Genomic DNA, 57,671 nt, shown 5'->3' on the forward strand with positions numbered 1-57,671 from the left:
AACCCGTCCAACTTTTTGGGGGCACTTCAAACTCCATGCAAGAAGGATTCTTTTTTTAGGTAAAGAAATAAAAGAGCCTTGTTTAGAACAGCTTTTCTGGGTATTCTCCTGCTGCTACTAAGGAGGCAATCTTTTCTACTGTGGCTTCACGGTCGGCTGCGTATGTTACACCGAACCATTTGCTGGTAGTGTCGAGCACTTCTACCGTAGCGGTACCTTCGTTGATGAGCTTATTCACCATCAGCGGGATGAAGAACTCGGCTTTCGGGTTTTCCATGTTCTTCGGATTACTCAGGAACTCTTTGAAATATTCTTCGCTATGTTGGAAGTAGTCGGGAGTGAAGCCCCACATGTTCATGCTGACCGGTACGTTTTCTTCCAACGGAATCCATTTGCCTTCTTCGTCTTTGTAGCAGATAGGACCGTCCACACGCATGATTTCCGTACGTTCCACCACATCTTTCAAGTGATGATGGTCGTCGTACATGCAGACACCACGTGCTACGGAGCCGTTTTCGCTGAGCGTATTGCAGCAACGGAAGCCCACCATGGCGTATGTGTTTTGGCTGCCTTCCGGCAATTCGCTCAGGAACTTTCCGATGGTGGCGAATGCGTCGCGGCCGTAGAAGTCATCACAGTTGATGACACAGAACGGTTCTTTGATGACATCTTTACCCATCAACACGGCATGGTTCGTACCCCATGGCTTTACACGGCCTTCCGGGCACGTAAAACCTTCGGGCAGCGCGTCCAGACTTTGGAATACCAACTCAGCCGGAATCTTTCCTTCGTATTTTGAAAGGATTTGTGTGCGGAATTGTTCTTCAAAGTCTTTGCGGATGACAAAGACGATTTTGCCGAAACCGGCACGGATGGCATCATAGATAGAATAGTCCATGATGGTTTCGCCATTCGGACCCAGTCCGTCCAATTGTTTCAAACCGCCATAACGGCTGCCCATTCCGGCAGCCAACAAGAAAAGTGTAGGTTTCATATTCGTTCGTTTAAAAGTTAAATATTTACGTTCTGTATTGCAAAAGTAGCTTTTTTATTTGAGACAACCGTCCTTTCTTCTTCCTTTTTTTATGCGGTATATGAGTGTGCAGGCAAACGTTGTACCTAATATGGTATCCCGTAAGTTTAGAAAGGATAACCTACGGCAAAATGGTATCCCAGACTGTCTTTGAATTTCGGCATGTTGTAATAGCCGCTCTTTCCTGTGTCGTAAGGAGCGTGAAGTCCCACTCCGACATCGAAACGCAATACGAGGAAATCGAGGTCGCAACGAATACCCAATCCTGTGCCTAAAGCCAAGTCCTTGCCGAATCTTGAAATGTCGAAAGTTCCTCCCGGACGATTTACGTCTGCATCCAGAAGCCAAACGTTTCCTGCATCCAGGAATACGGCTCCGGAAAGCATAGAAACGATGGGGAAGCGATACTCAGCGTTCATTTCGATTTTGAAGTCTCCCATCTGGTCGATATAGGAATAGGCCGACGCGCCCGGAATATAGCTACCCGGCCCCACGCCTCGGACGGTGAACGCACGGATACTGTTGGCACCACCTACGCTGAAGAGGTCGTTGTAAGGAGCTGCGGTAGAGTTTCCGTAACTGAATATCACGCCGGTTCCCACTCGCGTGGCGATGCTTGTGCGGGGAGTAAGTCGGAATTCTTCCCTGAACTCGGCCAGGAAACGGATATACTGTGCAAAAGGCACGTTGAAAAGTTTCTTGTCTTTTTGGTTGAACGGTTTGCCGAAAGCAGCGTAAATACCGGAAGTGACGTTTCCGCTTTCTTTCACTTCAAAAATGAAAGTACGCGGATTACGTGCTCTGCGCGGACTGGAGTAAGTGAAAGTGTAGCGCATGGAAGGCACGAACTGGTCGCGCATGCTTACGTAGAGGGCCTGGTTGACGTTCATGATAGAGTCGAAAGTAGCGGTTGTACTCAACAGTTCGTCGTAATCCAAGCGGAACGGGACGAATTCGTGTTTGATGGTAGGACGTGCTTGGTAAGTATAGGCTGCCCGTGCGCTCAAAGACACCATGCCGAAATAGTTGGCCCGGTTCATCCATGTAGCATCCAATACGAACGAGGTGCTCGTTTTGGCGCGTCGGGAGAACTTACGTGCCCCGGGAAATATCAGTCGGGGATAGTCCAATGACAATGAAGTACCGTATTCGTAGGAGTTGATGACGGAACTGCGTCCTTTTACGGTAGAGTTGGTTTGCCATTCGTATGAACCGTGTACTTCGAATTTCAATTTTTCAGCACCCCGGAAAGCATTACGTTTGGACATGCTGAACGAGAGGCCCGGCCCAATCTGCCCGTTGCTTTTAGAGGTTACCTTTGTGGTGAACTCCCCATCGTAAGGTTTGTCCAGGATTCCAGTAATTTCGATGTCGAGCGTATCGTTGAGCGCAGTGGTGTCACGCGGAACGTATTTCAGGTTTACCGTGCTGAACACATTCATTTCGGAGAGTTGCTGTTGTACGAAGCTCATGATGTCCTGTCGGTAGAGCATGCCTTTCCGATAGAACAGGTTGCGTCGTAGGGCACCGAAGCGCAAGGGAATTTTTCCTTTCTTTCCTCCATTATAATATAAGGTGTAGTCGCGAAACCGTAGCGTGTCGGTCAGTTCGTAAGATTCATTGTTGAACAGGTTGACGGTGGTTCGTCCAAGGTAATACCTTTTGTTGGCCGATGCAGGAATGCCGTCGGCCGGCACGACTTGCAGTTGTACGAATCCCGGTCGCTGTATGGTGTCGGCACGGTAGGTAATGTATTCTGGTTTATAGTAGAAATAACCGGAATTACGGAACATGTTATAAATACGTGTTCTTTCGGCATCGAGATTGATTACGCTGAACGGATCACCGCTGAAAAGGGTACGTTGCCGGAACGTTTCCCGTATCAGGCTGTCGCCCACAGCCGGAAAGCGAAGGTAGGCTATGGAGTCCAGGCGAAACAAGTTGCGCGGTCTGATGGTATAGCTGATTTTGGCCTTTTTGGGGTTCTTTTCCGGTAGGATTTCATAATCCACGGTGCCGTTGAAATAACCGTAGTTCCTGAGGGTGTTTTGTGCCACGAGTGCACGGGTCTTCGGGTTGACGGTGCTGATGAAAACCGGAGTACCTGCAAATGTGTCGAACAGCCATTTTGCGAAGCGTGACTTCTTACCCACCAAGGCGTTGTATATCCACAGTCCGGTGGGGAACGGAATACGGTAGGACGAACTTCCGAAAAGAGCGTTGTTGGGGGCGTAAGCCAGTGCCGCATCCACTTCTTCCTTCGCCGTTTCATACGCCTCTTCTTCGATACGTTGCACGGCGGCGATGGAATCCTTTTGCTCCTGTGTCAATTCCTCTTTCCGTTTCAGCACGGACAAATCTCTTTGTGTGAGTAAGTCGTCTACCGCTTTGTAAGCATCGGCAAGAGAGGTAATGACTCCCTCTTCCTCCTTTTGTTTGGCCTTTTTCTTGGCTTTCTTTTTCGATTTTTGGCCATAGTCTATTTCCTTGATACCGGTGTACAGAACCTCTTCTTCGGGAAGGTTCTTGGTCGTTGAGCAACCTGCGGCCAAACCGCAGCATAGGATAATGCCACAATATATCTTCAGTCTTGCCTTCATCATTTTTTCTCTTTTTCGTGTTGAGGTTCATTCTTTTTTCTGTTCTTGAAGATGAACAGTTCCCCTAAACGTGTCATTTTGCGTCTTAGTACGAGACCGGCTCCCATTTCGGTGATTTCGCCTTCCAACAAAGATTCATAACTCTTGTCATAGAATAGGGTGACATAACGAGTGGCACTCTTGTCCAAGCGGTATTCTAACGATACATTGTCTATTAATGACTGGCCGGTATTTTCCACATTCTCGCCCGTAGACACTTTGCCGCCCACGATGATGCTCACGCGGTTGCCCCAGAAGCGTTTGGCAAAGCGGAATGAATAATCCGTGCGTTCCGTTCCCTCGGCCGTAGTTTCTTGGTCTACGCCGAGGCTCAAGTCTATGGTTTCAAGAGCCTTGCCTGCAATGTTGGTGATTTCGCTTTGCAACAGGGCATTCAGGGCATTGGTCGTGGAGAACCCTCCGCTTTCATTATCCCCCAACAAGTACATGCCGGTGGCCAACATGGTGACGGCCACTTTCCCGCGCTCCTCTATCGACATGGCTGCGAGTTGGTTCTGCACGGTCATGTCTTCGGGGGCGGCGATGGTGAATTCCAAGCCCATGTTTTCCAACGTACGCGTGATGGACAGCCCCACTTCGAAGGAAACGGTGCGCGGGGTATCGTTTTCCGTTACGGTGGCACGCATACGTTCGGATGCCGAGATGTTCAAAGTAGGATTCAGGATAGGTCCGTTGAAATCCACATAACTGCCCGAGGCGATGGTGAATGTCTTCAAAGGGATAACCGGAAGTGAGTATTTCATTTCTCCGTTCAGCACCGTATAACGTCCGGTGAGCGTCAGTTCTCCCTGCGGAGTATAGTTCATGGTCAGCTCGCCGCCACCTTCCAGGTCCACGTATTTGGAGCGGTCGGCACTTAGCAGGCAGTGTACCTGTGTACCCTGGTCTATGCTGATTTGCATCATCACGTTCATGTTCATGGGCTGTACTTCTTCCTGGGTTGCCACGGTCGTAGTATCGCTGAAGTCCACGAACGTGACCAGACCGCTCAATCGGTCTTCCGATGAAAGCGGCGTGTCTTTCAGCACGTATGTCACATCGGTGCTTCCCAATACCCCCAAACGTCCGTTGATGTTGATATTGTTCAGATTCCCGGCCATCCGTGCATTGACATCCACGTATACTTTTCCGTAGGCTGATGCCTGTTGGGTACGTTTGGCGTTGATAAGTTCGAAGTTGGATGCATTCATTTTCAGGTCGAGCAAGATATTATCGAAGTTGGCGAAATCCACTGTTCCGTCGAACACGAGCGGGTTCTTTCCTGTGGAATATACGTTCAGCTTGTCTAAATTCAGGTGGCTTTGCCTTACTTTGATGGTGTCATCCTCCAGACGCAGGTTCAAACTGTATTCGGACGACGTTATTTTCATGGCTTTGGTGGCCAACCATCCTTCTACGACGGGACGGTCGGTCGGGCCGCTCACCTTCATGCAGCCGTCGGCCATTCCGCCTAACGCTGCCATTTGGGCCGGGACAAAACCGTTGGCCAACGACAGCGGGAACTCAGCCAAGTCCAAGTCCGCCTCTATCGTTCCGCTTTTGCCGTTGTCCTTGTAAGCTCCTGAAAGCGTAAGTACTTCTGTTTCATTGTGCGAGATACGTGCATCTACGAAATGTGTCCCGTCGTTGTTAGGCAGATAAACCAGTCCCAGTCCGATGTTTCCCAAAGGGGCTTCTTCGTATGCCATGTTTTCGACTGAAACGTCTGCTACGACGGACAGGTTTTCCTCCGTTTGTATCAAGTGGGCATCGGTTTGCATTAATCCGGAGATACGGGGTGCGTATGGAATGACGGCAGTCAGTTCCTTTAGGTTCACATGGTTCAGGTTGACAGACAGGTCTTGCAAGGCTTCCGGATTGGGCGTCGAGTAAACCCTGGCTCCCGTGCCGTCGTCGGCAAGCATATTCACATCCGCTTCCACCCGTCTGTCATTTCCCAGGAATATGTAGTTATCCTCGTTGATATCGAATTTTCGATAGGCGATAATCGGATGAATTTGTGAGAACACGACCTTTATGCCATTGTCTTGCACGTCGGCTCTCAGTCCCAGATCCACTCCTTTTTTACGCTTGTCATCCAAATAAATCAGATTGATTCCCGCTCCGGTGGAGTGCAGATAAGCATTCAGCCGGGACTCGAATACGAATTGTTTGTTCTTAGGGCCGTTTCGTACCCGTCCATCCATTTTTACGCCGGTCGTATCCTGAAAGATGTGCATCTGTATCGTATCCAGTAAGATGCCTCCTGCATTCATCGTGTAAATATGGCCGCCTCCGTTCAGGCCGATTTCAGGGTCGGCGTTCAGGTTTAGCTTCAATTCGTTGAGAGAATATCCCATGGCCGTCAGATAGTTGGCTACGGGATTGTTTTTCCCCGATTCCATATTGAGTGTCATGCGTGGCAGGAATATTTTGAGTGAATCCTGGTTCAGGTGCCGGCGTTGCATTTGTTGGTCGGCCACGGCCATGAATTCTTCACCTTTCTGCATCAGGGTTTCGTATCCGTCGCGTCCGTCAAGATGCAGTTTGAAGTCGCCGGCCGAAATGTCGGCATACGTGGTGTCCGGAAGAGCCAGCACATTCATGGCCAAATCTTTGGGGCGGAATACCGAATCTAGCATCATGAGGGATATGTCCGATATGGTTCCGTGTACCGTATGGGCGTTTTTTAGGTTCGTACTGCCGTCCATGTGCAGGCACATACCCGCCTTGAACGGTTTGTCAGTCAGTCGCAGGGCATACAGGTCGATGCTGCGCATATCCATACTGAAAGTCAGGTCGGTATTATGTCGGCTTAGCAGCGCGTCGATTCTGGAGCGCATATCCAATAGCGGGTTATGGCTGTCGAGCGCGACGTGACCGTTGCCTTTTTGCAATCCGGCATCCAGTTTGATGTCACTGAGATGCAGTTGTCCGTATTGCAGGCTTTCCAATGTCATGTCGGCCTGCATCCGGGTATGTCGGCTGAAGAAATCCGTTCCGACGCCCTTGGCAGATGCCGTGAGGGACAGGCCGTACAGGGAATCTTTGGGTAAGAAATGACGGAGTTGCAGGTCCTTTATGGCCAGTTTTGCCTGGTAGGCCATGCGTGCTGCGTCGAATCTTCCTTTTACTTGCACGCTTCCTTTTCCTTCCCTTAAACGGAGGTCGGCGGTGTATTTTTGTCCGTCCAACCCCACATTTCCGTCCAGTCGCATCGGGGGCAGGGCTATGTCTTCCAGAGCCTCTTCTCCGGCCAATGCCCTCGCAAAATCGAGATTGCGTGTACGCAGGGCCAGATTCACGTGGCCCGACCTTCGTACGGAGTCTGTCAGCCGGAACATCTTTCCGTCGGCTTTCAGCTCGAAAGCGCCGGCCAACCGTGCTTCTGCGGTCGTGAGGTTCAGCGTATCCAGATTCCCGTCGGCCGATAACCGTAAGATGATGGGGGAGTTGGGATAAGCCTTGACAAAGGCAGGGGGCAATCCTCCGGCAAACAATAATACGTCCTGTTTGCCCAGTTCTCCCATAAGCCGGGCGGACATTTTCCCTTGGGGCTGTTCGGCTACGGAGGCAAGGTCCATGTCAGCCTGTGTCCTGATGTAAGAATCCGGGGTGCGGAGTACCAGTCCGGATACATGCAGGGAAGTAGAATCCATATTGAAGTGCCCTGTCAGCGAACGGATTTCCAGACCGCTTTTTTCTTTCATGTGCGTTTCGCGTAACGCCAATGAAAGTCCTAAGGTATTTCCGTCGAATGTGATACTGTCGATGCCCAAACCAATGTCCCCGAGTGCAATATGGTTGACATCCAGGCCTTCTGCGGTTTTCTCGTATGGCAGGTCGTAGAATAGCGAATCGGCCTGCAAGTCGAAAGTTTCCACTGTGTACAGGGCTTGTCCTAAGTCTATGAGACCGTTCCGCAGGGTCGCCGCAAGGATTCCGCCCGAAACGGTCATGCTGTCGCCCGGCATGCTGAACCGTACCCGGGTGCGTGCCAGATCCACTTGCCCAAGGGCGATTTTCCAGTTCACTGGCGAACTGGCGGTCGTATCTTCCGTCGTGGAATCGGTCAGAGCGATGGCCACGTCGGCATCCGAAAGCAGGGCCGTATTCACCGTCACCATTTCCTGTGGGATTTCTATACCATGGGAGTTTATAAAGAAGCGTCCTATGCTACCCTTGATTTCCACCCCGGCAATCATGGATTTGGTGTTGACTGCGGCACGGGTCAGTTCGATGCCTTCCACGTCAATTTCCCCGTGGAGCAGGGACGCGAAACTCAAATCCACGTTCAGGCGTTCTACGTCCAACAGGCTGTCGTCCTGCCCGTCTTTTATCTGTACGTCCTGCAAGTCGATATCGAAAAGGAAGGTCAACCGCAACCGGCCCACATGCACTTTCATGCCAGTGGTCTCGGACAGATAGGCCGTAGCCTTGCGTACGGCAAAATCTTGTATGGGAGGAAGATAAAGCAGTGTAGCCGATATGAAGAATAGTATGATGGGGGTGAGTAAAATGCCGATTACCCATTTCAGGATTCTTTTTTTCATAATCTCAGTTATAGTGTACTACAAAGGAACGGCTTTTTTTTGAATTCGGGAATATTTTTTCACTAAAATAAAACAAAAACTCCCCATATTCATTATTTTTGCAGGATAATAATCGTCATCCGTCGGTTGCATGAAATTGAAAAGTATGATTTATATCGCGTGCTGCATGACTGTAATGTCTTGCGGTCCGCAAAAGAAGAAAGCAATGGAAGAGACTGAAGTACTGATAGAAACCTCTATGGGCGACATGAAAGTGAAGTTGTATAACGATACGCCCAAGCATCGTGATAATTTCATCAAGTTAGCCCGGGCAGGGGCGTACGACAATATTTTGTTTCATCGTGTCGTACGAGGCTTTATGGTGCAGACCGGAGACCCCGCTCTCAAACCCGGGGGAATGAAACCGGCCGTGGATACTGCGGCCTACCGTTATACGATTCCGGCGGAGATCCGTTATCCGCACCATTTTCATAAGAAAGGCGCATTGGCGGCAGCCCGTATGGGGGATGACGTGAATCCCGAAAAGGCCTCCAGCGGTACACAGTTCTATATCGTGACGGGGAAGGCCTATACGCCAAGTTCGTTGATGGAGCTTTATTCTGCCATTTACCAAAGCCGGGTGGATACGCTTTACGAGGAACTTTCGCGAGGGCATCTCAAAGAAATGTACCTGATGCGCCGTCGTGGCGAAACCGAAAAACTGGAAAGTCTGAAAGACTCTTTGTTGCATGAGGCGGAAGCAAAGGTAGCTGCCCATCCGCCTGTGCCGTTTAACGAGGCGCAGAAACAGGCCTATACCACAGTAGGCGGTGCGCCCCATTTGGATGGAGAATACACCGTGTTCGGCGAGGTGGTGGAAGGGCTGCAAGTGGCTGAGGCCATAGAAAAAGTGCGTACGGCAAAAGAGCGTCCTTTGCAGGAGGTCGTGGTACGCAAGGTGACGGTATTGGAATAACCGTCAACCGTATTTCACGTACCCTAAACGCGTATATTTTACGCCCCGGCTCTCGTAATGCCCCATGACGCGGGCGGAGAGCGTGATGTCCATGCCGGGTGAAAACTGGCGGCTGAAGCAGCTCAAAGCTTTGGGCGTCTGGCTTTTTCCGGCCGCTTTTTCGGTGAAGATATAACGGTTTCCTTGGCTGTCTGCGGCCAAAATGCGTTGGTCGATATAAAAGTCTGGCTTGTAAGTGTCCACTTGCTGCTTGACGAATAGGATTTTCAAGCGGAGGGCTTCCAGTTTTTCTCCTATCTCCCCGATGTAACGGCTAGGCGAACGGTAGGCAGGCCGTCGCGGGGGACTGAGTTCCGCATGTACCACGGCGAAACATTGTGCGGTTTCTTTCAGTTTCAGGAGCTTTTTCTTTTCCGGCTCGAAGCGGTTGGCCATCCACAGGACGTAGTTCGGGTCGATGTAGTAGACTTCCGCGATGCGTTTGCCCCGGTATTTTCCGAAGGGCAGCGTGTCGTAAGTCTGTTCGTAATAAGGAATGAAAAAAGTATTGTCCACCCACTTCAGGGTTACCTTGCAGTACTTCAGCAAGTCCATAGCTTTGCCTGCGGCCATGACGAATGTATCAGCCAACGTACGGATAAAGAGGGGAGGGCGTTCGTCTGCGAATATGCGCCACAAGGCATAATACCGCCGGTAAGGTGTGGCGATGCTGATGGCATAAAAACCGTTTTCGGATGTCCGTCCGGAATTGAACGCTGCGACGGTAGCCGTGACGCGTGCCATGTCCGTTTCCGGAACCGGTTCGTAGAATCGTATGCTGTTCTTGGTTGCTCCTTTCTACGGCATGTATCACCGTATGCAAATATACAAAAAAAAGAAATCGTTTCCAAGTAATTTTGCAGGGAATAGAGGGTAAAAGGTTGTCATTTTGTTACTTTTTGCATCCCATTTTGGTGATGGAAAACCGTTTTCAGTCCTTTTTAGGTTTTTTGTTTTGAATAAATATCCGTGTACGGAGCCGGTTATGCAACGATATTCCGTATATATGCAATTCATCATGAGGAAGAAAATTTTTCGTTTGCAGGCGAATGAAAAATCATTTGGCGCAGAACGGTTTCACGGGGTGGATAAAAACGGGGACGAATGCCTGGAAAATGGAGGAAAGACAGGAGGAAAAGTCCGTTTTTTCCTCTATTTGGAGACCGGAAAGTGTCGTCATCCGTGTGTCGTTTTGTCATGATAGGCGTGCGGATGCTGACGGGTTTACATGGGGATGCGGACGGTTGGGCATGCCGGGTATCCGGATGAAAGCCGGATAAGGTATCGGCTGACTTTTTGTTTATGGGTAAACGTGCGAGAATGGCGTATTTGCACCGTTTGTCCAGTAGGGCAGCAAATACGCCATTCTCGTGCGCTTGGGTTTGACATTCTGACAGAATGTCAAATTCAGGAAGGAGGGAGCCGGATCCGTTTTCTACCGCTTGTCCCCATGGGGATAGTTGAGGGTTTGTTGCCGCTGCACCAGTGTTTCGGCACATTGGAGCATGGCAAAACCGTATTGCTTCATGTCGCGGAAAGCCGGGTCGTCCTCGGCAGCCTGTACCGACGTGCCCTCCGTGCGGTATCGGATTTCCTGTTGCGTGTCCGGAAAATAAAGGAACAGGCGCGACGAGTCCCTCACGCCGATGAGGTTGTCGGCTGTGAAATACATATATGGACGCTTCTCTTTCAGCAAGTCCACACCGAAATCGTTTTGCACGTAGCTGATATCCAACAGCCCCAAAAGGGTCGGGGCCAAATCCACCTGCCCGCCGTAAGCGTCCACGATGCGCGGGGGTATGTCCCGCCCGTAAATCATGAGCGGGATGTGGTTATACGATTGCGGGCTTTCGCATTCGGGCGTGCCCACCAGTTTGCCATGGTCGCCCAAGAGGACGAATAGCGTATGGTCCGCCCAAGGGCGTTTGAGGGCCTCCGTCATGAAGTTCCGGATGGACCAGTCGGCATATTCCACGATTTGTTCTTCGGTCGTCCGGCTGCGCGGATGGAAATAGGGCGGGATGATGTAAGGCGGATGGTTACTGATGGTGAGCAGGACACTGAAAAACGGTTGTCCGCTCCGGGCCTGCCGGTCGAGCACGGGCAGGGCGTATTGGAACAGGAAGTCGTCTTGTACGCCGAATCCGTTGACTACCTTGTCCGCCGGATAGTTTTCCTGCGAATAAATGTCGTCGAAACCGTTGGTACGGAAAAAGGCGTTCATGTTATCGTATTGCGATTCGTGCGTCATGAAGAACATGTTATGGTAGCCGTTTTCTTTCAGCACGGTGGGCAGGCCGGAGTAGACCGGAATGACGGAACCTTTCATGGCGTTGCGCTTCATCATGGCCGGGAACGAATAGAGCGAGGAATACATGCCATGGTTGGTATGGATGCCGGATGAATAGAAATGGCTGAAGCTGAGCGACTGTTGCCACAGGCTGTCGAGGAAGGGCGTAAGGCTGGTTTCGTGACCGAAAGTTTGCATCAGGTGAGCCGACATGGACTCCATGAGGATGACGACCACGTTCCGGCGTGTCGGCTGGCTGTCGGCTTCCACGCGGCGTGCGATGGGCGAGATGCCGTCCATGCCTTGCCGGCCGAGGAGGGTTTGCACGCGGGCTATGGCTTCGTCTTCCGCCATGAGGTGCAGGCGGCGGTTTTCCTTCCGGTTGTCGTCGATGGCACTGGTCATCAGGTTGAATACCGGATTAATCCCTAATTGGTTCAGGAAGGCATCATTGCAGTAATACGCCTGGCTTACTTTTATGGGGTTATAACCCCGCCGTCCGCGGATGCCGAAAAAGCACAATCCTATAAGGGCGGCTCCGGCCACAAACGTAAAGACGGCGGCTTTCCATTTGTTTACCGGGGGCGCGGCGTTCCGGCTTAAAAGGAAGAACGTGCGCGACAGCCGGAGGGTGATGTAGGCAAAAGCCGCGATGGCTGTCAGGCCCAAGGTGATGGGGAAGTAATAGGACGATTCCCCGAATACCATCCCTGCCGTGGTGTCCATGTATCCGAACCAGTTGAATATGGAGGAATTGATGGGCTTGAAGAAGTAGGCGAAATAAGGGATATTGGCTGCGGAAATGATAAAACACAGCGAATAGAAAAAGATGAAGAAGAACGCAGAGGAGCGGTAAAGCCAACGGGCGGTGTAGCCGAACCATCCGGCTATCCAGAACACCGCCAATGGCAGCAGCAGGATGTAACAGGCGATGACGTTGTCGAACCAGAGGCCGCGCAGGAACGCCATGCTTTGCAAGGCATAGTCTTCCGATATTTCTTTGGGGAAATCATAGTCTGTGGCGATAAAAAGCGCGACACGGAATCCGAAGAAGAACAGCAATGCTACGAGATGTACACTTAAAAGATAACCTATCGAGCGGGTGAAACGCCCGGCAAAAAGTCTTTTCATCATGATGACGAGGATGTTAATTTTCTGTAATTGGTCGCGAATTTAGGAAAAAAGATTGTATCTATATAAAATTAGCCGTTACTTTTTTCTTTTTAAAAGTTGAAAAATGCTTTTTGCCTTGGCAGAAAAGAATTATCTTTGCGTCCGTTATTATAAATAAGTTTGGGAGCGCGTGCGAGGAACGCGAAAAACACTTCAACTATGGACAAGAAAAAGATAATCATCATTGCTTCGGTCGTAGTCTTGCTCCTTTGTGCGGGATTAGGCTACATGGTCTATTCTTACATGCAGGAGAGTGCGGAGAAAGAGGAAATGCTGAAACTGGCGGAAATGGACAAAAGGGAAATGGAAAACGAATATGCCCGTTTTGCCCAACAGTACAGCGAAATGAAAACGCAAATCAACAATGATTCGTTAATCGCCCAGTTGGACAAGGAACAGCAACGGACGGAAGAGCTGTTAGCCGAACTGAAGAAGGTGAAAGCCACCGATGCGGCTGAAATCATGCGCCTGAAAAAAGAATTGGCCACATTGCGCAACATTTTGAAAAGCTATGTGCATGAGATAGATTCGTTGAACCGGGTAAACGAGCAGCTTCGTAGCGAGAACCAACAAGTGAAAGCCCAGTACACCCAGGCAACACAGACCATCACGAACTTGTCCACGGAAAAGGAAACGTTGAGCGAGAAAGTGGCCATCGCTTCCCAACTGGATGCCACGGGAATTTCTATGGTCGGACAGAACAAGCGTGGGAAGAAGGCCCGTAAAGTCAAAGATGTGAAGAAGTTTGTCATCAGCTTCGTCATTGCGAGGAATATTACGGCACAAGCCGGCAACCGGAGTATTTATGTGCGTATTACCAAACCGAACAACGAAGTGCTGACAAGCGGAGGAACGTTTGTCTATGAGAACCGGAATTTGGAGTATTCGGCTAAAAAGGATATCGAATATAATGGAGAAGCTACGCCGGTGACTGTATATTGGGATGTCAATGAGTTCTTGAGCAAGGGTACTTACCGCGTGTCGGTTTTTGCCGATGGACATAATATCGGAAACGCAAGCTTCAACTATGAGAAGTAGAAATGTTGTGGAATATGCAATATGTACGAAAATAGGTTAAATCATGAGGATTTGACCTATTTTTGTGATACTTTTGCATCGTTGCCTATGCAATTTTCAGGCGACGCTCAAGCAGAATATTAAAAACAGACAAGATGAAAAGACTTTTCGGCTTTTTGATTCTCGCGGCTTTTTCCTGCATGTTGCATGCGCAGCGTGTGCTCAGTCTGGATAGTTGCCGGAATATGGCCATTGCAAACAACAAGAGCCTGCTGATAGCCAAGGAAAGGATGCAGAAGGCGCATTATGACCGGAAAGCGGCATTTACCAACTTCCTGCCGGATTTCTCGGCCACGGGAACGTACATGTACTTCAGTGATGAAATTTCATTGCTGAACGACGGGCAGAAATCGGCTCTGAACCACATGGGAACCTCGTTGCAGCAAGGGCTGACGCAGGCGGCTACTCCTATCATCCAGCATATCGCACAGACGAATCCCCAGTTGGCGGCTTCTCTGCAGCAGGCCATACAGAGCGGAAAACTGGACGGTATGTCCACGGCTTTAAACCAGTTGGGCAATGAACTGACGGATGCCTTGAGGACGGATACCCGTAACGTATGGGCCGGGGCTGTGACGCTGATGCAACCATTGTATATGGGAGGTAAAATCAGGGCTTACCACCGTATCACGAAGTTTTCCGAAGCATTGGCGCGTACGCAGCATGATGCCCAGTTGCAGGATTTGATTCTCAACACGGACGATGCCTATTGGACAGTCGTGTCTTTGAGCTATAAGAAAAAGATGGCCGAGAGCTTCCTGGACTTGGTGAACCGTCTGGACGGCGATGTGGAGAAGATGATAAGGGAAGGAGTAGCTACCAAGGCAGACGGATTGACGGTAAAGGTGAAAGTAAACGAAGCTGAAATGTTATTGACTAAGGTTGACAATGGTTTGGCTTTGTCTAAAATGGTGCTTTGCCAGTTGTGCGGCATGGATTTGGACACGAAGTTCACGCTGACGGACGAGGACCGGACGGATTTGCAGGTGTCTGAGACGGTACCCGATGATGCCGTACAACGGGCGTGGACTTATCGTCCGGAATTGAAAAGTTTGGATTGGGCTAACAAGATATACGAAGACAAAGTGCGGGTGGTTCGCTCGGAAATGCTGCCTTCGTTGGCTTTGACCGGTGGGTATTTGGTCTCCAATCCTTCGTTGTTGAACGGTTTCGAGAATAAGTTCCGTGGGATGTGGAACGTGGGCATCATGCTTTCCGTGCCTGTTTTTCATTGGAATGAGGGTATATATAAGGTAAAGGCTGCCAAAAGCGAAGTCAATATCGCCCGTTTGCAACAGACCGAAGCACAGGAAAAGATAGAATTACAGGTCAACCAAAGTCTGTTTAAAAATACGGAAGCACAAAAGAGACTGGCTTTGTCGGAGAAGAACATGGAAAAAGCGGAAGAGAATCTCCGTTATGCCGATAAGGGATTCAAGGAAGGAGTGATTCCTGTGACGAATGTCATGGAGGCCCAAACGGCCTGGCTTTCCGCCCAGTCGGATAGGATTGACGCACAGATAGATTTGAAGTTGGCACAGACTTACCTGCAAAAGGCCATGGGTACGTTAGGCCCGGGATTATAATGAGAATGAAACCTTGACGATAATAAAATGTAAATGGATGTATGGAACTCAAGAAACAAAATAATAATGTGATATGGGCGTTGGTAACGCTCGTGGTGGTCATTGCGGCTGTAGCTGTGGCAGGAATGCTTCTGTTGGGGCACGACGATGAGTCGGTCCAGGGACAAATGGAGGCGTCTGAATATAGGGTTTCCAGTAAGGTGCCGGGCAGGATATTGCATTTCTATGTGAAGGAGGGCGATCATGTGAGAGCCGGGGATACGTTGGTCGTATTGGAGGCTCCGGATGTGGCGGCCAAACTGTCACAGGCCGAAGCGGCCGGTCAGGCAGCCCAAGCTATTAAGGAAAAAGCCGACCGCGGGACGCGGGCAGAACAGTTGCAGGGGGCATACGAGATGTGGCAAAAGGCAAAAGCCGGTTTGGATATTGCGGAAAAGTCTTATCATCGCGTCAACCGTTTGTTCGAAGAAGGAGTGATGAGCGCACAGAAGCGTGACGAGGCTTATGCAAACTATCAGGCGATGAAAGCCACGGAACGCGCCGCCCGGGCACAATACGAAATGGCACGTAATGGGGCGCAGCGTGAGGATAAGGAAGCGGCAGCCGCACAAGTCGCACGTGCGAAGGGGGCGATTGCCGAGGTGGAGTCTTACATGAGAGAGACTATATTATTGGCGCAGATGGACGGTGAAGTCTCCGAGATTTTCCCCGAGACGGGAGAATTGGTCGGTACGGGAGCGCCTATCATGAACATTACGATGTTGGACGACCGTTGGGCGACATTCAATGTGCGTGAAGATTTGTTAAGCGGTTTGGCCGTGGGAAAAGAATTCACGGCGTACGTGCCTGCTTTCGGTAAAGACATCAAACTGAAAGTGACTTACATGAAGGACAGGGGAACTTATGCGGCATGGAAAGCAACCAAGACCACCGGACAATTCGACTTGAAAACGTTTGAGGTGCGTGCGGTTCCGGTGGGGGTGAAGGAAGTGCTTCGTCCGGGCATGTCGGTCATCATCAAACGATAAGGAGGTAACGGGCATGCAGGAGTCTCATGGTATAGCAGGCATTATGGTGCGTGAGTTACGGCGGCTGGTTTCCCGGCCGTTGTACCTTTGTTGCATGGTAGCGGCTCCACTCCTTTGTTGCCTTTTCTTTACCACGCTGATGTACGAGGGGCTACCCAAGGATATGCCCGTGGGAGTGGTGGACGAAGACAATACGTCCACGACGCGGGAAATATTGCGTAACATGGATGCTTTCAGCCAAGTGCACCTGACAGAAGATTATGCCTCGGTCAGTGAGGCGCGGCGAGCCATGCAACAAGGTAGAATTTATGCTTTCTACTATATCCCGGAGGGCACTACCGAAAAGATTCTGTCGAGCCGGCAGCCCACGGTGTCTTTTTATACCAATAACAGCCTGCTTATTGCCGGTTCATTGATATATCGTGATTTACGTACGATGTCCGTGTTGGCCAATGCTTCGGTCGGCTTGCAGACGTTGCAGGCCAAAGGAATGGACGAGCGTACGGCTATGGCTTTCTTACAACCGATCGTCATCGACACGCACGCTTTGTCCAATCCGTGGCTGAACTATTCGGTCTATTTGAACAATACGATTCTGCCCGGCATCCTGATGATGATGATATTCATGGTCACGGTCTTTGCCATCGGGAGCGAAATCAAGGAGGGTACGGGGAAAGAGTGGTTGGCCATGGCGGACAATCGGATGTGGAATGCCCTTGTAGGCAAGTTGCTTCCTCATACGGTCATCTTTTTCAGCGTAGCCGCAGCTTACGACGCTTACCTTTATGGCATACTGGGTTTTCCGTGCCATAGCGGTATCGGTCCGCTGTTATGTGCTGCTTTTTTGATGGTGTTGGCATCGCAGTCCTTCGGAGTATTTCTCATTTCTGTCCTGCCCACGTTGCGGTTGGCTCTGAGTTCCAGTTCGCTGTGGGGGGTCGTGTCGTTTTCCATTTCGGGTTTTTCGTTCCCGGTGATGGCTATGCATCCGGCTTTGCAAGTGCTGAGTAACTTATTCCCGTTGAGGCATTATTTCCTGATTTATGTCAGTCAGACGCTGAACGGTTACCCGATGGTTTATGCTTGGAAGCCTTATTTGGCTTTGTTGTTGTTCGTTCTACTTCCGTTACTATTGCTCAGGCGGTTGCGTACGGTAATGTTGAACTATGATTATATACCTTAATCTGTCATGAGAACGATAAAAGAATTGCATATCCTATTCCGTGAGGCTGTCAGTGATACGTTTTTTATATGGCGTAAGGAAGCCGGTCGTGTGGTGCGTGACCAGGGAGTACTGATCTTTTTTATTCTGGTACCGGTACTTTATCCCTTGCTCTATGCTTTTATTTATACGGGAGAAACGGTCAGGGAAGTCCCGGCGGTGGTGGTCGATGGGGCGAATACGGCTCTCAGCCGCGACTTTGTCCGCAGGGTCGATGCTTCTCCCGATGTAAAAGTCGTGGCGCGGACGGGAAATATGGAAGAGGCGAAAGAATTGATGCGCCGCACGAAAGCGTATGGCATCATCCGTATTCCGGATGATTTCAGCCGTAAGGTCAACCGGATGCAACAGGCGTATGTCGGTTTGTACTGCGATATGAGCGGATTGCTTTACTACAAAGCGCTGCTGACGGCGTGTACGGACGTGTCTTTGGATATGAACACCGAATTGCAGATCAAACGGATGGGGAATACCACCGTGCGGCAGGATGAAGTGTCTACCGCACCTTTGTTGTACGAGAGTGTGGCTTTGTTCAATCCGACGAACGGGTTTGCCAGTTTCCTGATTCCGGCTGTGTTGATGCTGGTCATCCAGCAGACGCTGCTTCTGGGTATAGGACTGATAAACGGTTCTGCCCGCGAACGGGCCACGTTGCATACCCAACTGGTTCAAGGGACAGGGAGAGGTACGGTGCGTTTGGTGTTGGGCAAAGCTCTGTGTTACCTGATGCTGTATGCTTTGGTGAGCGTGTGGGTGTTGATTGTAGTGCCACAACTGTTCCATTTAGCTCAAATACCCCAAACGTCTGACTTGTTGGCGTTCATGGTGCCTTATTTGTTGGCATGTATATTCTTTGCCATGACGTGTTCCATTCTGGTGTGCCAACGTGAGACTTGCATGTTGGTATTCGTGTTCACCTCCTTGCCTTTGTTGTTCATTTCGGGTATTTCATGGCCGGGAGTGGCTGTGCCCGATTTCTGGAAATATGTATCCTGGTTGGCTCCTTCTACGTTCGGCATCAACGGTTTCGTACGTATCAACACGATGGGGGCTTTATTGGAGGATGTGGCATTCGAGTACGTCGGCCTGTGGATTCAGGCCGGGGTATATTTCTTGACGGCTTGCGCGGCTTATTATTACATGATAAATGAAAGCCGTAGAAAGGCAAATACATTAAACTAATCCATATTCATGAAAAATTTATTATTGATTGCGGTGACCCTTTGGGTCGGATTTGTAGGGACGGCGGCTGCACAAAACCATCTTTTTCCCGCCGAGGCTACGGTTTACGAAGGTAAAAAATTGGCCGACGAAGGCGCATGGTGTTGGTTTGCCGACCCGCGTGCGTTGCATTATGAGAATGAAAGCGGCACGATAAACAGCAGTTATGTCGGTTATATCGACGTGCATGGGGCTGTGAAGGCTGTGCAGTATGATTTTCTGAAGGGGCGGAGGTCGGAGGTGTTGGTACGTTCTTACTTCCAACCGGACGACCATAACAACCCGACGTTTCTGGTATTGCCGGACGAACGTATCATGATATTCTATTCGCGCCATACGGATGAGCCGTGCTTCTATTACCGCATATCGCATGCCCCCGGCGACATTACGACGTTGGGCGAAGAGAGGAAAATCCTGACGAAAGACAATACGACCTATCCTTCTCCTTTCATATTGTCCGACGACCCGGAACATATCTACTTATGTTGGCGCGGTATCCGTTGGCACCCCACCATCGCGCGGTTGTCGTTGCCGGATGAGAACGATGAAGTGCAGATAGATTGGGGACCTTACCAGATGGTGCAGTCCACGGGCGCACGTCCGTATGCCAAATACTATTCCAACGGGAAAGACCGTATCATGTTTACCTATACGACCGGTCATCCGGATAACGAAAATCCGAATTGGTTATACCTGAACAGTGTCAACATCAAAACCTTGCAATTAGAAGACGTACAGGGCAAGGTCTTGTCTACTATTGCCGACGGACCGTTTAAGGTGAACCGTACGGAGCAGCATGCCGTAGATTACCCGGTAGCGGTCGTAGATCATACGCCCGGTGTGCGCGACTGGGTGTGGCAGGTGGCTACCGACAAGCAGGGCCATCCGGTAATAGCCATGGTCAAAATAAGTGGGGACAAGACGCGGCATGATTATTACTATAAGTATTGGGACGGACAAGCTTGGAAGGAAATCTTCTTGGCGCATGCAGGAGGTCATTTTCACCAGACGCCGGATATCGAACGTTGTTACAGCGGCGGCATGGCCATAGATCCGGCACATCCGGAGGTTGTGTATTGTTCTGTGCCCGTCAGTGGGGCGTTCGGGCGTGTGTATGAGATTGTCAAGTACACGGTAGATGTCCGCAGTGGGGACGTGAAGGCAGAGCCTGTTACCCGCCATTCCCGTAAGAATAACGTGCGGCCTTACATTCTTCCGGATTCCGAAAGTTCGCCTTTACGTCTGGCATGGATGCATGGTGACTATTTCGATTGGATTGTCAGTTCAGCACGTCCGGGGTATCCCACTTCCGTTTACAGCGATTTCCGGTGGACGGAAGAACCTGTGGATTTGGACAAGGGTGTGGTGGCAGGTAAATGCGCCGCAGGCGGGCAGATGCAGGAAAAAGGAAAAGGGATTAAAGTGGATGTCCCACGCGAATGGCAGAAAGGCGATTTCACGGTTTTCATCTCGGTGGCGACAGACGGCATGCCTTTACACGGTACTGTCTGCGAGGCAGACGGTTGGTCGTGGGCAGCCGATTCCGTTTCGTTCAAGCCTTGTTTGACGATAGGGCAGAAAGCCGTCCGGAGTTGCAACGTGTTGGGAACGGCGGACAGTTGGTCACGTTATGGCCGGGGGACGAACGGCAAGTGGTATCCCGTGGTGTCTTATCCTCGCCTCGCGTTGGCCATTGTGTCTGAAAACGGGCGTTTGACCACTTATGTCAATGGCTTGGTTGACCAAACCATCGAAGGCGATTGCGGTTTGCGCCGTTTGGTCTTGGACGCTTGCAATGGCCATATGGAAAGTTACACGGTCTACCGTCGAGCCTTGAATCCGGATGAGATTGCCCGCCTTGGTTCATGCAGGTACTGATTCCACAGTCCATATAAGGACGAAAAAAGAATAGGGATGGACAGGAACAAGTAGAAAACGATGTTTTCTTTTGTTCCTGCGCCTGCCTTTCACTATCTTTGCAACAAAATTATAGAGCATTGGTATCAGTTGAAAAGTTAAAGGTGGAGTTCGGGGCGACCCCGTTGTTTCAGGACGTTTCGTATGTCATCAATGACAAAGACCGTATCGCCCTCGTGGGAAAGAACGGGGCCGGGAAGTCCACCATGTTGAAGATTATAGCCGGATTGCAACAGCCCACCTCGGGGACGGTGGCTGTTTCCGGCGGTTCCACCATCGGCTATCTGCCGCAGGTGATGGTGTTGAGCGACGAGCATACGGTGCGTGAAGAGGCAGAACAAGCCTTTTCCCATATCAGCCAAATGCAGGAACGGCTCGACCGGATGAACCAGGAACTGGCCGACCGTACGGATTACGACAGTGAAAGCTACATGGCTCTCGTGGAAAAGTTTACGCATGAGAGCGAGCGTTTTCAGATGATGGGCGGTATGAATTATCAGGCCGAACTGGAACGCACTTTGATGGGGTTAGGGTTCGTGCGCGAGGATTTCGACCGTCCCACCCGTGAGTTCAGCGGAGGATGGCGTATGCGTATAGAGTTGGCCAAGTTGCTGTTGAGGAGACCCGACGTGCTGTTGCTCGATGAGCCGACCAATCATTTGGACATCGAGAGCATACAGTGGCTTGAAAATTTTCTGGCCACTAAGGCCAATGCCGTCGTCTTGGTGAGTCATGACCGCGCCTTTATCAATAATGTAACCAACCGAACCTTGGAAATTTCCTGCGGCCGCGTGTTCGATTACAAGGTAAAGTATGACGAGTACGTGCGGTTACGCGCAGAACGTCGCGAGCAGCAGCTTCGTGCATACGAGAACCAACAGAAAGAAATAGCCGACATCAAGGAGTTTATCGAAAGGTTCCGCTATAAACCCACTAAGGCCGTGCAGGTACAGAGCCGCATCAAACAGCTTGAAAAGATGGTGCCGATAGAGGTTGATGAGGTGGATAACTCGGCTTTGAGGCTGAAGTTCCCGCCCGCCTTGCGTAGCGGCGACTACCCTCTGATTTGTGAAGGCGTGAGAAAGGCATACGGGGAACATGTCGTGTTCCATGATGTGGACTTGACCATCAAACGCGGCGAGAAGGTGGCGTTTGTCGGAAAGAACGGCGAAGGAAAATCTACCTTAGTTAAATGTATTATGGGTGAGATTCCTTTCGAGGGGAGTTTGAAGTTGGGGCATAACGTGCAGATAGGTTATTTTGCACAAAACCAGGCGCAACTTTTAGACGGCGAACTGACGGTGTTCGACACGATAGACCGTGTGGCCAAGGGAGACATCCGCTTGAAGATACGCGACATATTGGGAGCATTCATGTTCGGCGGCGAAGCTTCCGAGAAGAAAGTCAAGGTGTTGTCGGGGGGGGAACGGAGCCGTTTGGCCATGATTAAGCTCTTGCTCGAACCCGTGAACTTCCTGATTCTCGACGAACCTACGAACCACCTGGACATGCGTTCCAAAGACGTATTAAAGGATGCCATACGGGATTTCGACGGGACGGTGGTTGTCGTAAGCCACGACCGCGAATTTCTTGACGGCCTCGTCTCCAAAGTGTATGAGTTCGGCGGGGGAATGGTCAAGGAACATTTGGGAGGCATCTATGACTTCTTGCAGCGTAAGAATATCGAATCTTTGAACGATTTGCAGAAACCTTCACTTTCCACATCTTCGACGGTGGTTTCTTCTGTGGAGGAAAAAACAGGAGCTTCCAATCGGTTGAGCTACGAACAGCAGAAAGAACAACAGAAAAAAATCCGTAAGTTGGAGAAGGCTGTGGAGCAGTGTGAAGCCCGAATCGAGGAGTTGGAGGCCGCAGTGAAAATGTTGGAAGAGCAGATGGCTACACCGGAAGGGGCTGCCGATGTTTCGATTTACGAACGCCATGGTGCGTTGAAGAAGCAGTTGGACGAGGCCGTCAATACGTGGGAAGAGACTTCGTTGGAACTTGAAGAGGCACAATCTTGAATATTCTACAAATATTATCTTAAATGAATGATATGATGAACTTAAAACAATTTATTCCGATGATGGCCTTTGCTTCTTTGGCATTGGCGGGCTGCGGCGGGCCGACTTCCAAGACGGGAATCGACCTGGCTAACTTGGATCAGACGGCAAAGCCGGGAGACAATTTTTATCAGTATGCCTGTGGCGGTTGGATCAAAGCCCATCCACTCACAGGCGAGTACTCGACTTACGGGAATTTTGAGGTCTTGATTGAGAACAATAACAAACAGTTGCGCGGTTTGATTGAAGCCATGGCCAAAGGACAGCACGAAGTCGGGACATTGGAGCAGAAAATCGGTGATTTGTATAACATCGCCATGGACAGCGTGAAACAGAACAAGGACGGTTATGCCCCGATTAAAGAGGACATGGATGCTATTGCGGCCATCCAGGACCGCAAGGAAATCATAGCCCAGATGGCCAAGCTTGGCCGGAAGGGGCTTCCCGGTTACTTCGGCTTCTACATCGATGCCGACATCAAGAACAGCAGCATGAACCTCCTTCAAATCATGCAAGGCGGTTTAAGCTTAGGCGAGAAAGAGTATTATCTGGACAATGATTCGGCCACGGTGCATATCCGTGAATCATTCAAGGCATATATGGAGAAGATGTTCACCTTGTGCGGCTCTACTCCAGAAGAGGCCAAACGTAAGATGGAGGCCGTGATGGGCATTGAAACCCGTATAGCCGTTCCTTCTTATTCGGCTGTGCAGCAGCGTGATCCCGAAGCGAATTACCATAAGATGACGTACGAGGAACTGAAAAAAGACTATTCCGGAATAGATTGGGACGTGTTTTTCACGACGATGGGTATTCAGGGACTGAAAGAAGTCAGCGTAGGCCAACCCGAACCGATTCATGAGGTGGAAAAGATATTGGCCGAAACGCCGGTAGAGGACCAGAAAGCGTTCATGGAATGGAAGTTGATCAATTCGTCGGCTTCCTATCTTAGCGATGAACTCCGTGCCTGCCGTTTTGATTTTTATGGCAGGGTGATGAGCGGGAAGCAGCAAGACCGTCCGCGTTGGAAGAAAGCCGTGGCTACCGTGGAAGGCGTATTGGGCGAAGGGTTAGGCGAGAAATATGTAGAGAAATACTTCCCCGCAGCAGCCAAAGAACGTATGGTGAAACTGGTGAAAAACCTGCAAGACGCTTTGGCTGAACGTATCAAAGTACAGGATTGGATGAGCGACGAGACGAAGAAAGTGGCTTTGGACAAATTGGCTTCTTTCTATGTCAAGGTGGGCTACCCCGACAAATGGCGCGACTATTCGGGTTTGGAAATCAAGGATGACAGTTACTGGGCCAACATCGTGCGCAGCAATGAGTTCGATTTGGCATATATCATCGACAAGAAGTTGAATAAGCCCGTCGACCGTGACGAATGGTACATGACTCCGCAGACTGTGAACGCTTACTATAACCCGACGACCAATGAAATTTGCTTCCCGGCCGGTATCCTTCAGCCGCCGTTCTTCGATATGGAGGCCGACGATGCTTATAATTATGGTGCCATAGGTGTGGTTATCGGTCATGAGATGACGCACGGATTCGATGACCAGGGCCGTCAGTTCGACAAGAACGGAAACCTGACCGATTGGTGGGCACCGGGTGATGCGGAACGCTTCGAAGCCCGTGCCAAAGTGATGGAGGATTTCTTTAACAATATAGAGGTGTTGCCCGGTTTGAAAGGAAACGGTGCTTTGACCTTGGGTGAGAACCTGGCCGACCATGGTGGTTTGATGGTTTCATATACGGCATTCCAAAATGCGATGAAAGAGAAGCCTTTGCAGACGGAAGACGGTTTCACGCCCGAACAGCGGTTCTTCCTGGCTTATGCGAACCTGTGGGCCGGAAACATCCGTGATGAGGAGATCCGCGTACGGACGAAGAGCGACCCCCATTCATTGGGACGTTGGCGTGTGGACGGTGCATTGCCCCATATCGACGCTTGGTACGAGGCTTTCGGTATCACTGAAAAAGATTCGATGTTTGTGCCGAAAGAAAAGCGCGTGACGATTTGGTAAGCCATTCGGCGCAGGCATATATTTTTTAGGCAAGCGGAACGATAAAGATTCTAAATCGTTCCGCTTGTTGCGTTAAAATGGTAGGCGTTTCGGTAAGATTTTGCTAATTTTGCGTGGTCATAGAAACGATAAAACCGATTATACATGCCATTAAATTTACCAGATAAGCTTCCGGCCATCGAGTTGTTGAAAAAAGAGAACATCTTTGTCATCGACACTTCGCGAGCCTCTTCGCAGGACATCCGCCCGTTGCGCATTGTCGTATTGAACCTCATGCCGTTGAAAATTACGACAGAGACCGACCTTGTCCGTCTGTTGTCCAACACGCCTTTGCAGGTCGAGGTCTCTTTCATGAAAGTGAAGGGGCACACGTCGAAGAATACGCCGGTGGAGCACATGAAAGCTTTCTACCGTGATTTCGAACTGATGAAGGAAGAGAAGTTCGATGGTATGATTATTACCGGTGCGCCAGTAGAACATCTCGATTACGAGGAGGTGAACTATTGGGACGAAATCAAGGAGATTTTCGACTGGGCACGCACCCATGTCACTTCCACCCTTTATATCTGTTGGGCCGCCCAAGCCGGATTATACCATTATTATGGCGTACCCAAATACAAGTTGGACCGGAAGATGTTCGGTGTTTTCAAGCAATATCCGTTGGCTCCCATGCTGCCGATATTCCGCGGTTTCGATGATGAGTTTTATATGCCGCACAGCCGCCATACGGAGATACGGCGCGAGGACGTGCTCCGGGTGCCCGGCCTTGAGGTCATTGCCGAATCTCCCCAGTCCGGGGTGTGCATGGTCATGGCGCGTGGCGGACGGGAGATTTACATCACGGGGCATGCCGAGTATTCCCCCTATACCTTGGATACGGAATACCGTCGCGATTTGGAGAAAGGTTTGCCGATAGACATGCCGGTGAACTATTACTGTCACAATGTGCCGGAAGAAGGACCGTTGGTGACGTGGCGTGCTCATGGGAACCTGTTGTTTTCCAACTGGCTGAATTATTACGTGTATCAGGAAACTCCTTACGATATTAACAGTATCCGATGATCAGACAAAGACCAGTAGAGCTTCTGGCTCCGGCCCGTAATGTGGAATGTGCCATGGCGGCAGTGGACCACGGGGCAGATGCCGTGTATATCGGTGCTTCCCGTTTCGGGGCAAGGGCGTCGGCGGGCAATTCCGTGGAGGACATCGCCCGTGTGGTGGAGTATGCCCATACGTTCCGTGTCAAAGTGTATGTCACGGTCAATACGATATTGAAGGACGAGGAATTGCCCGAGACGGAAAAGTTGGTGTGGGCCTTGTATCGTGCCGGAGTGGATGCGCTCATCGTGCAGGACATGGCTTTGTTGGAACTCGACTTGCCGCCCATCCCTTTGCATGCCAGCACGCAGATGGACAACCGTACGCCGGATAAGGTGAAGTTTCTCCACGGTTTGGGTTTCAGCCAGGTGGTGTTGGCACGTGAACTGTCTTTGGCCGAGATTCAGGCCGTTCATGCGGCTTGCGACGTGCCGTTGGAGGTTTTTGTGCACGGGGCACTCTGCGTCAGTTACAGTGGACAGTGCTACGTGTCGCAACATTGTTTCGGGCGGAGTGCCAACCGGGGAGAATGTGCCCAGTTCTGCCGGTTGAAATTCGATATGGTAGACAGTGACGGACGTATGATAGAACAAGGCCGCCACTTGCTTTCTTTGAAGGACATGAACCGGGGATCGGATTTGGAACGCTTGTTGGATGCCGGTGTGACTTCGTTGAAAATCGAAGGACGTTTGAAGGATGTGGCATACGTGAAAAACGTGACTGCGTGGTACCGCAGCCGTCTGGACGAAATCTTCAAATGCCGTCCGGAGTACCGCCGGGCTTCATCGGGGCAGGTCTCTTTGGCGTTCACACCCTGTTTGGAGAAAAGTTTCAACCGAGGATTCACCCGTTATTTTCTGGATGGCCGTACACCTGATATTTTTTCGTTTCATACGCCCAAATCGTTGGGTGAAGAAGTGGGAACGGTGAAAGACGTCCGTGGAAGGTGTATTGTCGTATCCGGAGTCAAGCCGTTTGCCAACGGTGACGGACTGTGCTTTTTGGACGAGCAGGGTAACTTGCAGGGATTTCGCGTGAACCGTGTGGAAGCCAATAAGATTTATCCGGCGGAAATGCCGCGTGTCCGTCCTCACGCCCGTCTGTACCGCAATTTCGACAAGGCGTTCGAGGACGTGCTGTCCCGTCCGTCCGCTGTCCGCAAAATCCGGGTGGAATGGACGTTGGGCGAGTATGCCGAGGGTTTCACGTTGGAGGTGCGCGACGAGGACGAGGTGTCGGTAACCGTAGCTTTCCCCTATCCCAAAGAAAAGGCACGCAGCTCGCAGGCCGAAAACATCAAGGCCCAGTTATCCAAGTTAGGAAATACGCCGTTCGAGGCGGACGGAGTGGACATTCGTTTCCGTTCCGACTGGTTTATCCCTTCTTCCGTATTAGCCGATTGGCGCAGGACGTTGGTAGGACGGTTGCTGTCGGCACGCAAAATGAATGAGTTGCGAGAGGTGCGCCCTCTTCCGACAGCCTTTACGCGCAGCCGGGATGAAAAGCAAGGGAAGGCTCCGGTGCGGTGGGTTCCGGAAGAGGTGACGTATCTGGCCAATGTGATGAACCGCAAGGCTGAGGACTTCTACCACCGGCAAGGGGCAGTGTGCATTGCTCCGGCTTTCGAGAAACGGGAACCTGCCGGTGCCGTGCTGATGTTTTGCCGCCATTGCCTGCGTTACAGCATGGGATGGTGTCCGCGTTACGGGGGAGAGAAGTCTCCTTTCCGTGAACCGTATTATTTGGTTTCGTCCGACGGACGCCGTTTCCGTTTGTCTTTCGACTGTAAAGCCTGCCAAATGAAAGTCTGTGCCGATGCGGAAGAGTAGCTTTTTTCTGATTTACCTGTTATTAGGCAGTTTGTTGTCGGTCGGTTGTTATTACCAGAAGCCCGATTATTCCGACGAGTGGGATTTGACGGAGAAACGGAAGGATTCGCTTGATTTTGAGGCTTCCCATCATTATAACCGGAATTATAATTTCGTGGTGGTGGAAGATTCTTTGTGCCTGCAAACCGTACATCCCGTCCATAATCCGGTACATGCAGGTGTGCCGGAAGACACCGTGGCTGTATTTGCGGACGACCGTCTCGTCGTGGCTGAAGTCATGATTGTGCCGGAGGACACGGTGGATTCGGTTTGGGTGAAAGTAGCCCGCGACCAGTCCACCATGGGTTGGGTGCACGAGCAGGATTTGTTGGCACGGGTTGTTCCGGATGATTCCATTTCGCAGTTTATCCATGCTTTCAGCAATACGCACCTGATATATTTCCTGTCCGTTTTAGGCGTGCTGTTGGTATTGTGGTTGGTACGCCGTATGCGTCGCAAGCGTTTCCATATCGTGCATTTCGATGACATCGGAAGTTGTTACCCTACTTTGCTATGCCTGACGCTGTCTGGTGCCGCAACGCTTTATGCCAGTATGCAGAATTTTGTACCCGATACATGGACGGAGTTTTATTTCCACCCGACACTCAATCCTTTCGGATTGCCGTTTATTTTGGGCTTGTTCGTGGCTTCCGTGTGGCTGATAGTCATTCTGTCCATAGCATCGGTGGAGGACGTTTGCCGGCAACTCCCTTTTCAGGAAGCCATGCTGTACTTGTTTGCCTTGTTGGGCGTATGTGCGGGGTGTTACCTGTTCTTTTCGCTCACCACGTTGTATTATCTCGGCTATCCTTTTTTCTTGTTTTACGTCGGTTGGGCGTTGTGGCGTTATTTCCGTTATGCCCGTTGTCCTTACGTTTGCGGGCGTTGCGGGGCCAAGCTTCACAGCAAAGGGCGTTGTCCGCATTGCGGTGCATGGAATGAATGACCCGTCTGTCTTGCGGGGGAGAGTCAGAAATGCAGGCTGACATCCACTCCGAACTGTAACGGATTGCCCCGTTGTCCGAATTTCATGTTGCGGGTGGTAGCGGCCGAAGTAAAAAAGAAAGCGTCGTAGTCCGTATCCGTCAGGTTTTTGCCCCAGATGTCGATGCGTATGGAGCCGAAGTCCAGACCGGCATGGGCATTCAACAGCGCGTAAAACGGTTGGTGGTAAGCATTGTCCTCGCTCCAGTAGATTTTTCCGGCTCCCGTGGTATTCACGCCGAAGAAATAGCTTTTTATCTTATGGTGTTCCAAAGGTTGTTCGTATTCCACACCTGCCGCGAGCGTGTGCATGGGGACAAAAGGCACATGGTTGCCGTCATAGTTCACCGCCTCTTGCGCTGTTTCCGTCCGGGCTTCCTGCGCTTCATAGCGTTTGAATACGGAGTGCGTGTAGCCGTATGACGCATGCCACGTCAGGCGGTTGTCCAACCATCCGCCGCGCAGTCCTATTTCCGTACCGCAACTCCGTCCCCGTCCGGCGTTGACCATGACACGCCCCAATCCGCTGCTCACGAATTTGGAAATCTGTTGGTCGTACACGTCCATGTAGAACACGGCGGCATCCAGTTGTATCTTGCCGTCCGAGAACGAGAAGTGCCCGCCTGCCTCATAATTATAACTGTATTCCGGTTTGAAGCGGGTCTGTGCCGGAGTTCCGGAAAACTCCTCCTGCGGAATTTGGCTGACAATCATCTGTTTCACGGCTTCCGGCATGTGGGCGTACATCGGTCCGTCCAGCGTCTCCGCCGTCTTGTCCTTGACGGAGCGCATCATCCGGCTTTTCAAATCGCCTTGCACCAGGTCGCTGAACATCTGTACGTTGTATCCTCCGCTGCGGTAGCCCTTGCTCCAACTTACGTACACGTTGTTTTGCGCCGAAAAGTGGTATTGCAAGGCCACCTTGGGTAACCATTGCACGTAATCGTGTTTCAGGCTGCCCCGGAAATGGCTGTCGTCCGACAGGCCTTCGAGGACGAGCGGCATCATAGGGGAAGTAAGCTCCACGCCGTAGTCCATGCGACCACCGTAATCGTAGTCCAACCTCATTTTTTCATATTCCACGCGCAGGCCGGCCACAAGGCTCAGCCCTTCCGTCCCGAACAAGTCGTTGAACGTGCTTTGGTGGAAAGCGGCAAGGTCGGTGGTCGGGGTGTCGAAAGCCCCGTCGGCCACGTAGGGGGAAACTGGCATATCTAATGTAAGTCCCATACCCATCGGGCTGATGGCGGCATTGGCTTTGTCGAACACGGTGTTCATGAACTCGCGGGTCAGAGATACCGGACTTTTCGTGTGTAGGGTCTGGCGCATGGCATAGATACCTCCTATCCATTCCCAACGGCGGTTACTGCGGCTTTTGAAAGTCAGTTCTTCGCTCCAGGAGTTGATGCGTTGCTTTTGGGTCAGGCTGAAATAGTCCGCTTCCGTGAAATCCTGATCAAGCGTCATGTTGTCGTTCAGGTTTTGGTAGGCCGTGACGGACGACAGGATGAACCGGTCGGCAGTATATTGCGCGTTGAGGCTGCTGTTCAGCAAGCTCCGGCGGTAGAATGAAGGACGGTTGTAGAGGATGCGGCCTATACGGTCGGGACGTGGCTCTTCTCCTTCGGTGACACCCAAATAGCGGTAGGGGTAACCCCGGTCTTCACGATACGAATAATCTGTAGAGAAGTCCAGTTTCCAAGCCTCTGCCGGAAAGTAAATGACCCGTACGCGTCCGCCTCCGGTTTCGCTTCCTCCCACCGTTTCATGCCGGGTGACGTTTTCGAAGAATCCTTCCGAATGCTTATAAAATCCACTCAAGGCGTATGCCATCCTGTGGCTTGTCTTTTGGTAATGAGATGCCGACAACCGGTAACCCTTGTCTTTTATCGAAGTTCCCATGCGGATGTCCGTGCCTTGATAATGGAACGGGTTGCGGGTAAACACGCGGAGCAGGCCGCCCATGGCATTCCGTCCGTACAGTGTGGCCTGCGGGCCGCGCAACACGTCCACGCGTTCCACGTCTAGCAATTCAATGTCGTAGGCACTTTTGTCTGCATATCCTACGTTGTCCACGTACAATCCCACGGCCGGGGTGTTGATGCGCGAACCGATGCCGCGTATGTAAGCCGCCGAGGTCAGGCTGCTGCCGTAGTCCGGCATGTAGAAGTTGGGTACGAAAGCCGAAAGTTCTTTCAGCGAAGCAGTATGTTGGTCGTCTAATGCCGTCCGGTCGAAAAGGGAAACGGCGATGGGAGCTTGCCGTAATTTGCCGGTTTCTTTGGGAGAATATACGATGACCACCTCTTCGATGTCTTTTACCCGTGCGCTGTCTTCTGCCGTTTCCTCGATGGGGAGCGCGTATGAAGGTGCGCCCGAGAGGAATAATATTGCTGATATGATGCTCAATCTGTCCATCCGTGGTTTTTGTTTCGGGATGCAAAGTTACGATGAATCGTCGGGTGGGGCAATCCTTATTTATTAGGATTTTCCGCCGGAAGCAAAGGCATACGGAAGTGGTCATGGAATAGATTTTGTATATTGTTTTCTTTATCCTTAGCCTGCGGTTTCCTCTATTTTATTCTGTTTTTCCTTGTTTTTTCACGCCAAAACAGGAGTTAATGGAACTGTAAAACCGTTGCCGAATGTGAAAAATGACGGATTCAGTGCGCGTTTACCTTCAATTTCCCGTTTTTTATGAAGAAGAAAATTTTTCATTCGGCTGAGAAAACATTTTTTTTCTCCGCAGATTTTCCGGTTTTTCTCCGCAGGAAGTGGAGGAGTTTGAAGCCGGACGAGATGAAAATGTGCTGAAAACCTCGATATTTCTTCTAATTGATGGAGAATGGGATGCAAAAAACGAATGTCGTTTTGTCGGCAGAACGTGCCGTAGGCTGACACATGGCAGCACGCCCTGCGGACGAAATCTGCCCAGGTCGTACAGATTGCAGGTGTGCGGAAGCGAAAGGGATACGATGTGTTTTGCGTCCGGTGCGTGAGAATCGCTCCGAAACCGTCACGTCGGGTTTGGGGTGGAAATACGCGAATCTTGGGTAAGGTTGTGTGGGGGTAAAGAGATGGTAACACGAAGGTTTGTTTAATGTTTTGCCTAAGTATAGTACCTGTTTATGAAAAGTGGCCTTAAAGCTAAAATAAACACCAAAAATTCAGCCTTCAAAATACGATGCAAATTCTTTTTTTGATAGGATTTTTGTAACTTGTACATATTCAATTAGATAGAAAAAATCTCGATATCTGAAAATGCAAACTCAAATATTGGGTTTCTACTCAAAAGTATGCTTAACTTTGCGATGTGAGAATTAAATATATGTGGAACATGAATAAGAATATTGCCTATGGAATGAAACATTAATGCAATGGTAGTGTGTAGAGTGAACAGATATTTAAAAACTAAAAAAAAAGAGAACGATGAAAAAAGCAAAATATATTGTAGCAGTCATGAGAAAAGTTGTATTTTTATTGTTTGTGCTTTTGGGGCAAGTTTGTTTGGCACGGAGCGAGGCTGCTCCAAAGTCCTGGGAATCATTGGACAAGGAGACCGGTTCTTCTTTCTGTCCCCTTGATTCGATACCGGATTGGGTAAAAGAAAAAACAACCCAAAAAGAATACGAATTGTGGAAAAAGGCATCCCGATATTACCAAGTGGATTATTCCGTATTGCAAAAAGACTTGTCCAAAGACCAGAAACGGAGGCTTTACGAAAGTTTGGCAGAGGCTTGTGAAAAAATGGAGGTTCGTGGGAAACAAGACGGGGCGGGTGAAATGCTCACTTTTGCGTTACCTGCGCCAATAGATTCCACTATCGTATGGAATACGTGCAGTTACGTGAAAATAGATGAAAATCTGTCTTTCCGGAAGATTGAAGGAGTCGTGTTCCATTCAAAGGACTATCCCGAAGCCCAAGTGAAAGTGATTGTGTGGTGTGTGTACGACAAAGCCAAAAACAGCGTGCAGGTCATCAAAGAAGATATGCAGAAAGCAGGGCAGGCCATCGAAGTGAATGGTTCCCATACTGTCGGTTATGACTCGGCGAACGGTCGGCTGTATGGTTCTTGCGCAGGCTCTTTGGTCTATTGGGATGAGCATAAGGCTTATCAGAGCGAGGATTTCCACAAGGGATATAACATCCCATTGGAATAGGGATATTGGATGAGGGCAAAGCATGGCACTATATAGATGGGTTTGTTTTGTACTTATTTTGATAGGACTTTATGAATTAGGGGTTGGATTGTTCCAATGTATTCAGGTAATGAGGTTGGGTATGCCTTATTACACGGTTTGCGGAACATTTGAAAATCCAGCCCCTTATTCTATTTTGATTGTCCTTATTTTGCCCTTGGCCTTGGACTATGCGTTGTTTGTGAGGTTTAGACATGGGCAAAAGGTTACAAATATGCTTTTTTATCTTTCTGCTTTTTATCTTTTGTTTTCCGTAGTCATACTCGTCAAGTGTGTAAGTCGGGCAGCTTGGGTGGCGTCTGTAATCAGTTTGATGTCAATGGTTTGGTTACGGATGAAGTGTGCGTGGATAAAAAAGTGTTTTGTATTGTTGGCTGTATTCGTTCTTTGTGTTCCTTTTTTGTATGGCATGTATGTGCTGAAAAAAGATTCGGCAGACGGTCGTTTGTTCATCTGGAAAATCTCTTATCCGGTGGCTAAACAACAGATATTTTCCGGGGTGGGAATAGGCGGTTTCCCGTATGTTTATGGGGAAGCACAAGAAGCGTATTTTCGGGATAAGAAAGGGACACAGGATGAGGAAATGTTGGCTGGTGGCCCCGGATTATGCTTATAATGAATATTTGCAGATATGGATAGAACTTGGACTGCCGGGAGTTTTGTCTTGTTTGTGCCTTATGGCTTATGTCTATATACGCCTTCTTAGGTGTCGGAATGTTGAGGTTGTCGGGTTATGTGGTGCAATGGTGAGTTTTATGGTGGTTTCTTTTTTTTCTTATCCTCTTCGATATTTTGCCACATGCTTATTATCTTTGTTTATTTTATTATGGGCTGCGTGGATGCCAATGGTGCTTGATGAAAAGAAACGGAACAGAAAGCTTGGAATGATGTTCGGTTTGTTGTTGGTGGTTGGAGTGGAGGCGATGGTGTGTGTCCGGTTTAATAAATCTTACCGAACGTGGGTGGCCGTGAGGCATTGGGATATGGTGCGGCCATATTTTGATAGGGAAAAATATGAGGGCATAGAGAATTGTTACAGGGTTTTGTATCCCGATTTGAAGAAAGATGTTGGTTTCCTTTTTGAGTATGGAATGTGTTTGTCGTATAATGGTCATTACGAAGAAAGCAACATAATATTAAATGAAGGGTCAAAACGAAGTTCTGACCCCATGTTTTTTAATCTCATGGGAAAAAACTTTCAAGCTCTTGGCAGGTTTGAGGAGGCTGAAGAAATGTTTTATAAGGCTTATTATAGAGTTCCCCACCGTATTTACCCTTTATATCTGTTGATGGGGTTGTATGAAAAAGAGGGGCGGGATTTGGAAATGTTGGAGAAGGCTCATCAAATAGTAGGGAAGAAAGAAAAAGTACCTTCTTCTTTGACGGAATATCTTAAAAAAGAAGCAGGGCTTAAATTGCAAGAATATGAAAGAAACAATGGGAAGGGGAAAAATATGGAAATAGATTGATTTTGATTGGAGAAAACTAAAAGTTTACAAGAAATACTCTTCAGATGCGGTCGGCCTCTATGTACCCGTTCATGACGGCATAGATAGTCAGTCCCGATACGGAGCGGACATTGAGTTTTTCCATGATGTTCTTGCGGTGGGAGATAACGGTGGTAGTGCCGATACACAAGTGGTCGGCAATTTCCTTGTTCGTCAGTCCGCGTACAATGAGTATGAGCACTTCTATCTCGCGTTGACTGAGTCCGTTGGGGTCGGTAGAGGCAGTGGTTCCCGATATGGGCTTCCTCATACCTTGGGGCAGATGTCGTCCGTGGGCATGCGCATACTGTTGCAGTTGCAGCAATGCACGCACCATATTGTCTTCGTTCTGGTAGATATTCAACGTATGGAAGTGGGAGGTTTGAGGGGTGCCGGTTGTCCCATTGGTAAGCACAATGGTTTTTTCTTTCCGTTCCACAAAGAAGGCGCTGTGCTCCACAAGGGTCTGGGCTGAAATAAAGTAGTGGAAATACATGTCCGGTGTGTCGCGCATCAGTTGTTCAAAACTGTTGAACGTGCGGACGACAGCTTGTGGCATCATCCGTTCAATGAGGCCGCGTAGTCCCATACAGGTCAATGTGTTGGCTTCTATAATGGCAATTTCGGGGGATAGTTTCATGTTCACGCTCATATTTCCATGCAAAGTTACTCAAATCTCGTCGTATCTTAAAAAGAAATAAGGATGCCTTATTCCAGACATCCTTACCTTATCAAAAATTTAATTGGTTTCAAACTAAGGTGCATTGCACTTAACAAGCTGCACCTGCATTCAGGTTTTTATTACCGAACAACATTGAAGTACTTGAACCCAAGAACTTACCGTTGCTCTTCTTTGAACCTGTTGCAACTGCCATAGCTACTACGACCGCTGCGATAATCATTAATCCTGTCATAATCTTCTTACCTTTCTTTTTTAATCTAACAATCTTTTACCTAAACATTGCTCCTTCACGGAGCTAAATACCTAAAAACTAAATATCTTTTGTTCCTTATGACACTACAAAGGTACGGCGATTCTTCCTGCAAAACAAGTAAAAGGGCATTTGTTATCATTTAAATGCCCTTTTCTTGATATAAATCAATGAAAAGGTCTTGGGATACTGATTTTTTTAATAACTTTGCAACGTTTTGTTCTGCCCGGCCTATGGGAAAGCCCTTTCAGGTCGGCAGATGAAAAGGGAATCGGGTGGAAATCCCGGACAGTCCCGCTGCTGTGAACTCATTGTGCGGTTTGTTTCAAACCTCAAGCCACTTCCTTATTTATAATAATAAGGTGGGAAGGCCAACAAGCCGGAGTAAGTCAGAAGACCTGCAAAACGTAGTCATGCCGGAATCTCCGTGGGATGGGAGGAAGGTGTCTTGAGTGAAGAATGAAGATAATAAATGGGCGTATACAAGGAATCTCATAAAATGAGAGGATGGTTGCTTGTGTCATTTTGTATGGAGACTGTGTTCGTGCTCGCACAAAATGGTGTAGATAGCGTGGATGTGGGGCTGAAACAGATGAAAGGTCTGACGGTGACCGAGAAGGCTTTGCCTGCCACCGTACGTTCGGGTGCTCCTGTGCAGACGCTTGATAAGGCGGAGTTGGAACGTATGGGCGTGTTGGACGTGTCGGATGCCGTACGGCATTTTTCGGGGGTGACCCTGAAGGATTATGGCGGTGTGGGAGGGTTGAAAACTGTTTCCGTACGCAGTCTGGGCGCACAGCATACAGCCGTGCTCTACGATGGTGTGGCCATAGGGGATTGCCAGTCGGGACAGGTGGACATCTCCCGTTTCTCGTTGGATAATGTTTCTTCATTGACGTTGACTATCGGGCAAAGCGACAATATTTATCAGACGGCACGCATGTCAGCTGCTGCAAGCGCGTTGAGCATCGAAACGAGCCGGCCTGATTTTGAAGGCCGGGATTTTAGTTTTTCGGCGAAGGTGAAGGCGGGGTCTTACGGTTGGGCCAACCCCTCATTGTTCTATGCCCATCGGTTCACACCGCGTTTGTCTTGTTCTCTTTACGGTGAATATTTACGTGCCGACGGGAATTATCATTTTACGATGATGAACTTGGATAAACAGATAAAAGGACGGCGTAACAATAGCGACATAGGGGCATACCGTGCGGAGGTGAATCTTTTTGCCCATTTGACAGAACGTCAGGATTTGGATGTGAAGGGGTATCTGTTCGATTCCCGTCGAGGATTGCCCGGTAGTGTCGTATATGACAATCCCTATGCGGCGGAACGGCTTTATGACCGTAATTATTTCGGCCAGTTGAGGTATGAGAACCGTTTTTCGGAGAAGTGGAAACTGAAGGCTTCCGGGAAGTTCAATTATAGTTGGAACAAAGATACGGACAAGAAGGCTGCCGGGCCGACGGAAGACCGTTTTCGCCAGACGGAGACCTACCTGACCGCGACGTTATGGGCGATGCCCGTGAAAAACCTTTCTTTTTCGTTGGCGCAGGATTTTGTGTATAACGATTTGGCCACGACGTTGGACCAATGCCAATACCCGGAACGTTATACCAGTCTGACGGCCTTTTCAGCACAATACCGCCATCCGCGATTTCAGGTGACGGCTTCCTTGCTGAATACTTTCATTACCGAACGAGTTTCTTTAGGGATGGCTGCCGACGACCGTAAGCGGCTTTCTCCGGCGGTAAGCCTGGCGTGGCGCCCTGTGAAAAAGGCGAGTTGGCGTTTGCGCGCGTCTTATAAAGACATATTCCGTGTCCCGACTTTCAATGACCTCTATTATCTGCTCATTGGGAACAGCCGCTTGCGTCCGGAAACAACGTGCCAATGGAATATAGGGACCACCTGGGCCGGACGTATGGGAAAAGTGGCGGATTACGTGAGCTTTTCGTTGGATGCTTATTATAATAAGGTGAAAGACAAGATTGTGGCAGTTCCGACGATGTTCGTATGGAAAATGTCCAACGTAGGCAAAGTGGAGACTTACGGCGTGGATGCCAATCTGGCTGCCGAATGGGCTTTGGCAAAAGCTTGGAATTTGAGTTTGACAGGAGCGTACAGTTTCATGCAGGCGGAAGACGTGACGAAACGCGGTAGCAAGTTGTGGCGTCATCAGATTGCCTATACGCCGAAACATTCCGGAGGTGGAAGTGTGGTACTTGAAATGCCGTGGATGAACGTGGCATATAATGTGGCGTGGAGCGGTGAACGCTATCGTCTGCCGCAAAACAAAAAGAGCAATCTCGTGAATGCCTATTCCGATCATAGCCTTTCCTTGTACCGTGTTTTCCGGTTCAGAGATCATAAGTTGCGCCTGCAGGTGGACGCGGCCAATCTGGGTGGAAGAAATTATGAGGTGGTGCGTTACTATCCGATGCCCGGGAGGAATTTTAAAGTGGCAATAACATATTCTTTATAAACTTTTAATAACGAAAAAAATGAAAATGAAATGGTGTAAATGGGCCATAATGGCTCTGGCTTTAGGGTGTTTTACCGCTTGTAGCGAGGATGATGACACGGTTGGAGATGGTGGAAAGCCGGGAGAAGAGACTGGTGGAAATGGAGGCGGTGCCAATGGAAGTGACAGCACTGCGGTTCCTTCCCCCGTGGTCGCTTTGGGAGCTTATGTGTTGAATACCGGAAATTGGGGTGGAAACGATGCCGGTATCCAATATTTGGATTTTCAGACCGGAGAGTTGAGCGAAGACCTTTATGCGGCTGCCAATGGCGAAGGGCTTGGCGACTTGGGGCAAGACCTTTGTGTGTATGGTTCGAAAATATACGTGACGGTGAGCGGTTCTTCCAAAGTTGTCATCATGGACCGTAAGTGCAAGGTTCTGAAATCCATTCCGGTGGCTACCGAAGACGGTACTCCGGTTGAGCCTCGCTACATGGCAGCGTGTGAGGGGAAGGTTTATTTTACAGCATACGATGGGACGGTTTCCCGTATCGATACGACTTCCATGGCCATCGATGGCAAACTGAATCTTATAGATGCCGGGGCACAAACAGGTTATGACCATCCCGAGGCCATTACCTCCGCCAACGGCAAACTGTATGTCAATATTTCGGGGTATTCAAAAGGAAAGTGGCTGGCTGTGGTTGATGCAGCTTCTTTCACCAAGCTGAAGGATATTGAAGTGATGCTCAATCCTTATACCCAGTGCATCACGGCAGAAGACGGGTATGTATACTTCGTGTCCAATGGCAACTATGCAGGAAGCCCGTCCTTGACTCCGGACCAGTATATTTACGGTACGATGCAACGTCTCGATCCGGAAACAGACCAAGTGGAACAGGTGTGCCGTGCAACTTATATCGCGAATGCCGGGGAGAAAATGTACATCCTTTATTCAGAGTATTATATGCCGGAAGTGGCTCGTGCTTACGTCCGTGACTTAAAGACAGGAGATGAACAAGAGTTTATGGACATGGCTGATTTGCAGAGTGCCAACGGTTTGGCTGTTGATCCAGCATCTGGCGATGTGTATGTGTTTGACGTACCTTACGGTGCTGCATCCGACGTACATGTATACGGGGCGGATGGAACTTATAAACGTACGTTTGAAGCCGGAATGTCCACCTCGAAGATGGTGTTTGTCACAAAATAAGGAGATGAAGGTAAGTAGCCTTTTTTATGGTTTGTTTGCCGTTTTGCTTCTGTCCTCTTGTAAGGACGGGGGCAAGACGGCTTCCTTTTTGGACGAGGGCGGTGACACGTTGGATTTAAAGTATGCAGAGAACCTGAAGGTTGTGTCTTACGACGGTTACTGGGTGGCTACGCTGAGAAATCCGTGGGATACGTTGGAAATACTGCACACGTATGTGTTGGTCGGACGAGACGAGCCATTGCCCGACAGTCTGCCGCAAGGGACGGTCGTGCGCGTACCGTTGCAGAAAGCCGTCATTTATTCGTCTGTACATTGCGGGTTGATGGAAGAGTTGGGGGCACTGGCTGCCGTGGGCGGAGTGTGCGACCTCCGGTATATCGACCTGCCTTACGTCAAGGAAGGATGCCGCACGGGACGTATCGCGGATTTGGGCAGCGGGATGAATCCGGACATCGAGAAGCTTATGGCGTTGCATCCCGATGCCGTGATGCTTTCTCCGTTTGAAAACAGCGGGGGATATGGCCGGTTGGGCAAGTTGGACATTCCCATCATCGAATGTGCCGACTATATGGAAACTTCTTCGTTGGGGCGTGCCGAATGGATGCGTTTCTACGGCCTGTTGTTCGGAAAAGCAGCCGAGGCCGATTCTTTGTTTGCCCGGGTAGAAGCCGATTATCTCAAGTGGGCCGGAAAAGTGGCCGGAATGAAAGACAAGCCTACCGTGTTTGCCGATTTGAAGTCCGGAGCCACGTGGTATGTGCCGGGCGGACGCAGTACGGTCGGACGGACGTTTGCCGATGCCGGTGCCGACTATGTTTTCAGTGATTTGAAGAACAGCGGCTCGTCTCCCCTGAGCTTTGAGACGGTGTATGAGAAAGCGAAAGATGCAGACATCTGGTTGATTAAATATAACATGCCGGAGGATAAGACTTATCGGGATTTGAAAAACGATTATGCACCATACGCCGGATTCCGGGCTTTCCGTGAACGGCGCGTGTACGGCTGCAATACCGGAAAAGTGCCTTATTATGAAGAAACGCCCTTTCATCCCGAATGGTTGCTGGAAGATTTGGTAAAAATATTCCATCCGGAAGTGGCAAAGTCAGAAAGTGGCAGATATTTTCGTAAATTAGCGGACTGAAAAAGATGATTCCAGTGGAGCGTAAAGGATATATGTGTGGAGGAATATTGGTCGTTGTCATTTTAGGGTTGGCGGCGGCTAATCTGTTGTTCGGTTCGGTAGATATTCCGGTCGGGGCCGTTTGGCAGGCATTGACGGGCGGGACGGTGGAAAACGAGGCTTGGTCGTTCATCGTGTGGGAATCCCGCGTGCCTTTGTGCGTGACGGCCTGGTGCTGTGGGGCCGCCTTGGCCGCTTCGGGCCTGATGTTGCAGACGGTGTTCAACAATCCGTTGGCGGACCCGTCGATTTTGGGTATCAGTTCGGGGGCAAGCCTCGGGGTGGCCTTGGTCATGTTGGCCGGAGGCGGAATGGTGTCGGCCGGCACTTTTTCTTTTTCCGGTTTCCTGGCAGTGGTAGCCGGTGCTTTCGCCGGTGCCGTGTTGGTCATGGGGGTGATTCTTTTTCTTTCCACGCTGATACGTAGCAGCGTCATGCTGTTGATTGCCGGCATCATGATGGGCTACGTGGCCTCGTCGGCCATTTCCTTGCTGAATTTCTTCGCCACGGCCGAAGGTGTACACTCTTACATGGTTTGGGGGATGGGCAACTTCGGGGGTGTTTCGTTGGAACAACTGCCGTGGTTTGCGGCTTTCACCTCACTCGGGTTGCTGATGTCCATTTTGTTGATTAAACCGTTGAACGCCTTGTTGTTAGGAGAACGTTATGCGGAGAACCTTGGGGTGAATGTGCGTCGTACGCGCAGCATGTTGTTGGTGGTTACGGGAATCCTGACGGCTGTGGTCACGGCTTTTTGCGGTCCGGTGTCGTTCATCGGGTTGGCTGTGCCGCATGTGGCCCGGTTGTTGCTGGGGACGTCAAACCACAATGCCCTTTTGCCGGTGACGTTGTTGAGCGGCGGGGCGGTGGCCTTGCTTTGCAATTTGATTTGCATCCTGCCCGGCGAGGCGGGACTTCTCCCCCTGAATGCCGTGACACCCGTGTTGGGTGCGCCGGTGATTATTTATGTCATTGTGAACCAACGTAGAATACAGTATTTCAATTAATGGGAAAGCAGATAGTGCTCGAAGGTGAACGGATTGCTACGGGGTACCGTCAGGGGAAACAGTTGACGGAAGTGCATCATGGGTTGGATTTCCGCTTGTCGTGCGGTGAACTGACCTGTTTGTTAGGATGCAATGGGGCCGGGAAATCCACTTTATTGCGTACGTTAGCCGGCATGCAGCCCGCTTTGTCCGGTCGTCTGGCACTCATGGGACGACCTTTGGATGCTTATACCGCACATGAGCGTTCCAAGACCATAGGTGTGGTGTTGACCGACCGCATGCAGGCAGGCGGGTTGACCGTTTACGAACTGGTGGCTTTGGGGCGTCAACCGTACACAGGTTTTTTCGGCCGTCTGACTTCTGCCGACAAAGCCTTGGTATGGCGGGCGTTGGAAGAGGTCGGTATGGTTGGAAAGGCACGTCGTTATGTGGCCGAACTGTCCGATGGAGAACGTCAGAAAGCCATGATAGCCAAAGCATTGGTGCAAGAATGCCCGCTGATTCTCTTGGATGAGCCTACGGCTTTTCTGGATGTGGAAAGCCGTATGGAGGTGATGCGCCTGCTCCGGAAACTGGCGGTGGAAGAACGGAAGGCCGTTTTGCTTTCCACGCACGATGTGGACCAGGCCTTGGCCATGTCCGATCGCTTATGGTTGATGACGCAGGAACGCGAGATGCTGTGCGGGACGACCGAGGATTTGGTGCTGTCGGGGGCGATGGACCGGCTGTTTGGCAGCACGTCCATCCGTTTCGACGCGGTTCGCGGCATCTACGCCCCGGAGAACCGTAACAACCGGGTGGTTCGTCTGGAAGCAGCCGATGAGGCTTTGCGTTATTGGGCACAGAACCTTTTGGTGCGGCACGGTTTCCGCCCCGTTGCGCCGGACGAGGGCGGAGAAGGGGTTGCAAGTCTTGCGGTGGCAGGTCCGCAGGATATGGTGTGGACGCAAAACGGAATCTCTTCCTGCTTTTGTTCGTTTGCCGGACTGGCTGAAATGTTGCGTCCGTTATGACGGACCTGCATCGGGTGGTAAACAGACAAAGTGTCAGAGTGCCAAAACGTCAGTTTGGAAGTGGCGAGAATGGCGTATTTGTGCCCGGAAGGGAGCATGATGGGAGAATGCGCACTATTTGGAAAGCTGAGGTTGTACATGGAGAAAGCTTTCGGGGCGTTTTTATGGTCTTTTTGAAAATGAAAAGTGGGCATAAGGCGTGGGAAGATTGTAGAGGAGTAAGTTTGAAACGAAGTAAGCTTGCATTTTGTTTTTGTTTTTAGGGCGGTTGAAAAGCGTCAGTTAGAGAAAAAATCCGGCTTGACATCTCTTGTCTCGGGGGTATTCCTGAGTGTTTTAGCCTGAAAAATGGAGTTTGAAGCACCAATCTGCGGAGAATGGAAAATCGCTTTCAGCCAAATGGTTTTTCATTCTCAGCAGAAAAATGAGGCGAAACGGGCAGAAATGACGGATAGAATCAGTTCTATTCCCACTTTTTTAACTTACGGGCTTCTAAACGGCACTCCATCTTCTTTTTTATTTCAACTGCAAAACGCGGATTTGCTTTCCTTTTGTGATGAAACGAAAGTATCCGGAAACTTTTTGTCAATCGTGTGGTTTGGAAAAATTTTCTTCCGCATTTTTATGGTCACTCCGGAAAAACTCTGTACTTTTATCCTTTCAAAGAACAAGGAGATTCTATGGCAAAGGATAAGACCGTCTATGTGTGTGCGAATTGCGGACAGGAATCACCGAAGTGGGTGGGGCGTTGTCCTGCGTGCGGGGAATGGAATACGTTCAAGGAATTCACTGTGCGTAAGGAGAGTGCGTCGGCCATCGTGTCGGGAGGATTTCACCAGGCGTTGCCGGGGGAACCGTTGCGTAGGCGGCCCATTCCCGTGGGACAGATTGTGACCGACGAGGAGCCGAGGTTGGACATGCACGACGAGGAATTGAACCGCGTGTTGGGCGGTGGGTTGGTGCCCGGCTCATTGGTGCTTTTGGGTGGGGAACCCGGCATAGGGAAGTCCACTTTGGTCTTGCAGACCGTACTGAAGATGACGGACAAGCGTGTGCTTTATGTCAGCGGCGAGGAGAGTGCGCGGCAGTTGAAGTTGCGTGCCGACCGTTTGGTGCCAAGGGCAGGAGGAAAGGCGGACGGACAGGAAGGGTTCTTGTCCCGTTCGTCTTGCATGGTCGTGTGCGAGACTTCGCTCGATCAGATTTTCCTGCACGTCCGTAACGAGCAGCCGCAATTGGTGGTCATAGATTCCATACAGACCATCATGACCGAGGCCGTGGACAGTTCGCCCGGCAGTATCTCGCAAGTACGCGAGTGCGCTGCGCTGTTGTTGAAATTCGCCAAGGAGAGCAACATTCCCGTGATATTGATCGGCCATATCAATAAGGAGGGGACACTGGCCGGCCCCAAGGTGTTGGAACATATCGTGGATGCCGTGTTGCAGTTCGAGGGCGACCAACATTATATGTACCGCATCCTGCGCAGTATCAAGAACCGTTTCGGCAGTACGGCCGAGTTGGGCATCTACGAGATGCGGCAGGACGGTTTGCGGCAGGTGAGCAATCCTTCGGAACTGTTGCTCACCGAGAATCACGAAGGGCTGAGCGGCGTGGCCATCTCTTCGGCCATCGAAGGCGTGCGCCCCTTCCTCATCGAGACGCAGGCACTGGTCAGCACGGCAGCCTACGGCACGCCGCAACGTTCGGCCACCGGCTTCGACCTGCGCCGGTTGAATATGTTGTTGGCCGTGTTGGAGAAGCGGGTTGGGTTCAAGCTGGCGCAGAAAGACGTGTTCCTGAACATAGCCGGAGGGTTGAAAGTGACCGATCCGGCCATCGACTTGTCCGTCATTTCCGCCGTGTTGAGCAGCAATGTGGACACAGGCATCGAAAGCGGTGTCTGCATGGCCGGGGAAGTCGGCTTGAGCGGCGAGATACGTCCGGTGAACCGTATCGAGCAACGTGTGGCGGAAGCTGCCAAGCTCGGTTTCCGGCGAATGATTGTTCCGCGTCACAACTTGCAGGGATTCGACACGTCGAAACTGAAGATAGAACTTGTCCCAGTGCGGAAAGTGGAAGAGGCGCTCCGTGCGCTTTTCGGTTAAACGAACAGATAACGATAAGGATATGATAGAAGAATACCAACTCAGGGTCTTGCCGGAAACGGCGGCCAACGAGCAGGCCTTGCGCCGTTACATTGCGTGCGAGAAAGGAAAGGACGAACGGACGCTGACGGCCATTCGAGTGTTGAAACGCAGTATTGACGCCCGTCAACGCACGATATTCGTCAACTTGAAGGTACGGGTGTATGTCAATGAGCAGCCGGAGGACGATGAATTTGTCCGTACGGCGTACCGGAATGTGGAGGGACGACCGCAGGTGGTCGTGGTCGGTGCCGGTCCCGGCGGGCTGTTTGCCGCCTTGCGCCTGATTGAAGCGGGGTATCGTCCCGTCATCGTGGAACGAGGCAAGAACGTCCGCGACCGCAAGTTGGATTTGGCTAAAATATCGCGTGAGCATAAAGTGGACAGCGAGAGCAATTACAGTTTCGGGGAGGGCGGTGCAGGAGCTTATTCCGACGGGAAGTTGTATACCCGGAGCAAGAAACGCGGGAATGCGGGGAAAATCCTGAACGTGTTCTGCCAACACGGTGCCAGTGTGTCCATCCTGCAAGATGCCCATCCCCACATCGGGACGGACAAGCTTCCGAGAGTCATCGAGAATATGCGCAAGACGATTCTGGACTGTGGGGGAGAAGTGCATTTCGAGACCCGTATGGATGCTTTGCTCATAGAGAAAGATAGGGTCGTGGGGATAGAAACGAACACGGGGAAAACATTCCGGGGGCCGGTCATCCTGGCCACGGGGCACTCGGCGCGTGATGTCTATCGTTGGTTGCATGCCCATGGTGTGGAAATCGAAAGCAAGGGCTTGGCGGTCGGTGTGCGTTTGGAGCATCCGTCGCTCCTCATCGACCAGATACAATATCACAACCGGAACGGGCGGGGAAAGTATCTTCCGGCTGCGGAGTATAGCTTTGTGCAACAAGTGGAAGGCCGTGGGGTGTACAGTTTCTGTATGTGTCCGGGTGGGTTCGTTGTTCCGGCTGCCAGCGGTCCCCGGCAGACGGTGGTCAACGGGATGTCGCCCAGCAACCGTGGGTCGAAATGGAGTAATTCCGGTATGGTGGTGGAGTTGCACCCGGAAGATCTGGAGGAGAAATCACTGGCCGATTTTATGGCTGTTTCCGGTTGGCAGCCGGACGTGCGGCATCCGTTGGCCATGATGTTCTTCCAGGAAGCCTTGGAAGAACAGAACTGGCAGCAGGGGAATTGCCGGCAGACGGCTCCCGCGCAACGGATGGCAGATTTCGTGAACGGGCGTTTGAGTTACGACCTGCCCGCGAGTTCGTATGCTCCCGGACTGGTGTCCTCGCCTTTGCATTTCTGGATGCCGAAGTTCATCACGGCACGGCTGGCAGAGGGCTTCCGCCGTTTCGGCAAAGCCTCCCGTGGTTTCCTGACCAACGAGGCCGTGATGATAGGAGTGGAAAGCCGTACATCTGCGCCTATCCGCATTTCGCGTGATGGCGAAACGTTGCAGCACGTGCGGTTGAAAGGATTGTTCCCCTGTGGCGAAGGTGCCGGATATGCCGGAGGCATCGTGTCGGCCGCGATGGACGGGGAACGTTGCGCGGAGGCGGCTGCGGCCTACCTTGGGGGTTAGAAGTCTACCCCCAAGGACATCGTGAGATTGCCCGTGCGGATATGCCCGTCGAAGTCGTCGTAATGGTATTCGCTATAATTTCGTCCGGCGATATTGAACAATCCTATGTCATAGCCCATTTCAAAATAAAAATTCTGGAAAGCCATGCCGCAGCCGACCCGTAGTCCGGCATCGAAGCGTTTATAGCGGTCGGCTCCGAAAGGGTCTATCTTGGTACGGGAATCGTAAAGTTTGGCCGTTCCGCCTACGCCTACGGCCATGAAACCACCGAAAAACGGTTGCACGGTAAAATCGTCGGCGTTAGTATTGAGCTTATATTTCAGGACAATGGGAATTTCCAGATACCTCATGTAGCATTTCTTAAACTCGACTTCCTCCGTGGCTTCTATTTCCGTCCCCTTTTCCGTGTAGATTAATCCGCTTTCCAAATAAAAGGGCAGTCCGTCTCCGAGCTTGTTCCCGTAAACCAACCCGATGTGGTAGCGCGGTAACGGGTTGGTCTGTGCTTCTCCTCCTGTCCCTTTGTATCGTACCGTAGGGACGTTCAGACCGAAACGCAGGCCGAAGTAAGAACTCCGCCGGTAATCCCTCCAACGGCTCGCATATACGGGTTCTCCTTCATAGAAATCCTTTCCGGCGTTCACCGGCATGGCAATCAACAGTAATAAGATATAGGGAAGAAAACTTTTTTTTGTCATGTGAATGTATACTTAATGTCGATGATTTATTAGGCAAAAATACAAATTAATTTTATTTCATAAGCCTTTTTAGATAAATAATTGCTATTTTTGCGGATGTTATGTAACGATAGAACAACTTTGAAATATTAAGGTCTCGGAGCGGTCGAGACAGGTGTTGTGGGCCTGCATGCAAAGAGATCCAATTCAGAAAACGTAGATATGAAAGTATTAAAATTTGGGGGAACATCCGTAGGTTCCGTAGAAAGCATCCTGAGTGTTAAAAAGATTGTTGAGGCTGAAGAGGAGCCTGTGGTGGTCGTAGTATCTGCATTGGGCGGAATTACCGACAAGTTGATAAAGACATCTAAGTTGGCCTTGGCCGGAGACTTGTCTTACCTGTCCGAGTTTGACGAGATTGCCGAGCGTCATCACCAGATGATAGAAACTGTAATTCCTTCCGGAGAAAATAAGGAACGTTTGTCGGAGACTATCGATGCCTTGTTGGATGAGTTGAAAAGCATTTATCAAGGCGTTTATCTTATCCGTGACCTTTCGCCTAAGACATCTGCTGCCATAGTCAGCTACGGGGAGCGGCTGTCGTCCAATATAGTAGCCGTGTTGATAGACGGAGCCAAATGGTTTGACTCTCGTACCTTTATTAAGACAGAGATTAAGTCGGGACGTCAGTTGTTGGCATCTGATTTGACGCACGAATTGGTCAAACAGGCTTTTGTCGACTTGCCGAAGGTCTCTTTGGTGCCGGGATTCATTTCCACGGATGCCGACTCCGGAGAGGTGACGAACTTAGGCCGTGGAGGGTCGGACTATACGGCCTCCATCATTGCAGCGGCATTGGATGCCTCTTTTTTGGAGATATGGACCGATGTGGATGGGTTCATGACGGCCGACCCTAAGGTGATTTCCACCGCTTATACCATCAATGAGTTGAGTTATGTAGAGGCTATGGAGCTTTGCAACTTCGGTGCGAAGGTGGTTTATCCACCTACCATCTATCCGGTTTGCGTAAAGAATATCCCGATTCTCATCAAAAATACGTTTAATCCTTCGGGAAAAGGCACGGTGATTAAGAGCGACATCGCCGAAGACCAGAAGCCTATCAAGGGTATTTCCAGTATAAACGGAACGACATTGATTACGGTTTCAGGTTTGTCCATGGTCGGTGTCATTGGGGTCAACCGACGGATTTTCTCGGCTTTGGCCAATAACGGTATCAGTGTGTTCCTCGTTTCGCAGGCTTCTTCCGAAAACAGCACCTCCATCGGTGTGCGCGATGCGGATGCCGATGCGGCTTGCGAGGTTTTGAATGCGGAGTTCTCCAAGGAAATAGAGACGGGAGCGATGTACAGGATGACGGCGGAAAGCGGTTTGGCTACAGTGGCCATCGTGGGCGAGAACATGAAGCACACGCCCGGTATCGCCGGTAAGTTGTTCGGAACGTTGGGGCGTAGCGGTATCAATGTGATTGCTTGTGCGCAGGGGGCATCGGAGACGAACATTTCTTTTGTGGTGGACGGACAGTTCTTGCGCAAGACACTCAATGTCATCCATGATAGTTTTTTTCTTTCGGAATACCAAGTCCTCAACCTTTTTCTGTGCGGAGTAGGGACGGTGGGTAGCAGCTTGATTGCGCAGTTGGCGCAGCAGAGTGAGAAATTGAAGAAAGAACGGGGATTGAAGCTTAAGGTCGTGGGTATTGCCAGCGGGCATAATGCGATGTTCGACCGAGAAGGTATCGGTCTGGAGAACTGCCGTGAACGGTTGACGCTTAGTGCACCGAGCGATTTAAACCGCTTGCGTGACGAAGTGATTGGCATGAACATCTTCAATTCCGTGTTTGTCGACTGTACGGCCAGTGCCGATGTGGCCGGGCTGTATCAGGAATTCCTGGAGCATAACATCTCCGTGGTGGCGGCCAATAAGGCTGCGGCCTCTTCCGATTACGCTACTTATCAGAAACTGAAATCTACAGCCCGTAAGCGTGGGGTGAAGTTCCTGTTCGAGACGAATGTGGGAGCCGGTCTTCCCATTATCCGTACCATGAACGATTTGCTGAACAGCGGTGATAAGATTTTGAAGATAGAAGCCGTATTGAGCGGAACTTTGAATTTTATATTCAACAAGATTTCGGCCGACGTCCCGTTTAGCGAGACCGTGCGGCTGGCCAAGGAAGAAGGATATAGCGAGCCCGATCCCCGTGTGGATTTGAGTGGAAAGGATGTCATCCGTAAGTTGGTGATTTTGGCGCGTGAAGCCGGTTACCGTATCGAGCAGTCCGATGTGGAGAAGCACCTGTTCGTGCCCGATTCGTTTTTCCAGGGCACATTGGATGAATTTTGGAAGAACCTGCCTTCCCTGGATGTCGATTTCGAACGGAGGCGTAAGGTGTTGGAGGGCGAAGGAAAACGTTGGCGTTTTGTTTCCCGTTACGAAAACGGCAAAGCCAGTGTGGAACTGTGTGAGGTAGGGCGCGAACATCCGTTCTATAATCTTGAAGGTTCCAACAACATAATTTTGTTGACTACCGAACGCTATAAGGAGTATCCTATGCAAATCCAGGGGTACGGGGCCGGGGCCGGAGTGACTGCGGCCGGTGTTTTTGCCGACATCATGAGTATTGCCAACGTATGACATATATATAATTAGGGTAAGGAGATAAAGATGAAGCATATTATTATACTGGGCGACGGCATGGCCGATTGGAAAGTTCCGGCCTTGGGCAATAAGACGCTGCTGCAATATGCCCATACGCCTAATATGGATTGGATAGCCCGTATGGGACGCAACGGACTGTTGCAGACCGTGCCGGAGGGTTTTCATCCCGGTAGCGAAGTGGCCAATTCTTCCATTTTGGGCTACGACCAACACAAGGTGTATGAAGGGCGTGGCCCACTTGAAGCGGCCAGTATCGGAGTCGAATTGGCCGATGACGATTTGGCGTTGCGTTGTAATCTGATTTGCATTGAAGAAGGTAAGATAAAAAACCATTCTTGCGGAAGGTTGGAGACGGAAGAGGCGGATGTGCTGATTCGTTTCCTGCAAGAAAAGTTAGGTAACGGGCGCATACATTTTTATACGGGAGTGCAGTACCGCCATCTGTTGGTCATTAAAGGCGGAAACAAGCACCTGCGTTGTACGCCTCCGCATGATGTGCCGGGCACGCCTTTCCGTGACTGTTTGGTGGAGGCAGAAATGCCCGAAGCACAGGAAACTGCGGACTTGCTGAACCACTTGGTTTTGGAATCGCAGAAATTGTTGGCCGACCATCCGTTGAACCTCCGCCGGATGAAGGAAGGCCGCGATGCGGCCAACAGTATTTGGCCGTGGGGCGGCGGCAACCGTCCGGCCATGGTCCCGTTGACGGAGACTTATCCTCAAATCAAAAAGGGTGCGGTCATTACCGCCGTAGACCTCATACGGGGTATCGGACGTTATGCCGGTTTGCGCGTCATAGATGTGGAAGGGGCTACCGGTTTGTACGATACGAATTATGAAGGCAAGGCCCAAGCGGCGATAGAAGCCTTGAAAGACGGTGATTTCGTGTATCTGCATGTGGAGGCAAGCGACGAAGCCGGCCATGACGGGAACGTGGAATTGAAGTTGCAGACGATAGAGAATCTGGACCGCCGTGCCATCGGTCCGATTTTGGAAGCCGTGAAGGGTTGGGAAGAGCCGGTGGCCATCGCTGTGTTGCCCGACCATCCTACGCCTTGCGCCCACCGTACGCATACGCCCGACCCGATACCGTTTGCCATTTACTATCCGGGCATAGAGGCGGACAGCGTGCAGACGTTCGATGAGGACGCTGCTAAAGCCGGAAGTTACGGGTTGCTTCGGGGCGATGAGTTTATTCGTGAATTTATGAAACATTAATCGAACATACTTTATGAAATATTATAGTACGAACGGTAAGGCCGACCGCGCTACGCTTCACGAAGCCGTAGTGAAAGGCTTAGCGAGCGACAAAGGTTTGTTTATGCCCGAGGTAATCCGGCATCTTCCGGAGTCGTTCTTCGACGAAATACAGGACCTTTCTTTTCAAGAAGTGGCCTACCGCGTGGCGGACGCTTTCTTCGGAGAGGATGTACCGGCCGATACATTGAAACAAATCGTGTACGACACGTTGAGTTTCGACTGTCCGGTGGTGAAAGTGACGGCGAACATCTATTCCTTGGAACTTTTCCACGGCCCCACGTTAGCCTTTAAAGACGTGGGGGCGCGTTTCATGGCCCGCCTTTTAGGATACTTCATCAAGCAGGAAGGGTGCAATCAGGTGAATGTGTTGGTGGCTACTTCCGGTGACACGGGGAGTGCCGTGGCCAACGGTTTTCTGGGTGTGGAAGGCATCCACGTGTATGTACTTTATCCGAAAGGCAAGGTGAGTGCCATCCAGGAATGCCAGTTTACGACGTTGGGGCAGAACATTACCGCCCTCGAAGTGGATGGCGTGTTCGACGATTGCCAGGCTTTGGTGAAAAACGCTTTCATGGACGAGGAACTGAACCGTCACATGAAGCTGACTTCGGCCAATTCCATCAACGTGGCCCGTTTCCTGCCGCAGGCATTTTACTATTTCTACGCTTACGCCCAGATGAAGAAGCTCGGTAAGGCCGACGAGTTGGTGGTATGCGTGCCGAGCGGAAACTTCGGAAACATCACGGCCGGACTGTTCGGCAAGGTGATGGGTTTGCCGGTGAAGCGTTTCATTGCAGCCAACAATGCCAACGACATCTTCTATAATTATTTGCAGACGGGAGAATACCATCCCCGTGCGTCGGTGCAGACCATCGCCAATGCCATGGATGTGGGCGACCCCAGTAATTTTGCCCGTATTTACGATTTATACAAGGGAAGCCACGCGGCCATTACGGCTGAAATCAGCGGGGCGACTTATACCGACGCGCAGATTGCCGAGACGGTAAAGGCTTGTTATGAAACAAACGGTTACTTGCTCGACCCGCATGGGGCTTGCGGCTTCCGTGCTTTGAGCGAGGGGCTGCGTAAGGGTGAATGCGGTGTGTTCCTCGAAACGGCACATCCGGCCAAGTTCCAAGCCACGGTGGAGAATATCATCGGTGGCTCGGTGGACATACCTGAAAAGTTGGCAGCCTTCATGAAAGGGGAGAAGAAGAGTATCCCGATGGGCAAGGATTTTGCCGGATTCAAGGCATACTTGATGAAACAATAGTTTTATCGTTTGTTGAAAGCATCGCGTCCCTGTATGGCCGGACGTTTCCCGAAGAAATGTGCAATGGCATACAGGGATGCGATGCTTTTTGTTTATGTTTTTTTGCCGTGCTAATTGCACAGCATGTGATTCATGTCGAAAGGTTTATCTGATGATATTCGCAGTGTAGTCACGGACGATGTAGATGCCACTGCCGTCACTGGTGTTGAACGCACTCAGGCACAGTTGGGTATGCTCGTCTTGTAATTGGCAATAAAGGCGGAGAGTACCGGCTTGGAGTTTTTGGCCAATCTCGTTCCTCCAATTTTCATTGTTCCAGTCTTCTTCGGCTATCGGGGTATGGAGGCCGGGAACTGAAGCATCGTCGTAATATGTGGCCTTCACTTCCATGTTGAATCTCCTTTGGGCATAGTTCAGCAGGAGATAGAATTTTCTGGCGTATGTCTTTACGTCCTTATTGGAGTAGATTTCATATTCCGTGATTTTCGACAGAACGTCGTTGTTGAATATGAAGGCGCGGTTGATGGTGGCGGCAGAACTGGAGGACAGTTTGTCCGCGAATGTGCCCAAATAAGTGCCGGGTTGCGATTCGTTTTCCGTGAGTTGGGGGTATACCTTCAGGGTGGTGGTTATATCATCATTCCAAAAACTGCTGAAAATGTTGCAGGTAATGACGGTATAGTCTAACGTACTGCTCATGTCCTTGTAAATATTGCCTTCCGCGTCAGGACCGAGGAACAAGTAACGGGCGTTAAACGATAAATTGTATTGCCCCGGTTCTTCGGGTGCGGTGAAGCTGAAATAGGCCGTGCCGTTTTCTTCCTTGTCCGAAGGATAGTTCAGGACACCCCATGTGTAAGTTGCTTCGCTGATGTTCTGCCCGCCTGTGGGGAGGGCGATGTAGGCTGTCAGGGGTTGGCCGGGGCGCACTTGGTCTTTGCCGGTGTTCAGGCTGATGGTACCGATTTTCGACGGTGCCACGCCGTGCAGGGTGGCATCTTCTTCACTACAGGCGCTTAAGGCCAATGCGGCGCAGCAAGCCGCCATGCAAACTTTGAACGTCATTTTCTTCATTTTCTGTTTTTGTTATATTAATAATGTATATGTCTGCGATACGTTCCATCATTTCCTCGCGACTGGAAGGTGCGCCCTACCGGATATTTCTGCTTCGTCGGGTGATTGGGGATTGAAAGAAAAATAATCATGTTACAAATATAAGGATTTATCCTTGCGAAGTAAAATATAATGAAATAAAAAGAATAGAAAGAAAATGATAAACCGTTGATTGCTGACATTTTGTCGCTTCCTACGCCAATAGTGTCAGTCGGAAAAAAGAGTTGGTGCTAAAAAGGATTGCACAATTTTAAAATCAGTCCGTACAGGCTTAAAAAGGTTTTCAAAAGTTTAATCTCAGACGGCCCGATGAAAGTTTGGAGTTGCCGGGTACGGGGTTTGTATTTTAATCAAGCGGACGGGGCAACCGGCAGGAAGGCCGTCCGGAAAGAAAAAAATGAATGTAAAACTTAAAAGATAGGAGATGAAGATTATGTCACCGATTAGAAAGTACAATGGACAGAATTGGTTACCGAGTTTGTTTAACGACTTTTTCGATAATGAATGGATGGGCAAGGTAAACGCCACGGCACCGGCTATCAACGTGATAGAAAGCGACGCAGACTATAAGGTGGAAGTGGCCGCCCCGGGAATGACGAAAGAAGATTTTACCATCCATTTGGGCGAAGACGGAGAACTGGTTATCTCGATGGAGAAAAAGAACGAGGTAAAAGAGGAAGACAAGAAGAACAAACGCTATTTGCGTCGTGAGTTTTCTTACGCCAAGTTCCAACAGGCTTTGGTTTTGCCGGATGATGTAGAGAAAGACAAGATCAGTGCAAACGTGAGCGACGGAGTGTTGAACATCACGCTTCCGAAACGCACGCCGGAAGAAAAAGCGAAAGTGAACCGTGTGATTGAAATACAGTAAGCAGTTCTTCTCCTTCTTGGCATAAGGGGTAAAGTAGGGGGATGTTTCGGGGTGTACCGGGGCATCCTCTTTTGGGTTGTCCCCGGTAGTGATGGCACGATACCGCCTTTCCGTTTGTAAGAGGACTTGAAGGCGCATTTTCATCGTGCGCCAAACGGAAAATCGTTTGGCGTAGAATGAAAAATCGTTTGGCGCAGAACGGGAAATCAATCTCCTGAGATTGATTTTAAGATTGTAATTTATTAGAATATAGTGTGTTGCGATTTCACAGTGCGAGGGCGTTTTGTTGGATAAAATGAACGTATGGGCTTTGCCATTGTTTCCGTCCGGTCATGGTGACGGTTCATTTTTCAGACCTTTCATTTTTATTATCACGGGTTTCGCCTTAACTTTGCGGCATAATCATCCATGATTCGTATATGGGAAAATTACATCCTTTCATGTTGGCCGGTACGGGGAGCGACGTGGGCAAGAGCGTACTGGCCGCGGCCTTGTGCCGCATCCTCCGGCAAGACGGGTACCGTCCGGCTCCGTTCAAGGCACAGAACATGTCGCTCAATTCGTATGCCACTCCCGAAGGGTTTGAGATAGGGCGGGCGCAGGCCGTGCAGGCCGAAGCGGCCGGCATACCGTGCCACACGGATATGAACCCCGTGTTGCTCAAACCGAACTCCGACCATACGTCGCAAGTGGTGCTCAACGGGCGACCCGTGGGGAACAGTTCGGCTTACGACTATTTCCGTCGAGGCGGACGCGAGGAACTGCGGGCGGCGGTGTGTGCAGCGTTCGACCGGCTCGCCATCCGCTATAATCCCATTGTGATGGAGGGTGCGGGCAGCATTGCCGAAATCAACCTGCGGGACCGCGACATCGTGAACATGCCCATGGCCCGCCATGCCAGGGCAGACGTGTTCTTGGTGGCAGACATCGACCGGGGCGGGGTTTTCGCTTCGGCTTACGGTTCCATCATGTTGCAGACACCTGAAGACCGTTGCCGGATAAAAGGAATCATCGTTAACAAGTTCAGGGGCGACCGTCGGTTGTTCGACGATGGTGTGCGGATGATGGAGGAAGTGTGCGGCGTGCCGGTACTCGGAGTGATACCTTATTTCCACGACATACAGATTGAGGAGGAGGATTCCGTGGAACTGGAACAGAAGAACGGACGTGCCGTAGCGGGACGGGTGAATGTGGCCGTGGTGAAGTTGCTCCATCTGTCGAACTTCACGGATTTCGACCGATTGGAACGCGACGACAGGGTGCACCTGTATTACACCGACCGGGCAGATGAGTTGCAGAAAGCGGATGTCATCGTGTTACCCGGCAGTAAAAGCACGTTGGACGACTTGCGCGAACTGAAACGCAACGGCTTGGCCGAGGCCGTGGTACAAGCAGCCCGGAGCGGCAAGACCGTCATGGGGATTTGCGGAGGCTATCAGATGATGGGCACGGAGGTGGCCGACCCCGACGGGGTGGAAGGCACACCGGCACGCTTGTCCGGTCTGGGGCTATTGCCCGTGCATACGGTCATCGGCCGGGAGAAAGTGACCCGTCAGGTGGAGTTCCGTTTTCACGGCTGCGGAACGCTGTGCCGGGGCTATGAAATCCACATGGGCAGGACGGTGGCCGACGAGGCAGGGCAATCCTTCATCCCCTTGAACCGATTGGCGGACGGGACAACCGACGGGTGTTATGTCCATGACCGTTGCATGGGGACTTACATCCATGGTATTCTGGACAACCCTTCTGTCTTGGATTTCCTTTTGGCTCCTTATACGGAGGGGACAGCTTGCGGGACTACGGAGGACTATGCTGACTACAAAGAAAGGCAATACGACCTTTTGGCCGCCCATGTTCGGCGGCATTTGGATATGAAGAAGTTCTATCGCATCTTGTCGTCAGAGGAGGTAGAGTAAGACGCCCGTCAGGATCATCAGGATTTCCGCACGCCGGTTGATGGCCACGGCCTGTCGCATGTCGGCAGTGGTGAGCGGGCGCTGGCGGTTTCCGATGTACGGTTTGAAACAATACTCGCCGAAGTAGTGGTGCGGCCCGCCGAAGCGGCAGTCCAATATGCCGGCCAACGCCGCTTCGGGGTAGCCGGAGTTCGGGCTAGCATGCATCCGGCCGTAGCGTCGGATGAAGCGCAGTTCTTCTTTCAGGTTGCGGGCGCTTTTGCCTTTCCGAAAGGGGATGCACGTGGCCAACGCCATCAGAAGGGCGGTGAGCCGGGCAGGCAAGTAGTTGGCGGCATCGTCTATCCGGGCGGCTGTGCGGCCGAAGTCCTTGAACCGTTCGGTGCGGTAGCCGAGCATGGAATCCATGGTGTTAATCATTTTATAGGTCAGCATCCCCGGGATACCTAGCACGTAGAGCCAGAATAACGGGGCGATGACACCGTCACTCAAGTTTTCCGCCAAGGTTTCCAAAGCGGCGGTGCGTATTTCCTGGTCGCTGAGGCGGCTTGTATCCCGTCCTACGATGCGGCTCACTTGCCGCCTTCCTTCTTCCAAAGAACGGTCGGCGGCTCGGAATACCCTGCGCACTTCCCGGACGAGCGTCGTGCCTGCCAGACAGTAAAAGATAAGTATGCCCGTCACGAGATAGTACAAATAAGTTCCCCAGATCTCCCATTGCAGGCAGGCTGCCCATAAGGTGGCCAAGGCGAGATGGGCGGATAGGAACAGGGTGCAGGGCGTGGCGATGGTCCAGAAAGTCCCTTTGGCACGCCGATGGTTCCCGTGGTTGGCTTTCCGTTCAAAAAAACTGATCCAACGGCCGAAAGCCACTATGGGGTGCGGTAGCCGGGCGGGGTCTCCGGTGCAGAGGTCCAACCCCCATCCGATGAGTAAAGGAATAATGCTGTGCATAGTCGTGGTTATATGGAAAACATCCACTCTCCGATGGCGGAGAGCAGGCGGTCGTCTTCTTCGGGGGATTGTACGGCTATGCGGAAGTACCGTTCGTCCAATCCTTCAAAATTACCGGCATCGCGGATGAGCATGCCATGCGTTTCGGCCAAGTAGTCCTTCAGTGCCGAGGCCTTGCCCATCCGTAGCCGGGCCAACAGGTAGTGGGTCTCTCCTGGCCAAACTTCGGCTATGTGCAGGGCTTCCAATTGCCTGGCCATGCGTGCTCGCTCTTCTAATAAAGCTTGCAGGTCGAACCGAAAGTCTTTTTCATGTTCCGTCAGGAAGAGGGCGGCTTCCAATGCCAATGTGTTGACCGACCACGGCATTTTGTTCTGCCGGACACGCGCCGTCCATTCCCGCCGGGCGGTCAGGTAGCCGACGCGCAATCCCGGGATGCCGAAACGTTTCGTCAGGGAATGGAGCAATATGACGTTAGGCAGTGCGGCGGCTTCATGCGGAGAAAACAGCCTGCGCAGGGTGAAATCCTCATAACTTTGGTCGATGACGAACAGGACATCCGGATGCTGCGCGGCTAACCGTTTCATCTCATCGTGGGGAAGGACGGCTCCGGTCGGGTTGTTCGGATTACAGATCCACACGATGTCCACATCCTCCGGCAGATGGTCGGTGGTATAGATGGATTGTACCTGATGGCCGTGCAGGCGGCAGGCATCCGCATATTCCGAAAACGTGGGGGACAGGATGCAGGAACGTCTTCCGGAAAAAGCCTGCGCAACCAGATAGATGGCTTCTGTGGCTCCGCTCGTCAGGCAGACCGATTCTGCGCTTATCCCCATCGCTTGGGCCAGTTTGTTTTCTACGGCATACGGTGACGGTTCGGGATAGGAACGTACTTGCTCCCAACAGTTCTCCAAATGCCGGAACAGGGGGGCAAGC

40 protein-coding genes and 1 riboswitch (1 of these 41 running past the window's edge) are annotated in these 57,671 nt (G+C 50.8%); of the genes, 28 read left to right on the forward strand and 12 right to left on the reverse strand.

Translation table 11 applies throughout. The features are described 5' to 3' along the window. Positions 1-82 precede the first annotated feature (82 nt). The 3 genes from HMPREF9442_RS00860 to HMPREF9442_RS00870 form a co-directional block, all read right to left on the reverse strand. Complete coding sequence (locus tag HMPREF9442_RS00860) at positions 83-994, reverse strand: nucleotidyltransferase family protein (protein ID WP_008624251.1); 912 nt, start codon at positions 992-994, stop codon at positions 83-85. A gap of 146 nt (positions 995-1,140) precedes the next feature. Continuing rightward, positions 1,141-3,636, reverse strand: coding sequence for a translocation and assembly module lipoprotein TamL (gene tamL / locus HMPREF9442_RS00865; protein WP_008624259.1), 2,496 nt, complete (start codon positions 3,634-3,636; stop codon positions 1,141-1,143). Further along, entirely contained in the window at positions 3,633-8,225 is a 4,593-nt protein-coding gene (locus HMPREF9442_RS00870; RefSeq protein ID WP_008624269.1) for a translocation/assembly module TamB domain-containing protein, read from the reverse strand. Before HMPREF9442_RS00870 ends, tamL begins: the two co-directional genes overlap by 4 nt. A gap of 130 nt (positions 8,226-8,355) precedes the next feature. On the opposite strand from HMPREF9442_RS00870, the gene HMPREF9442_RS00875 reads away from it, so the two are divergent. Next, positions 8,356-9,180: a peptidylprolyl isomerase gene (locus HMPREF9442_RS00875; protein ID WP_008624270.1), complete on the forward strand. Its 825-nt coding sequence runs from the start codon at positions 8,356-8,358 to the stop codon at positions 9,178-9,180. 3 nt (positions 9,181-9,183) lie between these two features. Here HMPREF9442_RS00875 and HMPREF9442_RS00880 read toward each other — a convergent pair whose 3' ends face one another. After that, positions 9,184-9,963, reverse strand: a complete 780-nt coding sequence (locus tag HMPREF9442_RS00880) for an exodeoxyribonuclease X C-terminal domain-containing protein (protein ID WP_008624271.1) — start codon at positions 9,961-9,963, stop codon at positions 9,184-9,186. 305 nt (positions 9,964-10,268) lie between these two features. Here HMPREF9442_RS00880 and HMPREF9442_RS00885 point away from each other — a divergent pair, with 305 nt between their 5' ends. Next, on the forward strand, positions 10,269-10,499 hold the full coding sequence (locus HMPREF9442_RS00885; RefSeq protein WP_008624273.1) for a hypothetical protein: 231 nt from the start codon (positions 10,269-10,271) through the stop codon (positions 10,497-10,499). A 155-nt stretch (positions 10,500-10,654) separates the two neighbouring features. On the opposite strand, the gene HMPREF9442_RS00890 is transcribed toward HMPREF9442_RS00885, so the two are convergent. Further along, positions 10,655-12,643: an LTA synthase family protein gene (locus tag HMPREF9442_RS00890; protein WP_008624274.1), complete on the reverse strand. Its 1,989-nt coding sequence runs from the start codon at positions 12,641-12,643 to the stop codon at positions 10,655-10,657. Between the two features lie 198 nt (positions 12,644-12,841). Here HMPREF9442_RS00890 and HMPREF9442_RS00895 point away from each other — a divergent pair, with 198 nt between their 5' ends. The 11 genes from HMPREF9442_RS00895 (at position 12,842) to HMPREF9442_RS00945 (ending at position 28,735) form a co-directional block, all read left to right on the forward strand. Further along, the gene (locus HMPREF9442_RS00895) at positions 12,842-13,720 is read left to right on the forward strand and encodes a DUF8429 coiled-coil domain-containing protein (RefSeq protein WP_008624275.1); all 879 of its coding nucleotides are present in this window, start codon (positions 12,842-12,844) and stop codon (positions 13,718-13,720) included. Positions 13,721-13,854: 134 nt separating this feature from the next. Next, positions 13,855-15,345, forward strand: coding sequence for a TolC family protein (locus tag HMPREF9442_RS00900; RefSeq protein ID WP_008624276.1), 1,491 nt, complete (start codon positions 13,855-13,857; stop codon positions 15,343-15,345). A gap of 41 nt (positions 15,346-15,386) precedes the next feature. Then, the gene (locus HMPREF9442_RS00905; protein WP_008624277.1) at positions 15,387-16,373 is read left to right on the forward strand and encodes an HlyD family secretion protein; all 987 of its coding nucleotides are present in this window, start codon (positions 15,387-15,389) and stop codon (positions 16,371-16,373) included. A 94-nt stretch (positions 16,374-16,467) separates the two neighbouring features. Further along, a complete protein-coding gene (locus HMPREF9442_RS00910) occupies positions 16,468-17,556 on the forward strand; it encodes an ABC transporter permease (protein WP_008624278.1) in 1,089 nt (362 codons plus the stop codon). Between the two features lie 6 nt (positions 17,557-17,562). Then, positions 17,563-18,777, forward strand: coding sequence for an ABC transporter permease (locus HMPREF9442_RS00915; RefSeq protein WP_008624279.1), 1,215 nt, complete (start codon positions 17,563-17,565; stop codon positions 18,775-18,777). A 9-nt stretch (positions 18,778-18,786) separates the two neighbouring features. Continuing rightward, on the forward strand, positions 18,787-20,694 hold the full coding sequence (locus tag HMPREF9442_RS00920) for a BNR repeat-containing protein (RefSeq protein ID WP_008624280.1): 1,908 nt from the start codon (positions 18,787-18,789) through the stop codon (positions 20,692-20,694). Between the two features lie 119 nt (positions 20,695-20,813). Further along, positions 20,814-22,757, forward strand: coding sequence for an ABC-F family ATP-binding cassette domain-containing protein (locus tag HMPREF9442_RS00925; protein WP_172634372.1), 1,944 nt, complete (start codon positions 20,814-20,816; stop codon positions 22,755-22,757). Positions 22,758-22,792: 35 nt separating this feature from the next. Beyond that, positions 22,793-24,823, forward strand: a complete 2,031-nt coding sequence (locus tag HMPREF9442_RS00930) for a M13 family metallopeptidase (RefSeq protein WP_172634374.1) — start codon at positions 22,793-22,795, stop codon at positions 24,821-24,823. Between the two features lie 144 nt (positions 24,824-24,967). Beyond that, positions 24,968-25,885 (forward strand): homoserine O-acetyltransferase MetA, encoded by a 918-nt coding sequence (metA, locus tag HMPREF9442_RS00935; protein ID WP_008624285.1) that lies wholly within the window; start codon positions 24,968-24,970, stop codon positions 25,883-25,885. After that, positions 25,882-27,750 carry a peptidase U32 family protein gene (locus HMPREF9442_RS00940; RefSeq protein WP_008624286.1) on the forward strand — a complete coding sequence of 623 codons (1,869 nt, stop codon included), beginning with the start codon at positions 25,882-25,884 and terminating at the stop codon, positions 27,748-27,750. Before metA ends, HMPREF9442_RS00940 begins: the two co-directional genes overlap by 4 nt. Further along, positions 27,737-28,735 (forward strand): hypothetical protein, encoded by a 999-nt coding sequence (locus HMPREF9442_RS00945; RefSeq protein WP_008624287.1) that lies wholly within the window; start codon positions 27,737-27,739, stop codon positions 28,733-28,735. The genes HMPREF9442_RS00940 and HMPREF9442_RS00945 overlap by 14 nt, the downstream gene beginning before the upstream one ends. A 23-nt stretch (positions 28,736-28,758) precedes the next feature. On the opposite strand, the gene HMPREF9442_RS00950 is transcribed toward HMPREF9442_RS00945, so the two are convergent. Next, positions 28,759-31,191: a TonB-dependent receptor gene (locus HMPREF9442_RS00950; protein WP_008624288.1), complete on the reverse strand. Its 2,433-nt coding sequence runs from the start codon at positions 31,189-31,191 to the stop codon at positions 28,759-28,761. A 1,011-nt stretch (positions 31,192-32,202) separates the two neighbouring features. Here HMPREF9442_RS00950 and HMPREF9442_RS00955 point away from each other — a divergent pair. From HMPREF9442_RS00955 to HMPREF9442_RS16570, 3 genes are read left to right on the forward strand one after another with little or no spacing between them, the layout of a single operon-like run. After that, positions 32,203-32,934, forward strand: coding sequence for a hypothetical protein (locus HMPREF9442_RS00955; RefSeq protein ID WP_008624290.1), 732 nt, complete (start codon positions 32,203-32,205; stop codon positions 32,932-32,934). A gap of 22 nt (positions 32,935-32,956) precedes the next feature. Further along, on the forward strand, positions 32,957-33,589 hold the full coding sequence (locus HMPREF9442_RS16565) for an O-antigen ligase family protein (RefSeq protein ID WP_008624291.1): 633 nt from the start codon (positions 32,957-32,959) through the stop codon (positions 33,587-33,589). Continuing rightward, entirely contained in the window at positions 33,549-34,442 is an 894-nt protein-coding gene (locus HMPREF9442_RS16570; protein WP_253270971.1) for an FUSC family protein, read from the forward strand. Before HMPREF9442_RS16565 ends, HMPREF9442_RS16570 begins: the two co-directional genes overlap by 41 nt. Before the next feature lie 40 nt (positions 34,443-34,482). On the opposite strand, the gene HMPREF9442_RS00965 is transcribed toward HMPREF9442_RS16570, so the two are convergent. Continuing rightward, complete coding sequence (locus HMPREF9442_RS00965; protein ID WP_008624293.1) at positions 34,483-35,112, reverse strand: response regulator transcription factor; 630 nt, start codon at positions 35,110-35,112, stop codon at positions 34,483-34,485. Positions 35,113-35,230: 118 nt separating this feature from the next. Further along, positions 35,231-35,374 (reverse strand): hypothetical protein, encoded by a 144-nt coding sequence (locus HMPREF9442_RS16350; protein ID WP_008624294.1) that lies wholly within the window; start codon positions 35,372-35,374, stop codon positions 35,231-35,233. A gap of 218 nt (positions 35,375-35,592) precedes the next feature. Next, positions 35,593-35,812, forward strand: a riboswitch (cobalamin riboswitch). Between the two features lie 52 nt (positions 35,813-35,864). On the opposite strand from HMPREF9442_RS16350, the gene HMPREF9442_RS00970 reads away from it, so the two are divergent. From HMPREF9442_RS00970 to HMPREF9442_RS01005, 7 genes are all read left to right on the forward strand, one after another. After that, on the forward strand, positions 35,865-37,874 hold the full coding sequence (locus HMPREF9442_RS00970) for a TonB-dependent receptor plug domain-containing protein (RefSeq protein WP_008624295.1): 2,010 nt from the start codon (positions 35,865-35,867) through the stop codon (positions 37,872-37,874). A gap of 25 nt (positions 37,875-37,899) precedes the next feature. Further along, positions 37,900-39,066, forward strand: coding sequence for a DUF5074 domain-containing protein (locus tag HMPREF9442_RS00975; protein WP_253270973.1), 1,167 nt, complete (start codon positions 37,900-37,902; stop codon positions 39,064-39,066). A gap of 4 nt (positions 39,067-39,070) precedes the next feature. Further along, positions 39,071-40,207: an ABC transporter substrate-binding protein gene (locus tag HMPREF9442_RS00980; protein WP_008624303.1), complete on the forward strand. Its 1,137-nt coding sequence runs from the start codon at positions 39,071-39,073 to the stop codon at positions 40,205-40,207. Positions 40,208-40,212: 5 nt separating this feature from the next. Further along, a complete protein-coding gene (locus tag HMPREF9442_RS00985; protein WP_008624306.1) occupies positions 40,213-41,253 on the forward strand; it encodes an iron chelate uptake ABC transporter family permease subunit in 1,041 nt (346 codons plus the stop codon). Further along, the gene (locus tag HMPREF9442_RS00990; protein ID WP_008624307.1) at positions 41,253-42,266 is read left to right on the forward strand and encodes an ABC transporter ATP-binding protein; all 1,014 of its coding nucleotides are present in this window, start codon (positions 41,253-41,255) and stop codon (positions 42,264-42,266) included. Before HMPREF9442_RS00985 ends, HMPREF9442_RS00990 begins: the two co-directional genes overlap by 1 nt. 680 nt (positions 42,267-42,946) lie before the next feature. Next, a complete protein-coding gene (gene radA, locus HMPREF9442_RS01000) occupies positions 42,947-44,371 on the forward strand; it encodes a DNA repair protein RadA (RefSeq protein ID WP_008624309.1) in 1,425 nt (474 codons plus the stop codon). Between the two features lie 22 nt (positions 44,372-44,393). After that, positions 44,394-45,992: an NAD(P)/FAD-dependent oxidoreductase gene (locus tag HMPREF9442_RS01005; RefSeq protein ID WP_008624310.1), complete on the forward strand. Its 1,599-nt coding sequence runs from the start codon at positions 44,394-44,396 to the stop codon at positions 45,990-45,992. Here HMPREF9442_RS01005 and HMPREF9442_RS01010 read toward each other — a convergent pair. Further along, a complete protein-coding gene (locus tag HMPREF9442_RS01010) occupies positions 45,989-46,690 on the reverse strand; it encodes an outer membrane beta-barrel protein (protein WP_008624311.1) in 702 nt (233 codons plus the stop codon). The two genes, HMPREF9442_RS01005 and HMPREF9442_RS01010, sit on opposite strands and share 4 nt — an antisense overlap. 201 nt (positions 46,691-46,891) lie before the next feature. Here HMPREF9442_RS01010 and thrA point away from each other — a divergent pair, with 201 nt between their 5' ends. The 3 genes from thrA to thrC are packed head-to-tail and all read left to right on the forward strand — an operon-like array spanning position 46,892 to position 51,878. Then, on the forward strand, positions 46,892-49,321 hold the full coding sequence (gene thrA / locus HMPREF9442_RS01015) for a bifunctional aspartate kinase/homoserine dehydrogenase I (protein WP_008624312.1): 2,430 nt from the start codon (positions 46,892-46,894) through the stop codon (positions 49,319-49,321). Between the two features lie 30 nt (positions 49,322-49,351). Beyond that, positions 49,352-50,563 (forward strand): cofactor-independent phosphoglycerate mutase, encoded by a 1,212-nt coding sequence (locus HMPREF9442_RS01020; protein WP_008624313.1) that lies wholly within the window; start codon positions 49,352-49,354, stop codon positions 50,561-50,563. 13 nt (positions 50,564-50,576) lie between these two features. Next, positions 50,577-51,878 carry a threonine synthase gene (thrC, locus tag HMPREF9442_RS01025; protein WP_008624314.1) on the forward strand — a complete coding sequence of 434 codons (1,302 nt, stop codon included), beginning with the start codon at positions 50,577-50,579 and terminating at the stop codon, positions 51,876-51,878. A gap of 144 nt (positions 51,879-52,022) precedes the next feature. On the opposite strand, the gene HMPREF9442_RS01030 is transcribed toward thrC, so the two are convergent. Further along, positions 52,023-52,952, reverse strand: a complete 930-nt coding sequence (locus HMPREF9442_RS01030; RefSeq protein WP_008624320.1) for a hypothetical protein — start codon at positions 52,950-52,952, stop codon at positions 52,023-52,025. Between the two features lie 472 nt (positions 52,953-53,424). On the opposite strand from HMPREF9442_RS01030, the gene HMPREF9442_RS01035 reads away from it, so the two are divergent. Then, entirely contained in the window at positions 53,425-53,862 is a 438-nt protein-coding gene (locus HMPREF9442_RS01035) for an Hsp20/alpha crystallin family protein (RefSeq protein ID WP_172604782.1), read from the forward strand. 419 nt (positions 53,863-54,281) lie between these two features. Beyond that, on the forward strand, positions 54,282-55,778 hold the full coding sequence (locus HMPREF9442_RS01040; RefSeq protein WP_008624322.1) for a cobyric acid synthase: 1,497 nt from the start codon (positions 54,282-54,284) through the stop codon (positions 55,776-55,778). Here the strand turns inward: HMPREF9442_RS01040 and cbiB are convergent. Together cbiB and cobD are read right to left on the reverse strand one after the other, a co-directional pair. Beyond that, positions 55,761-56,732: an adenosylcobinamide-phosphate synthase CbiB gene (cbiB, locus tag HMPREF9442_RS01045; RefSeq protein ID WP_008624323.1), complete on the reverse strand. Its 972-nt coding sequence runs from the start codon at positions 56,730-56,732 to the stop codon at positions 55,761-55,763. The two genes, HMPREF9442_RS01040 and cbiB, sit on opposite strands and share 18 nt — an antisense overlap. A gap of 8 nt (positions 56,733-56,740) precedes the next feature. Next, positions 56,741-57,671: the 3' portion of a threonine-phosphate decarboxylase CobD gene (gene cobD, locus HMPREF9442_RS01050; RefSeq protein ID WP_008624325.1), read on the reverse strand. Its footprint extends 86 nt past the window's final position; 931 of the gene's 1,017 nt are visible here — the last part of the coding sequence; the start codon falls outside the window, past its right edge; the stop codon is at positions 56,741-56,743.

The sequence above is a fragment of the Paraprevotella xylaniphila YIT 11841 genome (assembly GCF_000205165.1).
Lineage (GTDB): Bacteria > Bacteroidota > Bacteroidia > Bacteroidales > Bacteroidaceae > Paraprevotella > Paraprevotella xylaniphila.

Coding starts and splice junctions, on each gene's coding strand:
- HMPREF9442_RS01020 (WP_008624313.1), top strand. CDS start 49,352: ATGAAGCATATTATTATACTGGGCGACGGCATGGCCGATTGGAAAGTT.
- HMPREF9442_RS01040 (WP_008624322.1), top strand. CDS start 54,282: ATGGGAAAATTACATCCTTTCATGTTGGCCGGTACGGGGAGCGACGTG.
- tamL (WP_008624259.1), bottom strand. CDS start 3,636: ATGATGAAGGCAAGACTGAAGATATATTGTGGCATTATCCTATGCTGC.
- HMPREF9442_RS00980 (WP_008624303.1), top strand. CDS start 39,071: ATGAAGGTAAGTAGCCTTTTTTATGGTTTGTTTGCCGTTTTGCTTCTG.
- HMPREF9442_RS00945 (WP_008624287.1), top strand. CDS start 27,737: ATGCGGAAGAGTAGCTTTTTTCTGATTTACCTGTTATTAGGCAGTTTG.
- HMPREF9442_RS00985 (WP_008624306.1), top strand. CDS start 40,213: ATGATTCCAGTGGAGCGTAAAGGATATATGTGTGGAGGAATATTGGTC.
- HMPREF9442_RS00955 (WP_008624290.1), top strand. CDS start 32,203: ATGAAAAAAGCAAAATATATTGTAGCAGTCATGAGAAAAGTTGTATTT.
- HMPREF9442_RS01030 (WP_008624320.1), bottom strand. CDS start 52,952: ATGAAGAAAATGACGTTCAAAGTTTGCATGGCGGCTTGCTGCGCCGCA.
- HMPREF9442_RS16350 (WP_008624294.1), bottom strand. CDS start 35,374: ATGACAGGATTAATGATTATCGCAGCGGTCGTAGTAGCTATGGCAGTT.
- HMPREF9442_RS00915 (WP_008624279.1), top strand. CDS start 17,563: ATGAGAACGATAAAAGAATTGCATATCCTATTCCGTGAGGCTGTCAGT.
- HMPREF9442_RS00965 (WP_008624293.1), bottom strand. CDS start 35,112: ATGAGCGTGAACATGAAACTATCCCCCGAAATTGCCATTATAGAAGCC.
- HMPREF9442_RS00940 (WP_008624286.1), top strand. CDS start 25,882: ATGATCAGACAAAGACCAGTAGAGCTTCTGGCTCCGGCCCGTAATGTG.
- HMPREF9442_RS00895 (WP_008624275.1), top strand. CDS start 12,842: ATGGACAAGAAAAAGATAATCATCATTGCTTCGGTCGTAGTCTTGCTC.
- HMPREF9442_RS00910 (WP_008624278.1), top strand. CDS start 16,468: ATGGTAGCGGCTCCACTCCTTTGTTGCCTTTTCTTTACCACGCTGATG.
- radA (WP_008624309.1), top strand. CDS start 42,947: ATGGCAAAGGATAAGACCGTCTATGTGTGTGCGAATTGCGGACAGGAA.
- metA (WP_008624285.1), top strand. CDS start 24,968: ATGCCATTAAATTTACCAGATAAGCTTCCGGCCATCGAGTTGTTGAAA.
- HMPREF9442_RS00885 (WP_008624273.1), top strand. CDS start 10,269: ATGAAAAATCATTTGGCGCAGAACGGTTTCACGGGGTGGATAAAAACG.
- HMPREF9442_RS01005 (WP_008624310.1), top strand. CDS start 44,394: ATGATAGAAGAATACCAACTCAGGGTCTTGCCGGAAACGGCGGCCAAC.
- HMPREF9442_RS00990 (WP_008624307.1), top strand. CDS start 41,253: ATGGGAAAGCAGATAGTGCTCGAAGGTGAACGGATTGCTACGGGGTAC.
- thrA (WP_008624312.1), top strand. CDS start 46,892: ATGAAAGTATTAAAATTTGGGGGAACATCCGTAGGTTCCGTAGAAAGC.
- thrC (WP_008624314.1), top strand. CDS start 50,577: ATGAAATATTATAGTACGAACGGTAAGGCCGACCGCGCTACGCTTCAC.
- HMPREF9442_RS01010 (WP_008624311.1), bottom strand. CDS start 46,690: ATGACAAAAAAAAGTTTTCTTCCCTATATCTTATTACTGTTGATTGCC.
- HMPREF9442_RS16570 (WP_253270971.1), top strand. CDS start 33,549: ATGAGGAAATGTTGGCTGGTGGCCCCGGATTATGCTTATAATGAATAT.
- HMPREF9442_RS16565 (WP_008624291.1), top strand. CDS start 32,957: ATGGCACTATATAGATGGGTTTGTTTTGTACTTATTTTGATAGGACTT.
- HMPREF9442_RS00905 (WP_008624277.1), top strand. CDS start 15,387: ATGGAACTCAAGAAACAAAATAATAATGTGATATGGGCGTTGGTAACG.
- HMPREF9442_RS00860 (WP_008624251.1), bottom strand. CDS start 994: ATGAAACCTACACTTTTCTTGTTGGCTGCCGGAATGGGCAGCCGTTAT.
- HMPREF9442_RS00880 (WP_008624271.1), bottom strand. CDS start 9,963: ATGGCACGCGTCACGGCTACCGTCGCAGCGTTCAATTCCGGACGGACA.
- HMPREF9442_RS00950 (WP_008624288.1), bottom strand. CDS start 31,191: ATGGACAGATTGAGCATCATATCAGCAATATTATTCCTCTCGGGCGCA.
- HMPREF9442_RS00870 (WP_008624269.1), bottom strand. CDS start 8,225: ATGAAAAAAAGAATCCTGAAATGGGTAATCGGCATTTTACTCACCCCC.
- HMPREF9442_RS00975 (WP_253270973.1), top strand. CDS start 37,900: ATGAAATGGTGTAAATGGGCCATAATGGCTCTGGCTTTAGGGTGTTTT.
- HMPREF9442_RS00900 (WP_008624276.1), top strand. CDS start 13,855: ATGAAAAGACTTTTCGGCTTTTTGATTCTCGCGGCTTTTTCCTGCATG.
- HMPREF9442_RS01035 (WP_172604782.1), top strand. CDS start 53,425: ATGTCACCGATTAGAAAGTACAATGGACAGAATTGGTTACCGAGTTTG.
- HMPREF9442_RS00920 (WP_008624280.1), top strand. CDS start 18,787: ATGAAAAATTTATTATTGATTGCGGTGACCCTTTGGGTCGGATTTGTA.
- HMPREF9442_RS00930 (WP_172634374.1), top strand. CDS start 22,793: ATGAACTTAAAACAATTTATTCCGATGATGGCCTTTGCTTCTTTGGCA.
- cbiB (WP_008624323.1), bottom strand. CDS start 56,732: ATGCACAGCATTATTCCTTTACTCATCGGATGGGGGTTGGACCTCTGC.
- HMPREF9442_RS00970 (WP_008624295.1), top strand. CDS start 35,865: ATGGGCGTATACAAGGAATCTCATAAAATGAGAGGATGGTTGCTTGTG.
- HMPREF9442_RS00890 (WP_008624274.1), bottom strand. CDS start 12,643: ATGATGAAAAGACTTTTTGCCGGGCGTTTCACCCGCTCGATAGGTTAT.
- HMPREF9442_RS00875 (WP_008624270.1), top strand. CDS start 8,356: ATGAAATTGAAAAGTATGATTTATATCGCGTGCTGCATGACTGTAATG.